Here is a 57,671-nt window from a genome sequence, read left to right as displayed (position 1 = left end):
GCTTTCTAGCACCAAAACCCAAAGTTCTGCCTGTAGAATCGCGAATAGGCCACGTTAATCTGCCGCGAAAATAATCGTAAATTCCGCGCTGACCTTGGCGAGCTAAGCCTGCATCCAATAATTCTTGACGAGTAAAGCCTTTATTAGACAAATATCTAACTAGAGTATCCCAACTATTCGGCGCATATCCGCAACCAAAACGTTCACATTGCGCTTGAGTAAAATTACGGCCAGCAAGCAAACTACGAGCTGGAGCTGCTTCTTTAGAGTTGATTTGGGACACGAAAAAACGCTGAGCTTCCTCATTTGCTTCTATAAGACGAGCACGCTTTGAACCTGCGTGAGCACTATCTTTAGTATCTTGCGATTTGTCATAATGGACTTCAATGTGGTAGCGGTCTGCTAACAGCTCTACTGCCTCGCGAAAATCAATGTTTTCTTTTTGCTCAACATACTTAAAAACATCTCCGCCAGCACCGCAACCAAAGCAATGCCAGACACCTAAGCTTGGACGAACGCTAAAACTAGGCGTTTTTTCATCGTGAAACGGGCAAAGCCCTACAAAAGTACCCGTTCCAGAAGGCTTAAGCGTAACAGTTGCAGACACAATATCGTACAAATCTGCAGCAGCGCGCACACGCTCAACGTCTTCTTTTACAATCATTCCAGCCATAGTCTCTAGCTTATCGCAAGCCGAAGGCTACAGACACTCTATGAAAAACTCGTAGTTTAGCACAAAGCAGCATGAAGAGCTGTAGCAGATCCATCTGTAAGACTTGCAACTTGATCAATCGCAACTCTTAAACGCTCGTCTTCGCTAGAGCAAGCATTCCAATCGCTTATAAACACAGATTCCATAGCATCGTGCGCTCGCGGAGATTTGCTCATAAACACCTCCACCAAATCCGTTAGAATCTTTTGCTCACGCCTATAAAACTCGCGCTCTCTAGGTTGGATTATAAAATGCACAGCCAAGCTTTTAAGAACGATTATCTCGTAAGATGTTTCTGGCGGAATCACAACGTTTGCGCGGTAGCGAATTAAAGCGCCGTTGCCGTATTTTTCTCGAGTTGCTCGCTCAACAGAGCTTGCAAACCTGCCGATTAAAGCACTAGTAATATTCTTTAGATGAGCTAGCGACCTTCTAGAGCCGTCATAAGAATCAGGGAACATGTTAAGAGAACGCAAACGCTTAAAAGCCGCCAAAAGACTATCCGCATCCCACTGGTTGCCGTACCAATTATGAGCTTCTTGAATAACTTGATCCGCAACACTTGAATCCCAAACAAGCTCCGTATTAAAAGCGCCAGTTACAATCGCGTCTTCAATATCGTGAACACTGTATGCAATATCGTCGGAAAGATCCATAATTTGACACTCCATAGGCTTCGATTCGCGCGGAGAGCCACTTTTTAGCCAATCAAAAACTTCCCTATCGTCTGGGTAAACGCAGAATTTTAGATCGCGCTCGCCTTTATCGTGCGCTTTTGCTTCATCAAAACCCCAAGGATATTTAACAGCAGCATCCAAGCTTGCTCGCGTAAGATTTACGCCTGCGCTAGCGCCATTTTCTCTAAAAACTTTAGGCTCTAAGCGCGTTAAAAGTCTAAGAGTTTGAGCATTTCCTTCAAAACCGCCAATATTGCTTGCGATTTGAGCAAGCGCGCGCTCGCCATTGTGACCAAAAGGAGGATGACCTAAGTCGTGAGCTAAGCAAGCGCAATCTACAACATCTGGATCTGCTCCAAGCATTGCAGCAATCTGGCGACCAATTTGTGCAACTTCCAACGTGTGCGTTAAACGCGTGCGAGCAAAATCGTCGGAGCCTGCTACAAGCACTTGACTTTTAGCGCCAAGTCTTCTAAGCGCTGAAGAGTGGATTATTCTGGCTCTGTCTCGCTCAAACGGAGTGCGAGCGCGCGTGTGGTGAGGCTCGCTAGCCCATCGCTCAGTATCGTGCAAGCTGTATTCTCCAACAACTTCGTTATCGGAAGCAATCACATCATTACACATTAAAAAACCTCCTCCACTAATCGCAAGTAGCAAATCGCAAGTAGCAAATCATAAATTAGCCAATAGCAATTCAGCTAATCGCAAAATCGCAAGATTGCTATATTAAGCTTTTTTCATCCAACATTTTTATGTCTTTTTCAGGCAAAACTTCGTAAGCATTCTTATACAATCGCGGAACTCTAGGACCAATCCCAGTCATAATCTCGTAGCTTATTGTTCCTGCAGCTGCTGCCCAATCGTCTGCCGTTGGCTCCGCATATTCAAGGCCTCTGCCTGGCCCAAAAAGCCTGACCGTATCTCCTTCTTTAATTCCAAGCTCTTTAGCGCTGCCTTTTAAGTCAACAATAAATTGATCCATGCAAACGCGCCCCGAAACATGCAAAATCCTAGCGCCGTTCTTAGTTTCCACTCGCACAGGTCCTCCAGGCTTATTAACATGACGAGATCCTTGCATATCGAATCCGCTAGATGCGCGCAAAATGCCATCCGCGTATCCAAGTGGAACTATTGCTGTGCTTGTATTGTCTGGCGTTAAATACGTGCGGCCGTACGAAATACCATGACCCGCTTCTACAGATTTAACCGTTCCTAATTGCGCTTGTAAAGTCATAGCTGGACGCAAGTCGTAAGTTTGAGGCGCTCCCATAACAGGGTCTGGCTCGTATCCATATAATCCAATTCCTGGTCGAACAAGCTCAAATCGTATCTCTGCCCTGTTAAGAGTTGCAGCTGTATTAGCTAAATGTCGGATTTTAGGTTCCAACCCAGCTTCGCGCATTCTTCGAGTAAAATCGTGGAATTGCTCAATTTGCCTATCTGTAGATGCAACAAACTCCGGAACGTCTGGGCAATCAGCAACAGCCAAGTGACTCCATTGCCCAATAACTTCGATTAATCCCTGGCTAGAATATTCGCTAAGCTTTTCTAAAGCGTCATTAAAACCTGCAGGCGTAAAACCGTTTCTGCCAAATCCCGTATCTACCTTAACGTGCACGCGTGCAGCAGCGCCAAGCGATTTAGCAGCTAGCGCAACAGCGTCAATAGAATCAAGCGAGCCAACAGAAATATCAATATCTGCGTTTATTAAATCCGCAAAAAGAGACGTTGGAGCACTAGTAAGCCACGTAAGAATACGGCATCTGCTTGAGTCAATTCCACATTTACGAAGCCGCAAAGCCTCATAGGGCTGAGCTGTGCCAAGCCAAGTTGCTCCCCCTGCTAAAGCTGCGAGCGCACTAGGAATAAGCCCGTGACCATAAGCGTCTGCTTTAACAACTCCCATAACTGCTGGCGACTTTTGACCAGGCTGCAAATCTTTAGAAACGCGCTCAACAAGAGTTCGCATATTATCTCTTAGCGCTTTTAGATCAACGATTACCTGCCCAGGGTATGTACTCAAGGCGCGAGCGTAGTTTTCTTGCAAAATCGCTTGTATACTCGAATTTTTACACATATATCACGCCTTTACTCTTGTTTTTAGCTTTTACTTTTAGCTTTATATTTAGTTTTTACTTTTATAATTATTTTTTTATCTACTATATATGCAACTATTTTTGAGCTACGTTTTAATACAGCTAATACAGCAAATACCGCTAATACCGTATTACATGATTATGCGAGCGCAACCATTGATACGCGATTCTAGTTGCGCTATGCGCGCGATCTGGAATTACAACAAGACCACACTTGCTAAAGCCTTCTCGCAAAATAACTTTTTGCATAATCAAGTTGTCGGGATGAGTATCGATTCTAACATTAGAGTAATTGCGTTTAGCCCATCTTAAACATTCGCTTGCCATTTTTGGCTTAACTCCCGAAGATGCAAGCCTATGGATTGTAACGTATGGCAAAACGTCATCTAGCCACGCTCCATCAATCTTTGCGTAGACTTCATCAAGCCCCTCGCACAGTGCAAATTGCGCCAAAATGCGCTCTTCGCCAAAATCTGGATCCGTGTCTACAAGAAGATTAAAACGATTCAAACGAATATCTTCTATAACACTAGATGTTAGAGGAAAGCGATCTCCCCATTGATGAGGATTGCCATTATTTGCCATAAATACTCTTGCTCTCTCATAAATATTTTCAATATCTTTTAGATCGCTAAGAGTTGCTTTTCTCAATCTTATTTCACACATACACCCCCCTATGCTTAAAATATGGCGATTTTACAGTCTTACACAAGCGAAGCCTTACACAATCAAACGAAACGAATCACACAATCTTGCGCTCAAAAGGATCGGAGCTAATGCCTTTATCTAAAATATCTTTGCACCATTGACGCGCCCCAAACAAGCTATGATCGCGGTAGTTTCCGCAAGACTCAATAGTTGTAGCTGGAACATCATCCCAAGTAGCTTTATACGCAATAAATTCAAGCGATTCCTTCAACGCGCGCGCAACATCTTCTGTGCTATGAGTGCCCCAAGTTAAAAGGTGGAATCCTGTACGGCAACCAAATGGAGAGCAATCAATGTAGCCTTCAATGCGCTGGCGCAAAAGAACAGCAATCGTGTGCTCAATAGTATGCAAAGCGCCCGTAGGAATAGCCTCTTGGTTAGGCTGAGTTAAGCGAATATCGTAGTTAGAAATAACATCTCCATTCGGGCCTTTTTGAGTGTCAATGTAGCGAACATATGGAGCTTTAACTTTAGTGTGGTCAAGTTCAAAGCTTTCTGGACGAGGAGTCGGCTGATTGTTTTGATTTTCGCTCATCTTATTCCATCCTAACTTATATTCCATGCGCAAAATGTATGCGCAAAATCCATGCGTAAATAACGATTACTAAATAATATTAGACGCTATTCTTGCCAAACACACATGAACACGAATCTAAAAATATTTTTTATTGACTTATTAACTTATAAGACTTACAGATACAGACTTGCAAACTTGCAATACTTACAGATACAGACTTACAAAGTAGCAGCATCAATAAGTTCGCGCGTATAACTATGTTTTGGATTAGTCAAAATTTGACTTACACGCCCAGATTCAACAACAACGCCATCTTTTAGAACAACAACACTAGACGCTAAATGCTGAATCATACCAAGATCGTGGCTAACAAATACGCACGCCATATTAGGGCGATTTGCGCGAATCACATTAAAAGCATCTAAGATTCTTGTGCGCTCGGCAACATCGATTGCGCTCATTGGCTCATCTGCAACCAAAACTCTAGGATTATTGATTAGCGCTCTAGCAATCGCAACGCATTGAGCTTGTCCGCCAGAAAGCTCGCACGGATATCTTCCAGCAAAAACTTTAGGATCTAACCCGACTAAATTCAAAACATCATCCACTTTAGAGTCAATAGCGCGTGAATCAATATAACGTGAATCAACATCATGTGAATCCACAGTATGTGAATCAAAACTCATGTTTTTACGCCATATTTCAAGCGGCTCAGCAACGCTTTTTCTAACTTGCCAACGAGGGTCTAAAGCTGCAAAAGGATGCTGAAATACAAGCGAACATTGTCTTCTCATATTTACGTAAGCAGAATCTTTCAAATTTAACTTTTTAGCGTTTTCAACGGTTTCAACAACTTTGCCGCAATACTCTATTCTTCCTTCGCTTATTTCTTGCAATCCAAGTAAAGAGCGAATCAAAGTTGTTTTACCACTTCCAGATCCGCCAATTAGTGCTAAAGATTCGCCAACTTTAAGATTAAAGTCAACGCCTTTTAATGCTTCAACGCGGTTTTTTGAGCTTCCTAGAACAACGTGAATGTTTTTAGCGTTAAAAATGCAATCATCTTTAGAAGAATCATTCTTATTTGAATCGCTTTTATTATCAAAACTTAAATCATTGTTATAAAAATTCGAAGAATTTTTACTAAGACTTAAAGCGCGCGCTGCAAAAACAAGTTGTTTAGTAAAGTGAACCTTAGGATTTTCTAGCAATTCACCAACGCGCGCACTATCGACTAATCGTCCAGAATCCAAAACATAGCAACGAGTAGCAGCGCTAGAAAGAACCGAAAAATCATGAGTAACAAAAAGCATTGAAGCGCCCATATTATCAACTAAAGAAGTGAGCATATTTACAACATCTTTTTGTGTAACAGAATCAAGAGCAGTAGTCGGCTCGTCTGCAAGAATCAACTTAGGGCAAGTTATAAGCGCTGTAGCAATCCCAACTCGTTGCATTTGCCCACCCGAAAGCTCAAAAGTGCGCTTATTCAAAATATTCGCACCTAAACCAACTTTTTCAAGCATAACTTTAACGCGATTTTGAATATCGTCTTCGTCTAAATTGTAGTGGAGCCTAAGAGGTAAGGCGATCTGCTCGCTAACACTCATAATAGGGTTAAGAGCACGATCTGCTTGCTGAAAAACAACGCCAACATACTTGCCACGAATGTTTGCAAGCGCAGAATCGTTAGCGCCAACAGTTTGTGCATTGCCAACGTGGCAAGAGCCAGTGATTTTGCAATTAGACGGAACTAGACCAATCGCAGCTCTTAAAAGCATTGATTTACCAGAGCCAGAAGATCCAACTAGCCCGACGCGCTCGCCATCTTTAACGTTAAGCGAAACATCACTTAAAATGCGCGAAGATCCAATGCTAAGCGATAATCCTTTTATATCAAGACTCATTCTTAGACTCCCTATTCGCTGGATTTGTAGCACTTCTTAAAATATCGCCAAAAAGATTAAGAGACAAAACTGTTAATGTAACAACAAGACCAGGCCATAGAGCCGCAAGCGGATAAACGTGAATCAAAGTAACCGAAGTAGAAAGAACGCGACCCCAGCTCGGCACTCCCGAAGGAACACCAACACCTAAGTAAGTCAATCCGCTTTCCGCTAAAATAACAGTTCCTGCAGAAAGCGAAAGCTGAACGGAAGCGATAGGCAAAATATTAGGAAAAACATGCTTTAGCAAAACGTAACTTCTGCTAGCACCATTAGAAACAGCGCAATCAACATAGTTGGACTTAAGAACAAGAACAGCACTTGGTCGCAAAATACGAGCAAGATTTAAGCCATAGCCGAATCCGCATGCAAGCATGATTACAAGAACGGATGCTCCAAGAGGCACAGCAAGCATAATCGCAATCAAAACTGTTGGAATGGAAATTAAAGCGTCTACTGCCATAATGCTTACGGAACGAATTTTTTGAACGCGGCAAATCGTAAAGCTTAGAATCACAAATCCAACAACGCTTGCAATCGCAACTGTTGAAATAACAAGCAAAATCTCTACTCTAGAACCAGCCATAAGCCAGCTAAGCATATCTGCACCCGTTCCATCTGTGCCAAGCCAATGCTTTAGAGAAGGCTTTTGCCATACCTCGTACCCGTTTGTTTCTAGGAGAGAGTAGGGCGTCCACACAAAAGAAAGCGCAGCTACAAAAATCCACAAGCACAAAATAATGCAAACGAATTTTCCAATAACTCCGCGCCAAATGCGTCTTAAAAACTTAATCATTGCTTGAATTGCCCCCACTTAAATCACTGCCCGAATTATTCACTGCTCGAATCTTGGCTAAGTCTTGAATCCAACAAACGATGCAACACGTCAATCGCAAACCCAACAAGCAAGAACAATGCAGAGAGCATAAAAAGATTGCCTTGAACAGATATAAGATCTCGCAAGCCAACATCGCGCACAAGACCCATGCCCATTCCAGGAAGCGAAAACAGATTTTCAATAACCATTACGCCCATAATCATATGCGCAAAAGTCAAGCCGATTACAGACACAAGCTGCGGCAACGCTAATCGCAAGCCAACTCGCCAAATCATTTGCTTTTTAGTCATCCCACAAGCCATAGCTTGCAAAGCAATGTCGCTATTAGAAATCTGCTCTAATGATGCTGCAGTGTAACGCATAAAACCAGATCCAACAATAACGCCAACTGTTAGCGCTGGAAGAATCAACGACAAAAATGCGCTACCAAAATCGCGCCAACCGTCTGTTGGAAAACCTTGAGTAGGAAAAATCCCAACCAAACCAATGCCATTGCCAAAAATCATGATTAAAATCATTCCGCCCCAAAGAGCAGGAACAGATCCGCCTGCAATCGCACAAAATCTTAAAAAGCCTTGCAAAGCCTTACCAGAATGCAAAACTTGCAAGCATCCAAGAGGAATACCGATTGCGAGCGCAATTAAAAGTCCAAGAAAAATTAGCGGAAAAGTTATGCTAGCACGCATAGCAATAGTGGATGCAACGGAGCGACCCGTGAGCATTGAAACACCAAAATCGCCTCTAAAAACGCCAAAAATCCACTCAAAATATTGAACAAAAAGGGGCTTGTTTAATCCTAAATCGCGTCTTAATTGCTCAACTTTTCCATCTGGCGCGTTTAAGCCAGCCATAACTTGAGCAACGTCTCCAGGCAAAACTCTAAGAGCAAGAAATACGATTGCAGAAATAAATAGCAGCGCTACAAAAAACAACGCGATGCGTCGAAGAATCATGCGCTTCATACAAACCCCTTACTTAATATAGCGTTCCGACCTGCCTTTTCGCTTAGAGCGTAGCGCGAAAAGGTAATTCGGAGCGCTGAGCCACTCAAGGCAGAAGCACTGCTTCTGCGTGGCGAAGACGTCCGCGCGCTTAGACCGCGCGGACGATGACCTGCCTTGTAGTGCGATTATATAGCGACACGCCGTAAATCAGGTACAATCACACTACAAGTATGCCGAAAATATACTAAAATCACTACATTTTGGCACAAACGCGGGCAATTTTTCAGAACAAATCACTTAAGTCGCAAGTTGTATAGCGGCAAAAGAACCTGATTAATGTCGAAAGGCATGCCATCAAGATTCTTTACCTTAGCTGTAACAACCTTATAGTTAAGCAACCAATCTGCAGGAGCATCTTGGCTAACGATTCGCGCAGCTTTAGCAAGAAGCTTATTAGACTCCTTAGTATTCGCGCAAAGCATTGCCTTATCATACAAATCCTGAACTTGCTTATTGTTGTAACCGTAGTAATACTTAGGATCTGCCCACTGGCCAAAATCATGGCTTTCATTGTGATCTACCATAGACAAATCGTAGTTTTTATTGTTATAAACGTCGTGAAGCCAAGTAGTAAATTCAACAACGTTTACCTTAAGATCAATGCCAATTTGCTGTAATTGAGATCTTAGCTGCTCACCAAGTTGCGTTCCATAAATATTCGGGTAAGTAAGCGAAAGATGCAAAGGATTCGACTCACTAAAACCAGCTTCTTTCATCAACGACTTAGCGCGCTTAACATTATGCGCGTAAATCTTAGTTAAATCCTCATATCCTGGGTCAAGAGAAGGAATCGGCCCGCCAAGCAAAGCATCCGTACCTCCGCGCGAAGCAATAATTTGCTTATGGTCAATCGCATAGCGAATCGCTTGACGCACACGCTTATCTTTAGTGCGCTCACCATTCATATTCATAGCAAGCACAAATTTATCGGTAGTGTTTCCAGCTTTAACAACATAGTGCTTTGAATCCGCCTTAAAAGTCTTAGCAAGCTGGCCAGAAATAGGCGCCAAAGCTTGAACAGATCCCGAAGAAAGCGCATTTACAGCAGCAACATCGTCTACAAAATAGCGAACAACAACTTTTTGAGTTTTTGCCTTATTAACGCCCTTATAGCGCGGATTTGCTTTTAACACAACTCGGTCGTTTGGCACAAACTTTTCTACCAAATACGGACCAGATCCAACAGCTTGAGTTTTAGCGTCATAATTCGCAAGCTTATCGAAAACTAAGCCAGCTCTAGAGCACAATGCCCACAAAAGCTTTGCATTTGGCTCTTTAAGCTTAATTTCAAACGTGTAATCATCTTTAGCTTTAGCGGATTCAACTTTTCCAACCATGTTTGATCCGCGATACTTCTTTGCAACAAGCTCGTTAAAAGACCACTCAGCGTCTTTTGCAGTAAGCTTATTCCCATTAGAAAAAACAACGCCTTTACGCATGTGGAAAGTGTATTTTAAGCCATCTTTGCTTATTTTCCAACTTTCTGCAAGGGATGGAACAACCTGATTTTTAGTATTTCTAGCTACAAGACCTTCATACACGTTTCCAATTAACAATTGCTCCAATGAAGAGCCAGATTGATTGCGAATATCAAGATTTGTAGGAGCAAGTTTTAATCCTATTGACACAGTTTTATTTGAAACTTGCGCAGAAGATGTTTGACTTGCAGAATTTTTTTGTGGACCTGTAAGCGTTGCAACAATCGCGCTAAATATTGCGATTACTACGATTGCTACAGAAACAAGCCAGAATTTTCCCAAACCACGCTTATTGGTTTTATACGCACTTTTAGACGCAGCGTTAAGCGAAGCATCTGTACTAAAGCCAGCTTGCGATTCTTGGCGCTCTTGCGCGTTTTCTTGCCCATAGAATTTATCGGTCGCATCTTTAGAGTATGCGCCATCTTTGGGTTCTTTGTTATCCATTCAACAAACCTTTCTGGATTGAATTAGATACATTTATTTAATTGTTGTTTATGTTGTTATTTAATTGTTTAAGCTCGTTGCTTTGTCTAATTGCAACACTTGCAACACAAAGTCAACGGCGTATACAATCGTAGCTTGCTAGCAAGTCAATCAAAACTAGGGCGAGTCTAAAAACTTGGTTATAAATCATTAATAAGTAATTGATATTTATACGTTTTTACAAAAATTTGACATCATTGTGTAAAAAATTTAACACGATTCTATAAAAATTTGACATTATTCTAATCACATATCCTATGAATGTGGTTAAATGCCATCAGACGTAAACTTGCAAACGTGCGCAAAAAACAATACGATAGCTTGCATATTTGCAAAAATGTATAACAGACGCATAAAGATGTTACACACAGCATGCATGCAAAATGCGCCAATAAAACGCCAATAAAAAGCGAGGAATAATGGCAGAAAACTTGAATACTACAGTAACAGTAAACGAATCCTCAGATCCGCAAAATAACGGCAACCAAGACCGCACTGCTCTAAATCGCCAGCTTGCACAAATGCTTAAGGGCGGCGTGATTATGGACGTTACTACTCCAGAGCAGGCACGAATTGCTGAAGATTCTGGAGCTTGCGCTGTAATGGCTTTGGAACGCATTCCTGCCGATATTCGCGCGGCTGGTGGCGTTTCTAGAATGAGCGACCCCGCTATGATTCACGGAATCCAAGAGGCTGTGTCTATTCCTGTTATGGCAAAATGCCGTATTGGTCACTTTGTAGAAGCGCAAGTACTTGAGGCTATTGAGATCGATTACATTGACGAAAGCGAAGTGCTTAGCCCAGCAGACGACGTGTACCACATTAACAAGCGCGATTTTGCAGTTCCATTTGTTTGCGGAGCTAAGGATTTGGGCGAAGCTTTGCGAAGGATTAACGAAGGTGCTTCCATGATTCGCACTAAGGGCGAGCCTGGAACTGGAGACGTGATTCAGGCAGTGCGCCACATGCGCATGATGAATTCCGCAATCCGTAAGCTTACAAGCATGCGCGAGGACGAGCTTTTTGAGGAAGCCAAGACATTGCGCGTGCCTTTCGATCTTGTAAAGTACGTTGCACAAAACGGCAAGCTTCCTGTTGTAAACTTTGCAGCTGGCGGTGTTGCTACCCCTGCAGACGCTGCTTTAATGATGCAACTTGGCGCAGAAGGCGTGTTTGTTGGCTCTGGCATCTTTAAGTCTGGAGACCCAGCAAAGCGCGCTGCTGCAATCGTTAAGGCTGTTACTAATTACAAAGACGCTAAGATGATTGCTAAGCTTTCCGAGAATTTGGGCGAAGCTATGGTTGGCATTAACGAGCAAGAAATCAAGCTTTTAATGGCTAACCGCGGCGAGTAATTGAGACGAGTGATTGAGGCGAATTATTTTGGCAAACTCACCTATCAATACAAATAATTGCGCGCACACTGTAGCAGTTTTAGCTGTTCAAGGAGCTTTTCTTGAGCATCGTTTAATGCTAGAAAAGCTTGGCGCGCGCGTTATTGAGCTTCGTCAAGCGCGAGATTTGGAGCAATCTTTTGACCGCCTTGTTTTGCCTGGAGGCGAAAGCACTGTGCAAACTAAGCTTCTTAAAGAGCAAAATATGCTTGAGCCTTTGCGCGAGAAAATTGCAAACGGAATGCCAGTTCTTGGCACTTGTGCAGGATTGATTTTGCTTGCAAAAAACGTGGAAGGTAACGAAGTTAGTGGATTTGGCACTCTAGACGTTACTGTTAAGCGCAACGCTTACGGCCGCCAGCTTGGAAGCTTCCATTGCGAATCTGAGTTTGGAAATCTTGGAGCTGTTCCAATGACGTTTATTCGCGCGCCTTATATTGCGCAAGTCGGCCCAAATGCCGAGACTCTTGCAACAGTAGATGGCAACGTTGTAGCTGCTCGCCAGGGAAATCAAATCGGAACAGCTTTCCACCCAGAGCTTGACGAAGATACTAGAATACACCAGCTTTTCTTAGATTTGTAGTTTTATTTGCAAATATCTTAAGCTTGTAAATAAAAATGGCACTTAAATCACTTGATTAAGTGCCACTTTTATTATTAATCGCCAGCAAAAAACGCCAATAAATCGCTAGCAAAAATCGCTATTTTGCTTCAAAAATCGCGTATCCAAAAGCTCCAAGAGAGTGATTTTGAGCATCATAATTGTAGCTAATAATCGGCTTACAATCTGGCAAGCCACTAAACGAATCGTTAGACTCATTAAACGCATTTAAAGCCACAACAACGCGCTTAGAGTCAGCTTCTCGCGCAAAAACAAATTTTCCACGCTCATCATAGTCAAGAACCATAAAATTGCCATGAATAAAGCAATCGTTGCTTCTACGCAAGTTTATAAGTTCGCGGAATAAGTCACGATTATCCTTTACAGGATTTGCCCAAGGCATAGCGGCGCGGTAATCACACTCTTCAAAACCAACTATTCCAAGCTCGTCCCCATAGAACACGCTTGGAGTTCCAACAGATGTAAGCAAACAAAGCTCAGCCAAACGGAATCGCTTATCTTGCTCGCAAGAATCGCCAGAATCCGCGGAATTTTGCGCACACAAGCTCCTAAAGCGACTAACGTCATGGCTATCAAGCAAATTCAATTGACCCTGAACAATCGGGAATGGGTATCTTAAAAGCATATCCACAAATCGACTATTAAACTCGCGCGCATTAATCTTACCAAAAGCAAAGAAATCGCGGCAAACTTTGCGGAATTCGTAGTTCATAGTGGAGTCAAACATGTCTCCTTGCAGCCAACGCTCAGAATTCTCCCAAATCTCCGCAATTAGCACACTATCTTTTTTAGTCTTTTTAGCAACAGAGCGGAAGGCACGCCAAAAGTCTTTATCAACCTCATTAGCAACATCCAAACGCCAACCGTCAACATCAAAATCTTCAAGCCAATAGCGACAAACGTCCATAAAATAGTCGCGAACTTTTGGATTAGAAGTATTAAGCTTTGGCATTTTACGCTCATACGCAAAACACGTGTAGTTTGGGCGCTCGCCATCTTCGGGGCGCTTAACAGGGAACTTTAATCCATAGAACCAATCCTTGTATTGCGAATTTTCGCCATTTTTAACAACATCGTCAAACGCAAAGAAATACCAACTAGAATGATTAAAAACGCCATCAATAATTATGTGCATGCCGCGATTATGAACCTCGCTAACAAGCTCCCTAAAATCGTCGTCCGTTCCTAAATTAGGGCAAACATGGTAGTAGTCAAGAAGATCGTAACGATGGTACTCTGCAGCTGTAAAAATAGGATTTAAATACAAGCAATTAAAGCCCAAATCCTCAATATAATCAAGATTTTCGATTATGCCTCTAATTGTTCCGCCCAAACGAGTGTGTAAAGTTTGGCCAGTTTTCTCATCAAAATAATCTTTTGCAATGCAACTTATGCCGCGTTTAGAATCTGCAAAACTATCTGGGAAAATGTTGTAAACAACAGCCTCTTTAAGCCAACGCGGAACGTCGCTAATCTCTTCGCGGCGAATAAATGGGAACTGGTAGACTTCTGTACGATCTTCTGGGAAATCAGACGCAATAGTATCGGCGTACAAATACAAGTGCTCATACGCATCTTGCATCTCAAAGTAATAACAAACTCTATCTAAATCGCTGCTTATATTCGCTTCATAGTAGTCAAAGTAATCGTCGCTTGCAATCTTTTCCATTTTCAGCGTGCAAAACTTGTCTAACGGAGTTAAATCAACGCGATTCCCGTAATGCAAAACGCATGAACAAAGATTATTCTTTGCTGCACGCAAGCGAATTGTTAAGCAATATTCTGCCGTAGAATACGCGTATTGTGAAAGTGGCCTATGCAATATTGCTTGACGATTTATCATTTACAATTCCTTTCTAGCCTCGCTGCCATTGTTTTCGACTTTATCACCTACTGTGCCACACCGCCACACTTTTATGTGATTTCCTAAAACAGCAAGCACAAACAATCAAATTGCACGCAACGACTTAGCATTAATGTAGTATTGCTCTAAAGATGCGCATACTTAAGTTTGGCAACACGCAACAAACACACTGGAGGCGAATATGCTTTTAGCAGTAGACATCGGCAACACGAATATTGTGCTTGGATTCTTAGATAACGGCAAGATTGTTGGCACATATAGAATGACTACAAATGCAAATCACACTTCCGACGAATACGGCATTATGATTACGCAATTCCTTAATTTAAGCGGTTTTAGCGTAAACGATGTTGAAGATGTTATTGTTGCTTCGGTTGTTCCAAAAGTTATGCACTCGTTCCGTGCAAGCATTGTTAAGTTTTTGCAAATCGACCCTATGATTGTAGGCCCTGGAGTAAAAACTGGCGTAAATATTAGGATTGACGAGCCTCGCTCTTTGGGCGCAGACTGCTTAGCAGATTGTGTTGGCGCGTTTTACGAATACGGCGGCCCAGCATTGGTAATTGATTTTGGCACAGCTACAACTTATAACTACGTTGATAAAAGCGGAGCAATTACTTGCGGACTTATTTGCACGGGAATCAGCTCGGCTGCGGCAGCTCTATGGGATAATACTGCTCAGCTTCCAGAAGTTGAGATTTCTCGCCCTAAATCCGTTCTTGCAAAATCAACTCGTCCTGCTATGCAAGCTGGCCTCTACTACAGCTTCCTCGGAGGCATTGAGCGCACAATTGAGCAATTCAAAATAGAGATAAATGAGCCTTTTAAGGTTGTTGCTACAGGAGGCTTGGGGCGACTTTTTGAAAAAGACGTTGATTCGATTGATTACTACGATCCAAATTTGATTTTTAAGGGAATGTACGAGATTTATAGAAGAACAATCGGTTGCTAGCGACTTTTCCTTTGGATTACAAACCTAAAGCGCATAAGTCTCAGCGAACACTCTTATCGAACAACAAAACCTTGATTATACCCGTATTCTTTTAAGTCTTTTTTCCAAAGCGCGATTCCGTCTTTAAGTCGAATCTTAGGGCCAGGGTCGTCTGGAAGAACAAAATCTTTTCCGTCATCTTGCTTAATTCCAGCGTCAATCATAGCTTTAATATTTAATCGCGCTTTTGACTTTCGATTCCAATCATAAGCCAAGCCAACTGTGGAGCGAAAATCACTACGCGAATATACTTCAAATGGCAAATACTTGTACCCCGTATACACATGTTGTGCTGCATCCGCAAAAACTCTATTAAAGTGTTGCCCGCCAAAGTATGGCACTTTAATTCCTCTAGAATCCAAAACAGTAGTCTTATTCAAAAATGCGCTATCTCTAAGAGTTACAACGTCTGCTGGGAATGCTCCCGAACTAACGCGTTCTTTAATGCCTTGTTGATTGTGGCAAACAAAATCAACAAAACGCATTGCAGCTTCTGGCTTCCTGCTAGATTGCAATACACTTAGCGCAGATCCGCCCATTTGCGCATTATTATTTTTGCCATCCATTGTTGGAACTCTTGCAACACGCCACAACCCTGCTCCGCCTGGAATGTCATGCATTAAAAGAGAAGTCATCCACGCTCCAGCAAAAACGGAAGCAACATTTCCAGAACCAACAGCGCTCTTCCAAGCTGGAGTCCACGTTGTAAGCCTTGTGTCCACTAAGTCTTCGTCAATCATTAATTGCCAAAATTTTGTAAAGTCTTTTGTTCCTTTATCTTTGCTTAAGCGAACAGTAACAGTTTTTCCGTCGTGCGAGGTTATAAACGGATGCCCGCCAGAAAGCCAAATCATAGCGTTGTAAAAGCTAGCATCTCCAGAATCCGCAGCAATATAAACACCAATATTTTTTAGCTTTCTTGCTGCGTGAATGTAGTCTTTCCAAGTGTGAATTTGCGTAGCATCCACGCCTGCTTGGCTAAACACATCTTGATTATAAAACCACGCTAAAGGCCCTGAATCCATTGGCAAACCGTATATTCGGCCTCCTAATTGCACAGAAGACCATGATCCTTGCGTGTAAAATGTTTGAGTTCCCTGTACCCTATCTGTAATGTCTAGAAGCTGACCGCTAACAGCGTATTGTGGCAAAGCATAGTACTCAAGCTGAGCAACATCTGGCATGCCATAGCCATCTTGAATAGCGCTATTAAGATTGCTATACCCACTTGTGTCTTTAACACTAACGCGAATATCTGGATTTTGCTTCTCAAAATCTGCAGCAATCCGCTTCATGCTTGGCTCCCAAGACCACACCGTGATTTTTGTTCTAGAATCAACAGATCCGCATGACGCACAAAAAACAACAACAAAAACGCATATAATCGCAGAAATTACACGCTTTATACAACGAGTCAAATCGCAGTTTATATTACGGTTTATATTACGTTTTACATTACGCATAACAAAACAACCAAAATCCTGCTTGCGATTTTTGTGCGGTCTTCTTGCACTCATAACACTCATTGTATTGCTATTCCACAGTTACGGATTTTGCAAGATTCCTAGGCTTATCAACGTCGTAGCCTTTAAGCTTTGCCATATTCATAGCAAAAAGTTGCAATGCTACAACATCTACAAGAGGGCTTAGCAATGTTAGGCACTTAGGGCGCCAAAACACAATATCTGCGTAACGCTCAGCGTCTGGATCGCCGTCTTCTGCAACCGCAATCGTAAACGCTCCGCGAGCCTTAACTTCTTCGATTCCCGATATCACTTTAGCGTGTAAAACGTCTCTACCTCTAGAAGATGGCACTATAACAACAACTGGCTCTCCCTTATCTACAAGAGCAATCGGGCCGTGCTTTAGCTCCCCTGCAGCAAAGCCTTCTGTAAACGTGTACGCAATCTCTTTTAGCTTTAATGCGCCTTCTAGCGCTACTGGGTAGCCAACGTGCCTGCCAAGGAACAAGAACGATTTTGCGTCCATCGTTCGCTTTGCAGCTTGCATTATCGAGTCCGTTTGAGTGTCTAAAACGTTTTGAATTTTATCTGGCATTTCTTTAAGCTGAGACACGATTTGCTGAATCTCATCTCTATACATTGTTCCTTTGACTTGAGCCAAATAAAGACCAAGCATGTATGCTGCTACGATTTGCGCAACAAATGCTTTTGTAGAAGCAACTGCGATTTCTGGGCCTGCATGCGTGTAAAGTACAGCATCCGATTCTCGAGGAATACTCGAGCCTTGAGTGTTGCATATTGCAAGCACGCGGCTACCCTGCTCACGCGCATGCCTTAACGCCATTAGCGTGTCCATTGTTTCGCCAGATTGAGATATTGCAACAACAAGCGTTCTATGCGTTAAAATCGGGTCTCTGTACCTAAATTCGTGAGCCAACTCCACTTCTACTGGCACGCGTACCCAATGTTCAATCGCATATTTTGCAACTAATCCAGCGTAGCTTGCTGTTCCACAAGCCACAACTATTATCTTGTCGATTGATCGCAAAATATCTTGACTAATCCTAACTTCGTCAAGAATAATGTTCCCTTTTGCGTCGAATCGCCCGCGCAAAGTATCGGCTACAGCATGCGGATCTTCGTGGATTTCCTTATCCATAAAGGAATCCCATCCGCCTTTTTCTACTGCCGAAGCATCCCAGTCTACTGTAAAGTAACTAGGGTTTTCAATCTCGTTTCCGTCAAAATCTGTAAGACGAAGCTGTGCTTTTTTGTTTCCTTCTATATCTCCGATTAAAACAGCTTGATCTTGACCAACTTCAAGAACTTTATCTGTGTATTCTACAAAAGCCGCAACGTCGGAGCCTAGAAAATACTCGTTATTTGAAACACCTACTACAAGTGGCGAATCGTGGCGAACAGCAGCAACAATATTAGGCTGTCTAACGTCTACAGCAAGTAAAGTAAAAGCTCCTTTAAGAATTTTTGCAACTCGTCTTATTGCTTCAAAAAGATCTGGCTTACCAGTTTCTTCAATTATTTGATTCGCGATTTTTCCAAGCGCTTTTGCTGCAACTTCCGTATCTGTTTGAGACGAAAACTCTATGCCTTCTTTTTGCATTTGTTCTTTAAGGCTAATAGCGTTTTCAATAATACCGTTGTGAATAAGGGCGATTTTTCCGTCTGCACTAACGTGAGGATGCGCGTTTAAGTCGCATGGAGCACCATTTGTAGCCCAACGCGTGTGGCCTATTGCAACGCTCGCTTCTGGCATTGGATTTTCGTCTATATCTTTTCTTAAAACAGCTAAGCGACCAGCTTTTTTGCGCACGCATATAGAATCCATTCCTGGAGCAGCAAGAGCTACACCAGAAGAATCATAGCCTCTGTACTCTAAGCGTTCTAATCCGTTTAAGCAAACTTCTAAAGGCTTTGCGCAAACTGTGCCAAAACCTGCGTATCCAACAATTCCACACATAATTTTCTATTGTACGTTATAAAACGTGTGTGTTTCTACTCGTTTTGCAATTATGTTTTGCAATTATGTTTTTCAATTATGTTTTGCAATTACTGCTATCTACTGCTATGAATGCTATCTGCTTTTGCTTCAAATCCTTTGCCAAAATGCTTTTCTAACATAACCTGCAAAACCATCAAAACAGACGTAATCACCAAATACCAAACACTAGCAACAATAAGAAGCGGAATCGGCTTATAAATACGATTAGCAACAGCATTAGTAGCAAACTGAAGCTCCAAAGTAAAAGGAACAGCCAAAACCAAAGACGTAGTCTTAAGCATACCAATAGTCTCATTACCCAAAGGCGGAACAATAATACGCATAGCCTGAGGCAAAACAACCCTACGCATAGTCAAAGACCTACCCATACCCAAAGCCTTAGCAGCCTCAACCTGACCAGCATCCACAGCCTCCAAGCCAGCACGAACAATCTCCGACAAATACGCAGCCTCATTAAGAGACAAACCAATAACAGCAGCATTCAAAGAAGTCATAACAACATTAGAATCAATCGAGAAAAACTCAACAGACGTAAACGGAACACCCAAACTCAACTTAGGAACAAGAACCGCAAACATACCCCAAAAAACAAGCTGCGTATAAACAGGCGTACCACGGAAAAACCAAATAAAGAACCAACTCACACCACGCAAAACAGGATTAACACTCTTACGCATCATAGCCAAACAAACAGCCAAAACAATCGCAATAACCATAGAAAGCAAAGTCAACAACAAAGTCCAACCAATACCAGCAAGAACATTCTCGTTAAAAATGTATTTCCAAACGATTGCCCACTCAAATCGAGGATTTGTAGCAATTGAATACACAAGAGCACACGCTAGAATCGCAACAATAATGCCAGATATAATATGTCCAGGTTTTTTGACTGGCAAAATACGCTCGTTGTTGTTATTTTTAGCACTCATGTTTTTAATCCTACTCTAAGCATACAAAGTTTCTACTAGCAAATATTAAACAGCTAAATCAATCATATAAAGCATTCATATAAAGCATTTAGCAAGGCAAATCACACAGGAATCACACTTTTGGATTTACTTCTGGGTGCTTAATCATAACGTCTTCAACACCCCAAGCCTTCATTATTTCTTGATACGCGCCCGTTTGTATTAGCTTTTCAATACCAGCTTTTATTGCTTCTACAAGCTGAGTATCTCCTTTTTGAGCAATAATACCCATAAGAGCTTTATCGCGGCTTTTACCCAATGGCTCTAGCTGTCCGTCCGTTTGCTCAATCGCAAAACTAGAAACAGGAGTATCGGCATACATAACGTCTGCGCGGCCTGCAACCACTGCAGTCGTAGCATCCGTTTGCTCTCTAAACGCAAGAACGTCTAATGGTGCTTTTTTACTTAACTTGCAAACATCTCTTGCGTCATACATTTGAGTTTCGCTTGTTGTTCCAACTTGAACAGACACTTTTTTACCGCATAAGTCGTTAAGATTCACATTTGTTGGATTGCCTTTTCTAACAACAAAAAGCAAACCAGCATCCGCGTACGTTACAAAGTCAACCGACTTTTCTCGCTCTTTGCTAACTGTAAATCCCGAAACACCAATATCGAATTTACTTCCAACAGATGGCAAAATCGCGTCAAATGGCGCGTGAACAATGCGAAGCTTTAATCCCATTAGTTTTGCTAGCGCTTTGTTTAAGTCTATTTCGTAGCCTACAACCGTTTTTCCATCTATAGCATAAAATCCTGCTGGCGCATATCCAACGTTAGTACCCATTACAAGCTCGCCACTTTCAACAAGCTTTTTTGGCAACATTGCAGCAATACTTTTATCTTTTTTAATACGATTAACGTCGTAACTGCGCGCTAAAAGAGGATCCGGCCCAACAGCATCGCTTGTTCCGCAGGCACTGGAAAATCCTAGTAAAGATAGCGACGTAAACGCAGCAACAAATCTTAGCCAACGAGATATACGAACGCCGTTCTTACTATGCGAGTTTGATTCGCATGAAGAACATGCATCACTCATACTAATCTCCGAATAAATTGGATGGAATATTCAAACAATGAACAACTTTACACTATGTTTGTTATTACACAAACACGCTAAACATTGCGCAAGATATTCTTTGCGTAAAATTGTTTGAATAATAGTGCTAATCGAAATAAAAAGGCTGCAGCAAACACCACAGCCATAAATTATTCATGATTTTACGCAAAATGCCTTAACTTTTACGTATTTACATTTATATGTTAAGCTTACAAAACGTTGTGCAGAAAATCCTTGAATCTTTCAGTTTGAGGATTATCAATAATCCCAGACGTTCCACATTCAACAACTTTTCCGCCATCCATAAACACAACCTGATCTGCAACTTCTCTAGCAAAACCAATCTCGTGAGTTACAACAATCATTGTCATTCCATCGTTTGCCAAGTCGCGCATAACATTAAGCACTTCTCCAACAAGCTCTGGGTCTAGCGCAGACGTAGGCTCGTCAAAAAGCATGATTTCTGGCTTCATAGCAAGCGCGCGAGCAATCGCAACGCGCTGCTGCTGTCCGCCAGAAAGTTGCGAAGGATAATGATCTACGCGATCCGCCATTCCAACGCGCTCAAGCTCTTTAACCGCTAAATCGTGAGCTGCAATTTTATCCATATGTAAAACGTGAACTGGAGCTTCCATAACGTTTTCAATAGCAGTCATATGCGGGAACAAGTTAAAACGCTGGAACACCATTCCAAGCTTTGCGCGCTGCGCTGCGATTTCTTTATCGTTTAACGCTTGCAAAGCTTCTTTTCCATTACGAACAACAGTTTTTACACCAATGCGCTCGCCGTAAATGGTGATTTTTCCAGATGTGATTGTTTCAAGCTGGTTCACTAATCGCAGCAAAGTTGACTTTCCACTTCCCGAAGGACCGAGTATAACTGTTACACTTCCTGGCTTTACAGTCATATCAATACCCTTAAGAACTTGCAAATTGCCAAAGCTCTTATGCAAATCGCTTATAACTACAGCTGGAACATCATCATTATGATTCTGATCTTGTACGCTTTGTACGTCTTGCTCTGTAACTGTTAGATTATTTGTCATTTTTCCTCAAATCTAATAAAAACTAATGGAATTTTACCATTTATAATGCACTTATTTATGCTTGCATTATGCAATCAATACGACTATGCGTTAAATCCAAGCATTGTTGCATTATTGCGACCATTTACAGCATCGCTAGCAGCTTTAATGGCTTTATCTCCACGCTTTGCAGCATTCGAGTTGATTTGCGTATTTTTTACAATGTCTTTTGCTTCGAATCCTTTGCCAAAATGCTTTTCCAACATAACCTGCAAAACCATCAAAACAGACGTAATCACCAAATACCAAACACTAGCAACAATAAGAAGCGGAATCGGCTTATAAATACGATTAGCAACAGCATTAGTAGCAAACTGAAGCTCCAAAGTAAAAGGAACAGCCAAAACCAAAGACGTAGTCTTAAGCATACCAATAGTCTCATTACCCAAAGGCGGAACAATAATACGCATAGCCTGAGGCAAAACAACCCTACGCATAGTCAAAGACCTACCCATACCCAAAGCCTGAGCAGCCTCAACCTGACCAGCATCCACAGCCTCCAAGCCAGCACGAACAATCTCCGACAAATACGCAGCCTCATTAAGAGACAAACCAACAACAGCAGCATTCAAAGAAGTCATAACAACATTAGAATCAATCGAGAAAAACTCAACAGACGTAAACGGAATACCCAAACTCAACTTAGGAACAAGAACCGCAAACATACCCCAAAAAACAAGCTGCGTATAAACAGGCGTACCACGGAAAAACCAAATAAAGAACCAGCTAACACCACGCAAAACAGGATTAACACTCTTACGCATCATAGCCAAACAAACAGCCAAAACAATCGCAATAACCATAGAAAGCAAAGTCAACAACAAAGTCCAACCAATACCAGCAAGAACATTATTGCTTATAAGATAAACTCCAACAACATCCCACTCAAATCGCGGATTTGTGACTATAGAATAAAGCAGCGAGCATGCGAGTATAGCTACGATTACGCCAGCTACGATTGGTCCAGGATTTTTGACTGGCAAAATACGCTCGTTCCCTTGCGAATTTTGTAAAGGCTTTTTAGTTAAACTGTTAAACATACTTTCTCCATAAAGGCTTTTGTTTGCAACATATGCAAATCACTAACTAGCAATCACTATAGATTAAATACAAAAATTGGCGTGCGATTTTACTTATGCAGTAACTGTAAACGCACGCCAACTTTAAGATCATACTTCTGGGTTTACTTGCGCTTCCTTAATGGCAACGTTTTCAACACCCCACTTCTTTAGAATGTCTTTGTAAACGCCATTCTTCATAAGCTTATCGATTGCGGCCTTAATAAGCTTTAGCATCTTAGCATCGCCCTTCTTAACGGCTGCACCCATTGGCTCCGCATCGTTGCTGCTTTCTAGAATCTCTAGCTTTCCATCGTTCTTTATTGCAGCATATCCAGCAACAGGAGTATCGGCATACATAACGTCTGCGCGGCCAGAGAGCAAAGCTGTAGTGGCATCTGTTTGATCCTTAAAGCTTAGGATTTCTAGCGGCTTATTGTTATTCGCCTTGCATTGCTTTTTGGCTTCTTCCATAATCGGCTCGCCAACAGTGCCAGTTTCTAATGTAACTTTTTTGCCGCAAAGATTCTTTGTATCTACTTTAGTTGGGTTTCCTTTACGAACTTCAAAAGATAAGCCAGCGTTTGCGTACGTTACAAAATCAACAGTTTTCATACGCTCAGCGTTTACTGTAAAGCCCGAGATTCCAACGTTATATTTGCTTCCGATTGCTGGAATAATGGAATCGAATTGAGCGTGCATAATCTTTGCTTTTAAGCCCATCAACTTTGCTAGCGCTTTAGAAAAGTCAATTTCGTAGCCGACTGGAGTTTTGCCATCTGCAGCGAAGAATTCTGCTGGAGCATAGCTCACATTTACGCCAACAGTTAGCTCGCCAGTTTTTGCAACGCTTTCTGGAACAAGCTTTGCAATCTCTTCGTCTTTTTGAACTTTGCTTACATCGTAGCTGCGTGCCACATCTGGGTCTGCTGCTTTAGAATCAGCAGGGCCGCAAGCGCATGTGCATCCAATCAATGCAAGAGTTGCAATTGCAGCAATTGGCTTAGCGAGCATAAAAATCTTATTTGACTTAAGCATTTTCTTCTCCTGTTCAATCCTTCAGTCTTAAAGAATAAATAACTTATAATTTACAGTGATATGCATGACTATACACGATATCGCTACTAAATTGCGATTATTAAAATACAAAAACTGAATATTCATAAATTGCCATACATGAATATGCTAAAAATCAGCAAAAAATAACGAATTACAAAATCAAAAAGCCGTATATTATTCGTAAAAATGAATAATATACGGCGTGTCGCTTATAGAACCACTACAAAGTTGTACGATTACACTAAGCGATGTAGAGATTCGAGATTTTTCGCACTGAATGAGATGAACCTCAGCATCTTTGATGGTGATTCATCGAATGAAGAAGAAAAATCGAGAATCTCGGTGATAAAAACCACGCAAAAGTCCTAGATATTCAGAAGGTTTGATGTATTTCTATACGAGCAATAAATAGCGCCATACTGAGGCCTTGGAATATTAACGTTCATAAGACCCCCGTAAAGGAGCGCGTCACTTGCGAGGAGAGAAATACTCAAACCTCGCGCAACTCCAAGCAAGGGAACCGCGCTACGCTCTAAGCGCTACGGCAGGTCATGTCGTTCGCGCGGTCTAAGCGCGCGAACGTCTTCGCCGCGCAGAAGCAGTGCTTCTGCTTTGAGCGGCTCAGCGCTCCGAATTACCTTTTCGCGCTACGCTCTAAGCGAAAAGGTAGGTCGGAGCGCAAATCACCTAGATTGCATATTCTTGTATCGCATAGCGCGCAATGCCTCGCGCTTATCTTGTTCTTCGCGCAGAGCTTGACGCTTATCGTACTCTTTTTTGCCTCGCGCCAAAGCAATCTCAACTTTAGCGTAGCTGCCCTTAAAATAAATTCTCAAAGGCACAATCGTATAACCTTTAGCTTCAATTTGCCTAGAAAGCTTAGCAATTTGAACAGCATGAAGAAGCAGCTTACGCTTGCGTTTTGGCGCATGATTATTCCACGTTCCATTTAAGTATTCAGGAATATTCGCGCCTTCTAGCCAAATCTCACCACGCCTATCAATATTTACAAACGCTTCAGCTAAAGAAGCTCGGCCTTCTCGCAAAGACTTAACTTCGGTTCCAGTAAGCGCAATACCTGCTTCGTAGCAATCTTCAATCGCATAGTCGTGATTAGCTTTTTTATTTCTTGCAACAGTTAAAGTACCATCTGAACCAGGTTTTTTATCCAAATCACACCAACCTAAATCGAATCATACCTAAATCAAATCATAAAAATTAAAAATTAATAGTGAACATACTCATAGCTGCCAGCATTGCTGATAGTCCTATAAGACGGGAAAGTTGCAAACCCAACGCCACCTTCGGATATAAGCACGGAGCCATCGGAATTTACGCGCTCAACAACAGCAACGTGACCATACGTAGGGTCGGATCCAGCAGCACCTCTAGAAAACACCATAACGGCACCAACGTGTGGAGTGCGATTTACAAGATAACCGAGTCGACGCCCAGAATTTGCCCAATCTGCGCCGTTTCCCATAAACGACCCAACAGGCAATCCAAGCTGCGACCTACGCAAATACGCCCAAAGCGTGCATTGGCGAGCAGGGTATGCAGAACCTCCAGCAGTATTACCAGTATTATGACCGTAGCAATTACCAGAACCAGCAGGGCAATTGCCAGGAACTGAGTAATTCATGCCACTTGCAGCACCATTAGAAAGAGGCAACGCAGGCAAATAAGGCGCACTCCAACCGCCACCGCGCATTTGTTGGCGATTAGCGTTTGGATTCATGCGAGCTGCAGCAGACGCAGCCAAAGCCCTAGCTTGAGCGTCGATTTGAGACTTTAACGCAACGATTTCTGTAGCCTCACGAGCTGCGCGAGATGTAAGACTGCTTTTTTGGCTTTCCAGCTGCTTTCTAAGAGCACTTCCCTGGTCTCTCAGATTTTGCAAAGAACGCTGCTTATCTATAGCAGCTTTTGCTGCAGCTTGCGCGCTTTGTGCCTGGTCTTGAGCTTTTTGCTTTAGTTTTTGAATCTCATCTTCTATAGCAGCCAAACGCTGACGCCTATTCATCGAGTTGCTCAAATTAACAGCAGCATCGTTAGCAGCATTCGCTTCACTACGAACAACAGCAGCTTCCGACTGAAGCTTTCCAACAAATTGCTCTGTAGTTGTTGAATTGGTTACCATAGCCATTACGTTAGAAGCGTTTGAACCGTGGAAACTTTTCCGCGCAAGCGCAGCCACAGCAGCCTTTGCGTCGTCAAAATCTTCGCCAGTTTTTTTAATCTTTTCTTCCAAATCGCGCTTATCTTTTTGAGCAGATTGCAAACGTTGATTTGTTGATTCAACAAGACTCATTGCTTGTTGCGCTTGATCTTGAGCCTGTTGAGCTGCTCGAATCTGGTTTGGAATTTGATGCTCGTTAAGATCATTAAGCTCTAAAATCTTATCTGCAAGCTGCTTACTAACTCCAGCCAATTGCTTTTTAAGAGCCGCATTACTTTGCACTTTTCTGTTGTAATCTTGCATTGTTACAGCATTCGCACGCAAAGGAGTATACGCAAGTAGAATAGTAAATGCAGAAAGCATAAGAACACCTAGCGCAATCACGCTAGTAACAACGCGTTTAGAATAGTAAAAATAGCATCCTTTGCTTTCAAACTTTCTACCCAACTTGCTTTCCTTTCAACCTTTACAAGCACTAATGCGAATTATACATTGAAAATCTTATTAATCGTAAGCGTTTCAAACCAATCTTAAGTTTTATATCACTTATATTTAGACGATTTATTTAAGACGATTTGCTTATAACAATTTATTTAAGACAATTTACGCTTGCAAATATCGTCTCAAAGCAAACGCAGAGGCGATTATTGAAAGCAAAACAGCTCCAATAACCAACACTGGAACAGTCATCCAAACAGTTGCTTGATTAACAAACGGCATCCAACGGACGTTTTGTGCGAGCCAATCCGTAATAAACACTTTAACAACAACACTTAGCGCGCAACCCGATAGCAAAGAGCCTATAAGAGAAGCAAACGCTCCCTCTAGAATAAACGGCATGCGAATTGTCCAATTAGAAGCGCCAACAAGTCGCATAATCTCCGTCTCTTGCTTTCTAGAAGCCGCAGACATGCGAATCGTAGTGCCTGTAAGCATAATCGCTACAACAACCATAACTGCAGCAAGCACAATAGTCACAGCTGTTGCGTGATTCAAAACACTAAACACGGGGTCAAAAATCTGCCTTTGGTCCACAACTTCTTCTACGCCTTCACGACCAGAAAGAACCTCGGAAACAACTTGATATTTTGTTGGATTTGTAAGCTTTAGTCGCAATGAATCTTGCATATCTGCAGCTGTTAAAGTGCGGCCTTGATATAAGCCATTAGGATATTGCTTAAGAAAAGTGTTCTTGTAAAACTCACTTCTGCTAACGTAAGTTATGTTTGAAACGTCTGAGCCAAGTTCTTGGTTAATAATGTTTTCTAACTTTACGATTTCGCTCTTTGTTGGAGCTTTTCCAGAAGCGCAAGATGCTGCCTGACTCGTGCCATCTGGGCAAAGCCACGCAACCACTTCTACTTTGTCGTACCAATCGCCCTTAGCTTTTGTGATTTGCGCTTGCATAAGAACAGATGCGCCTATAAACAAGAACGATATAAACGTAACGAGCATTACCGAAATAATCATAGAAACGTTTCTGCGTAAACTAATCCACGTTTCGGAGAATATGAATCGCAATCGCATTACTCGTCTCCTTCGTTCTTAAGATTTTCGCTATTATTGACTTCTGTTTTATTGACTTCTGTTTTATTGACTTCTGTTTTATTCGCTTCTGTTTTATTCGCTTCACTATCGCTAGCTTTATTATTAGAGCTTGTTTCATTCGACTCGTCAACGCTACTGACATCACCATTATCTTCTGACTTTTTTGCAGGAGGAGCAGGCGGAATCGAAAGCCCACGCCCCCAAGTCATAGTTGTTTCTAAAGGCTGAAAAACCTCGCCATATCTACCCGTTCTGCCAGAATGAACAGATTGCGCAAGACGAGCAATGCCATCGTTATTTTCGGACCCATTTTGCAAAGTTTGAGCAACAGCATCCATTGCCTTTTTTGCTTGAACTGCACGCTTTGCACGTTTAGACATAAAACGATAATTTTCTTGCGACTCGTCAAAACCATTTGCATTTATAGACGATTGACTATTAGCATTTGAGCTAGATTCTGCATTTGATTCGGCATTTGAACCGCCCTTAGAATCAGCAACAGCAGCACTAATGGAGTCTCCTTCTACAGCTTGCTGAGCTTTCGACTTTTGCTCAACATCTGCGTCTGGGAAGTAAAGCGCAGAATCGTAAGAACCTTCGCGCTCATCTCGCACAATATGACCAGAATGAAGCTCCACAACGCGCTTTCGCATAGAGTTAACAATTTCCTCATTGTGCGTAGCCATAACAATCGTAGTACCAGTGCGATTAATGGCGTCCAAAACTTCCATAATTCCAAGCGAAGTTGTAGGATCCAAGTTTCCAGTAGGCTCGTCTGCAAGAAGAATTTGCGGATGATTAACGTACGCGCGCGCAATGGCAACTCGCTGAGCCTCTCCACCCGAAAGCTCGTGCGGATAATTATTCTCCTTGCCAGTTAAACCAACTGTTTCCAAAACTCGCGGAACAAGCGACTTAATCGTAGAGCGGCTCGTGCCAATAACCTCTAGTGCAAAAGCCACATTTTGATACACAGTTTTATTATTAAGCAGCTTATAATCCTGAAAAATAAAGCCAAGTGACCTTCTATACTGCGGAACCTGGCGATTTACCAGTCGCCTCAAGTCGTTGCCAGCAACGTGAATCTCGCCTTTTGTGGCTTCTTCTTCTCGCAAAAGCAAACTCAAAAGCGTTGTCTTACCAGACCCAGAAGCGCCCACAAGAAACACAAAGTCGCCGCGATTAACGTCTAAAGAAATATCGTCCAAAGCGGGGCGTGTGCCCTTAGGATAAATCTTCGACACATGTTCTAGCGAAATCAGAGACATATCTGCATTTTCCTTTACGAACTATTGAACGATATTCTTTACTTTTTACTATCTTATAGATTGTTTTTGATTTTAGGCGCTTTACGCTAAGTCAAAACAACCTAGACGCAATTATCCGCGCTTTGCAGCAACTCGCTGCTCGTGCCTCCATCGAATGCCAGCTTCAATGAAACCGTCAATATCTCCGTCAAAAACAGCTTGAGTTTGCGAAGTTTCGTAGCCTGTGCGCAAATCCTTTACCATCTGGTATGGGTGAAGAACGTAGGAGCGCATCTGATCTCCCCAACTTGCCTTAATATCTCCAGCAAGCTCCTTCTTTTTAGCAGCTTCTTCTGCATGCTTTAACACAAGCAAGCGCGATTGCAAAACTGCCATTGCAGCGGCACGGTTCTGAATCTGGCTGCGCTCATCTTGCATAGAAACAACCAAACCAGTAGGCAAATGCGTAATGCGAACAGCAGAATACGTAGTATTTACGCCTTGTCCGCCAGGGCCAGACGCTTGGAAAGTATCTACACGAATGTCGGAATCTGGAATGTCAATATGATCCGTAGCTTCAACAAGTGGGATTACTTCCACTGCGCTAAAGCCAGTTTGACGCCTGCCTTGATTATCGAATGGAGATATACGAACCATTCTGTGAGTTCCGCCTTCTACAGAAAGACGACCATACGCGTATGGAGCATCCACCTGGAAAGTCGCAGATTTAATACCAGCTTCTTCCGCATAAGACGTGTCCATCATCTTAGTTTTGTAGCCATTTCGCTCTGCCCAGCGCAAGTACATTCTAAGAAGCATTTGCGCAAAATCAGCCGCATCTACGCCACCAGCGCCAGATCGAATAGTAACTACAGCTGCACGCGCGTCGTATTCTCCGTCAAGAAGAGTTTGCACTTCCATATCGTCAAGCTCGTGAGCAATAGCGCCAAGCTCCTCTTGAGCCTCGCTCATAGAATCGGCATCGCCTTCTTCTTGCCCAAGCTCAATCAAAGTTTTAGCATCTTCAATGCGCTGATCTACAGCTTGCAAACGCTTTAATTGAGACTGAGCTGCCGAAAGCTTACTAGTAACTTGCTGAGCGTGCTCAGAATCGTCCCAAAGTCCAGGCTGTGCAGCTTGCTTTTCTAAATCTGCAATCGTAGACTTAAGCGAATCAATATCTATTGCTTTAGAAATCGAAGAATACTTTGCTTCAACATCATTTAACGCTTGAGCAAAATCAAATTCCGCCATTTACTTAAAGTACCTCTTTATGTTTTATTATGTTCGTTTTACGCAATTACTATTTAACGCTATTTAACGCTTTACACAATTACTATTAAAAGTTTAGCGAACAGTCAAAATCTCTGGACCATTCTCTGTAATTGCAATCGTATGCTCACTATGAGCACCGCGCGAACCGTCAGCAGATCGAAGAGTCCAACCGTCTTTTGGATCTTGATAAATCTCGTCAGTAGTCTTTAAGAACCACGGCTCAATCGCAATAACCAAGCCTGGGCGAAGCTTGTAGCCGTGGTGAGCTGTGCCATCGTTAGGAACGTGCGGATCGCCATGCATAATATGGCCAACTCCGTGGCCGCCAAACTCAAGATTTACGCTGTAACCATACTCGTGAGCAACGCATCCAACAGCTGCAGAAATATCGCCAAGACGGTTGCCAGGCTGAGCCATGTTAATGCCAGCCTCGAGTGCTTCCTCCGTGCACTTAATCAAGCGCAAATCTTCTGGATCTGCATGCTTTCCAACAACAAAGCTAACAGCAGAATCTCCAACCCATCCGTCAACGTTAATCGCTAAGTCAAGCGTTAGCAAATCGCCGTCTTTAAGGTTGTAATCAAAAGGAACGCCATGAAGAACAGCATCGTTTACAGAAGTGCAAATGTAGTGCGCAAAAGGACCAGTTCCAAAATCAGGAGCGTAATCAACATAGCAAGAAGATGCACCTTTACGGCTCATAATGCGTTGGCGAACAAAGTCATCAATCTCAAGAAGATTTGTTCCAACTTTTGTCATTGCTTGTAAATCTTTAAGAATACTACCAACGAAGCGACCCGCAGGCTTCATAGCTTCAATCTCGGATGGAGTTTTAAGTTCAATCATGATTTAAGACTAACGCGCAGGCACGAAAATAGCACAAAATATGGCGAAAATACTAGCCAATGATGTCGCTTAATACTTGTAATCTAGGCACATGCCTAATAACAATGAAAATAATAATAACAATAATAAAGAATCGCAGAAGGAAATTTCTGCTGTAAATTTTGACCCAGCTTCCTTCTCTTCGGTTATTCGACCACAAGACGATTTATTCCGTTACGTAAACGGTCCTTGGATTGACACTTACACTCTTCCAGAAGACAAACCAATGTTTGGTGCTTTCTACAAGCTTGCAGAAGATGCAGAAACGCAAATTCGAGATATTTTAGAAAGCGAAGATTGCCCAGCCAAAAAGTCGCGAATCTTATACCACAACTATTTAGATACTGCATCTATTGAAAAAGCTGGAATTACGCCAATTAAGAGCGATTTAGACGCTGTTGATGCAGTCAGCAGCAAAGAAGACTTAGTTCGCACTATTGCTTCTCTTACTCCATACGGCGGTCCAAATGCAATGTTTGCTTTTGGCGTATGCGGAGACCCTAAAGACCCTAAGACGAATATTATGCACATTGAGCAGGCTGGATTGGGCTTGCCAGACGAAGCATACTATCGCGAAGATAATTACGCTCCGATTCGCGCTGAATACGTAAAAATGGTAGCAAAGTTGCTGCGATTAGCTGGTTACGGAGATGCCACTACTACAAGCGAGCAATCGGAACGTTTCTTGAAGGTTGAGACGCAAATCGCAAACAACCATTGGGATAATGTAGCAACACGCGATTCTCAAAAAACTTATAATCCTTACGATTATGAAGATTTGGCAAAAACGCTTGAAGCGTTAAATCTTGACGCCTTCTTAGATGCTGCTCAAAAAGCTTACGATAACTCGGAAGAAGCAAAGAATCAGCCAATAGATTTTCGCAAAGCTTTTAACAAAGTAGTAGTTCACGAGCCAAGCTTTATAGAAGGATTGAATAAGATTTGGCAAGAAGCGAACTTAGAAGATCTAAAGCTTTGGGCACGCGTGCACGTGATTTTGTGCTGGGCAAGCATGTTAAGCGAGGACTTTGCACAAGCGCGATTCGACTTCTACGGCAAGGTGCTTTCTGGCGCAACCAAGCCGCGCGACCGCTGGAAGCGCGCAATCGGAGTTGTTGACGATGCTTGCGGCGAAGAAGTTGGCCGCGAATACGTGCGCCTGCACTTCCCTGAGTCTTCTAAAAAGTACATGGAAGGCTTAGTTAGCAATCTTATTAACGCATACCGCGTATCTATTTCTAACAGCAGCTGGCTTGGCGAGGAGACTAAGGCAAAGGCTTTGGAAAAGCTTAGCAAGTTTGAGCCAAATATTGGTTACACAAATCATTGGATTGACTACTCTGCGCTAAATATTAAGGAAGACGCTGGCTTAATTGAGAATATGCGCGAAGTTTCTCGATTTGTGTTTGGTAGGTATACTGCAAAAGCTGGAGAACCTGTGGATCGCGAAGAGTGGCAGATGACTCCGCAAACCGTAAACGCTTACTACGATCCACTGCTTAACGTAATCGTGTTCCCAGCTGCGATTTTGCAACCTCCATTCTTTAGCCCAAGTGCTCCAGACGCAGCAAATTACGGTGCTATTGGTGCAGTAATTGGCCACGAAATCGGCCACGGTTTTGACGATCAAGGTTGCGAATACGATGGGGACGGCGTGCTTAACAATTGGTGGACTGAAGAAGACAAAACCAACTTCACTGAGCGCACTAAAGCGCTTATTGAGCAATACAATGCTTTTACTCCAACGCAGCTTATTGTTAAGTATTCTCACTTAAAGAGCAAAGAAGAGCGCAATGCAATGCCTCACGTAAATGGCGCTTTAACAATCGGCGAAAATATTGGCGATCTAAGCGGCGTAACTATTGCACTTAAAGCGTACGCTTTTGCTTTGCAAAAGAGCAATGGGCAAGAGATTGACGGAAGTGACGATGCGATTCGCGAAACTTTGCTTAACGCTCCTAAGGTAGATGGCTTCACTGCTTTGCAACGATTCTTCTTAAGCTACGCGCTTGTGTGGCGTTCAAAGTCTCGTAACGAGATTGCGGAGCAATACCTTCAAATCGACCCACACTCCCCTGCAGAGTGCCGCACTAACGGCATTGCGCGCAACGTTGACTTGTTCTACAATGCATTCGACGTTAAAGAAGGCGACGAGATGTGGCTCGACCCAAGCGAGCGCGTACACATTTGGTAAATCGCAACATTTTGTAAGTCGCAAATAATATAAACAAATAATATAAACAAAAAAGCCTGCAAACGTTTAATACGTAAGCAGGCTTTTTATATGATTCTTTTTATGTTTATGTGACTTGCTAATCAGACCAAATAATCAGACCAAATAATCAGACAAGCTAATCAAACTCACACGCCAAAGGCGTATGTCTTAACATCCGACAAGTTGCCGTTCTGATCATATGCCTCAAAATGAGTCCAATAGATACCTGGACGTGGGCTCCACAAAGCCCAAGGACCATCAAATCCTTCAACCCACTGCTTAGCGTTGTAATCGTAGATCTTAATCTTGGTAGAACCATTAGGATTATTAGTAGTTGCGCCAAGAAGAACACTATTACCCTGCCATGCAGCGTACGTTCCAGCAATAACAGTCTGACTTGGAACCGTGTAGTGGAAAGCAATTGTCTTCTCTAAAATAACTTTCTTGGTAGAAGGATCGCGTACTTCGCAATGCAACCAATAGTCGCCTGGCCTTGTAACCCAAGAAGCCCAGTTTCCAGTACTCCAATCAGCAATAGTTGCCCACTGCTGAGTACTCAAATTGTAAGAAAGCCAACGATACTCAAGAGTCTTATTGCTATATGCGTTTGCACCAACAGCAATGTCGTTGTCTCGAATAATCCAAGCAAAATCAAGATGAGGAGTGCTATCTAGCTTGCCGTCTTCATAGTCGGTATCTCCAACTTGAGTTGAAAATGTTAAAGCAGATACTCTGTGGTGAGGGCCGCCGGGAGCTTCGCCATAGCCGAAGGAAATGTTTTCTGGGTTCAAAATTTGATATAAGTGAGCGTTATAACCGTTTATCATGCCATTAGCTTGACGTAATTGGGATTCCTCTTCGTGTGCCCAATCATACATAGATTCTTTCGCATTTTCGCCCCAAGCAAGGTTCTCGCCCCAAGCCTTACGACCAGTGTAGTCTGGAGGATTTACGCCGTCTGCCGCCAAATGATCAATCTGTCCATGCTTAGCAGTTTCTGCTGCGCGACGATACGCATCTTCTTCGTTTGCGCGATCGTAGCGAATACCATCAATATATTGCTCTTTTGTAAGACCCTTAGAAGCAACATAATCTGCAAGAGGCATACCGTTCATGAGGGTAACGCCATCTTGATAATACTTTAAGCGCAAATTACGTATTTCGCCTAAAATGTAGCTTGCGAGTTTATCGTCCTTAATCTGCCAATTTGTATTAACATTAGCAACACTGTTGTTTGGTAAATCAACCAATGCGCTAGCAGATACTGCAGTAGATCCAATCATTGCCACGCAAGCAACAGCCGATGTTGCAACAGCTAGGCATTTCTTTACAGAAAACACATGCAACTTATTCCACATAAGTGTAGTCCTCTCTCGTATACGAACATAACTATCTCTTAGCAATTTTATGTTCAGCATTACAGTAAGTAGAAGTAAATAAAATCTAAGCTCACTCTATGCTAAACAAAACAAAAACCGCTCCTTTAAGTATACCAATCTACATATATTTTTTAGACTTTTAATCCGATACTCGCTTTTGCATATTTTGTCAAGACTTTTTAATCAATGTGAATAAAACATAGGCTTTAACCACATTTATAAAAATATATTGCGCAACTATTTTCCATAATTCATAGTTGATTCTACTGCGGCGAATTTGCCAAAAGCCACGATAATCAACACGGTTTTGCGCGATGAACTTCGAGACTTAAATTAGTCGCAGTCCAAACTCTTGAAAGGTTGAAAAATATGGCACAGCAACAAGCAACATTAACAATCAGCGGATACGTTGGAAGCGACCCTGTAAACTTTAGTCGAAATGAAAACGCGCCCGCATGCTCGCTAAGAATTGGAAGCACATCTTCTTACTATCATAACGAAGAAAAAGCGTGGAAGGAGCGCCCAACAACATGGATGACTGTAAAAGCGTACAAGTCTCTAGCGTCAAACGTGTTAAAAAGCGTGCATAAGGGAGATGCAATCGTAGTTTGCGGAAATTTAAATACGGAATCTTGGCACAAAGATGGAGAAGACCGATCGCGGGTGGTTCTAGAAGCAACGTCAATCGGACACGACCTAAATCGCGGAATCAGTGAATTTACTAAGACTTCGTACGCTAGAAACAGAAACGCTGCAAACACAGATTCTAAAAACAAAGACTATAGCGAAAATGGAGATAGTCAAAATCAAAACTTTGCAATGAAGAATCCAATGTCTTCTAAATCAAATTCTTCTAAATCACAGTCTTCTATTCAAGATAATTCTCAAGAAAATTCTCAAGAAGATGCAGAAATAAGTGATTTTGGAGGCCAATTAGATGAAGAACAATACAACGATATTGAAGGAGGCGCCAATGATTTTTAGAAAAGTCTAATAATATTAAACATTAGACTCAAACATAGTGTTGTTTAAAATTTTACTACTGTTATTCATAGCAATATTGCCGCTGAAAATAATGCGCACACATACAAAATGTGCAAAGCATTATATCAACGGCAATATTGTGTTAATCGTTCAATTGTTTAATCGCTGATTAGTTGTAATCGCTGATTAATTGTTACAAATTATTGCGATTACAATTGCTCGCGAACGCGCTCTACAATGCGGCTAGCAGCCTCATCCACTGGAACTGCTTCAACGTTTGAACCGTTACGATCACGGATTTCAATCGTGCCATTGTTCACAGTATCTCGGCCAGCAACAGCAATCAGCGGCACGCCAACAAGCTCCGCGTCCTTAAACTTTACGCCTGGAGAAACCTTTGGGCGGTCGTCAAAGATAACTTCGATTCCTTGCTTGCTAAGCTCTTCAACAACTTTCTCGGCAGCTTCGAAAGCAACTTGATCTTTGCCTGTTGCAACAACATGAACTTGAGCTGGAGCAATCGCCATAGGCCATGCAAGGCCAGCTTCATCGTGATGCGTTTCTGCAAGGCATGCAATCACGCGGCTAACGCCAATACCGTAGCAGCCCATCCAAACTGGCACAGCTTTGCCGTTTTCGTTAAGAACGCTTAAGCCCAAAGCCTTAGAATACTTTAAGCCAAGCTGGAACACCTGGCCAATTTCCACGCCGCGCTCAAAGCTCAATGGGCCAGAACCATCTGGGCTCATATCGCCATCGCGAACCTGGGCCGCCTCAACAACGCCGTCCGCTTCAAAATCGCGGCCGTAAACAGCATTGTAAATGTGCTTGCCTTCTTCATCAGCTCCTGTAATCCACGCACTGCCCTTTGCAACGTGAGCATCCATCAAGTATCGAACAGGGCAAGCAATCTTGCTACCATCTTTACGAGCTTGTGGGCCTAATACGCTAAAGCCAATATAGCCCTTAACAAACTCAGGATGAGACTTTAAGTCATCCTCAGTTGCTTCTTCGATTTCTGCAGGAGCAAATTGAGCTTCAAGACGCTTCATATCTACCTGGCGATCTCCTGGAACACCAATAGCTACGATTTCACGCCATGGCTCATCATGCTCGCCGCCAGCCGCATCTGCAGGATGCTTAACAGCAATAATCAAGTTCTTCAAAGTGTCGCTTGCTTGCCATTCGCGTCCATCTTTGCGCGGATGCAAATCGTTAGAAACTTTAACCAAAGCTTCAATCGTCTTAGCATCTGGAGTATCAAGAGCTTCTGCTGCAGGAGTTGCCGAACAGTCAACATCTTGCATTTCTGGAGTTGTCAAAGCCTCAACATTCCAAGCTTTTCCAGAAGGAGCAAGAGCAAAAGTATCTTCGCCAATTGCCATTGGAGCCAAGAATTCCTCGGAATCCGATCCGCCCATAGGGCCAGAAACAGCGTGAACAATCACGTATTTAATGCCCAAACGGTCGAAGATTCGAGCGTAAGCAGCACGCTCTTCAACATAAGCAGACTTCAAACCATCTTCGTCAATCGAGAACGAGTAAGCGTCTTGCATAATAAACTCGCGTCCGCGAATAAGGCCAGCGCGCGGACGGAATTCGTCACGATACTTAGTTTGAATCTGATACAAAGTAACTGGCAAATCCTTGTAAGAAGAATACATATCCTTAACAAGAAGCGTAAAGACTTCTTCGTGCGTTGGAGCAAGAAGGTAGTCAGCCTCATGGCGATCTTTAAGACGGAAGATGTTGTCTCCGTACTCTTCCCAACGGTTTGTAGCCTCGTATGGCTCGCGCGGAAGAAGCGCTGGGAAGTGAACTTCTTGCGCACCAATACCGTTGATTTCTTCGCGAATAATCGCTTGAACTTTGTTAAGTACTTTTAGACCAAGCGGCAACCACGTCCACACGCCTGGAGCAGATTTACGAATGTAGCCTGCACGCTGCATAAGTTTTGCGGAAGTCACGTCCGCATCTGCTGGATCTTCGCGCAGCGTACGAAGAAACAGTTTAGACATACGAAGTACATTAGAACCCATGCGTTCCAATCTATTTGCGCATGAGGACATAAACACTTGTTTACGCTGCTAAACAAACTCGCAATACGTAATTTTAAACTAAAACTCGTTATCGAAGGAAAATTCGTCATTATCTGCGTAATCGCTAGAGGCGAAAATATCAAACTCTTGCTGATCGGCAGAATCGCCATTTGCGCTATTCGCATTATTTGTAAACGCGCAAGCGCCATCGTTTGCAAGAATCTCACTAGCTCGTTTAGAAGCCTCACGCAAAGATCCATCTAGTAGCACAGCATCCGCACAAACACTAAACGCGCGGTCATTAATACCCTCTAAATAAAGCCCACTCAAATTTTCCACTCTAGAAAGCGCAACGTAGCCCATTCCAGGCGCAAAAGTACGGCGCAAATCCATAACAGCACTATCAAGCGTCATACCTTGCGACTTATGAATCGTAATCCCCCACGCACATCTAAGTGGCACTTGATTTACGCTAGCAAGAACTGTTTCACCATCCGTCATCTCCCACGCAGCAGGCTTAAGAGTAACAATATTGCCGTTTTCAAACTCAACAATCGGCCAGCCACCTTTGGATTCAGGCACAAATCGCAATACGCGCCCAACAGAGCCGTTCACATATTGCTTATCTTGGTCGTTTCGCAAAGCCATTACAGCCGCGCCAGCCTTTAGTACAAGACGCTCAGGCGCAAGCATGTTCTTTTTTAAGCGATCCACAAGATTTTTAGGCCCAGCTTCCGTTGCTACAAATTCGTGAGGCTCAGCATCAATCGCAGCAAGTTGCACATTATTTAAGCCATCTGCTTGCGAGTTTGTTGGAAAAAGATGAACCGAAACTTCACTATCTTGAGGGTATTCGCCAAGGCGACTAGCAAGAACTTGCTTATCTTCATCACTCACGCGCCCACAGCGAATATCCGTTAAAACACTAAGAAGCTTGCCATCATCTTGCCTGTGTTGCTCCGTTAAATAGCACACAACAGGCTTTAGAGAATCCCACGCAAAAGATTGCGTAATATAGCCTTCGGGATTTTTGCCAGCAGCAGCATACTTTTCTCGCGACGCAATAAACTCGGGGCTTGGCTCAAATACATCGCGATTTCGCATAGACGTGCTAACAGGCGGCAGCTGGAAGAAGTCGCCAGAAACCACCACTTGAAGTCCGCCAAATGGAGCAGGATTTTTGCGCACTTTACGGCATACTTCGTCAACCATGTCGAAAAGCCAAGCGTGAATCATGGAAACTTCGTCCAACACAAGCACGTCTGTGGCTTTTATGCGCTTTCCTCGCCGAGCTCTAATGGTTTTAAGAAGCGAATCGGTAAGCGCGTTTGCAACGCCTGTTCCACTCCACGAGTGAATGGTTTGGCCGTTCAAATGCGTTGCTGCAATGCCCGTTGAAGCCGTTACCGCAACGCTTAAACCGTTTTCGCGCATTGAGCGCACAGCACGATTTAAAACATACGTTTTTCCAGACCCAGGAGCGCCTGTTAAGAACACGCTTGCGCCTGCGTTTATTATTTCTAACGCTTCCGATTGCTTCATTGGCAGCACCTTTTATTTGCGCTATTTGCGCTATTGAGTTTAATGCGCTTAATGCGCTTAATAATCGCGCTTTTCTGCGGAATTTACGTCTTCTAGAGCTTCGCCTCGGCGCTCGTAATCGCGAAGCAAACTCGTGCTTTCAACGTGTTGTGCGCCCGCTTTTGCTTGGGCTTCGCTTGGACCTGGAGCTGGAACGAACATCATATCGCGGTAGTAGCGCAACTCGTCAATCGACTCAATAATATCCGCGAGCGCACGATGGCCTCCGTGTTTTGCTGGCTTATTGCGGTAAACATCTGGGTAAAGTCTGCGAGAAATCTCCTTCAACGTGCTTACGTCGATTACGCGGTAATGCAAATTTGCCATTAAATCTGGCATGTAGCGGTCGAGGAACTTTTTATCGGATCCAACAGAATTTCCAGCAAGATGTGCTTTTCCGCGCTCTGGCAAAAAGCGCTTTACGTACTCAACAACCTGCTTTTGTGCTTCTTCTAGAGGCAAACCGTTTTTATTCCACTCGTCAACAAGACCGGAAGACGTGTGCATATTGCGCACAAAATCGTTCATATTAGCCACAGCAGCATCGCTTGGCTTAATCACTAAATCAATGCCATCGTCTAGAACTTTCAAATTAAAGTCAGTTGGAACTACAGACACTTCGCATAATTCGTCGTGGAAAATATCGAGACCCGTCATCTCGCAATCAATCCAAATTAAACGCGATTCTTCCGGCGTAAACGTAAGATCTTCCTTAGCTTCTGCCATTTTCGTTCCTTTCCTAATATTTTTTTGAACCCACAAGCCTACATCTTCCCAGCGACGACTATGAGCTGAGACGAGCGAAATATTGATTTAAGCATCTAATAAATCCTGCATAAGTTTATCTGTGTTATTAAATGATTTTCCCTCATGATCTTCAGCTTGACTACGAGCTTCATCAGAAAAATCAACAGGTTCAGAGACTTTGCCAATCTTAAAATTGCGGATTGCTTCATCCATACTTTTAATAGTTTTAGAAGAGATACTCTTAGGAATAGTAAGCTCACGAGGTTCTAATAAAATACAACCGTTATCACATTCTTTAACATTGTAATAAGGGTATTTAGCTCCGCGCAGAGTTACACGCTTTTTACTATCAAGACGAACGTCATAATCTTTCACTACTTCCACAAAACACCTCATTTTTAGTGGGATATCCCACTAACTATACAATAATTTTATACGAATTGTCAAAACAAAAAACGACGAAAAGTTAGAAAGTAGCAAATAAGACTTAGCTAACTCTTCGCCGTTTAATGCAAAATTACTTGCGATTTATACGCAATTTATACGCGCAACTTACACAACTTACGCAACTTGCGATTTAGTTGTGGAAACCGCTGTAGTTTGGCGCTTCTGCAGTCATCACAATATCGTGAGGATGCGATTCTCTAAGGCCTGCATCCGTAATGCGAATAAAGCGACCGCGCTCCTGAAGCTCCTTAATATTGTGAGCACCAACGTAGAACATAGACTGATGCAAACCGCCAAGCAACTGGTAAAGCACAGCGTTAAGTGGTCCGCGGTATGGAACTTCGCCTTCCACGCCTTCTGGAACCACCTTATCGGAGCTAGTAACGTCTGCCTGGAAGTAGCGATCCTTGGAATAAGACTTCTTACCGCGAGGAGCCATTGCGCCAAGCGATCCCATTCCGCGGTAAAGCTTGTATTGCTTTCCGTGAAGCAAAACCTTCTCTCCAGGAGCTTCCTCGCAACCAGCCAAAGTGCCGCCGAGCATAACGGTATTTGCGCCTGCAACCAAAGCCTTAGCAATATCTCCAGAATAGTGAATACCACCATCCGCAATGCATGGAATTCCAGCAGCCTTGCAAGCTTGAGCCGCGTCATAAACAGCAGTAAGCTGAGGCACACCAACGCCAGCAACAACGCGCGTAGTGCAAATAGAGCCTGGACCAACGCCAACCTTTACAGCGTCAACACCAGCGTCAATCATAGCCTGAGCGCCTTGGCGAGTAGCAATATTTCCGCCAATAATTTGCACGCCGTTAAAAGCCTTGTCTGCCTTAATTCGGCGAATCATATCTAGCGCCAAACGAGCCTCGCCGTTTGCGGTATCAACCACAAGTACGTCAACTCCGGCTTCCATAAGCGCGCACGCACGCTGCCAAGCATCTCCAAGGAAACCAATGCCAGCAGCAACGCGCAAACGACCCTGATCGTCTTTAGTGGCGTCTGGGTACTGCTCAGTCTTAACAAAGTCCTTAACAGTAATCAAACCTGTAAGTTTGCCTTCATCATCAACCAGCGGCAACTTTTCAACTTTGTTTTCCGCAAGCAAGCGATGCGCATCTTCTTTAGAAATATTAGATGGACCAGTTACAAGGTTTTCGCGAGTCATAACGTCTTTAACTTTCAAGCGATCGTAATCCTCGGAAGCAATAAAACGCATATCGCGATTGGTAATAATACCAACCAAACGATTTTCGCCATCTACTACTGGCAAGCCCGAAATATGGAAGCGCCCGCACAATTTATCTAAATCGGCGAGCGTTGCATCTGGGTGAACAGTGAGAGGGTCAGTAATCATACCAGACTCACTGCGCTTAACAATATCTACTTGCGCAGCTTGATCATCAATAGAAAGATTGCGGTGAAGTACGCCAATTCCGCCATTTCTAGCCATTGCAATAGCCATATCCGACTCGGTTACTGTGTCCATTGCTGCAGAAATTGCAGGCACTTTCATAGTGATTTCGCGAGTGAGATGAGTAGTTGTATCCACTTCGGATGGAATTACATCAGTTTCGTTTGGAAGCAGAAGCACATCGTCATATGCGAGGCCGAGCTTTTCAAAAATTGGTGGAAGAGGAGTATATGCAGATTGCATGTTCATATCAGTTGTAACCATAGGGTCACTATACGTTTTTGCTATGACGTTTGCAAAAGCCGCGTTTCATACACAATATTTAGTGGCCATTTTGCGCCGAAGTCACTACAATGCGATTAAACACAATAGAACAAAATTAGACGCGATCAACAGAGATTAACCGCACGTGACTAATCGCAACTAACTTCGATTAGTCACCTCTCTCTTTTCACGAATTTCGCAACTCTGGCAACCGTCTGCGCAAATATGGCATCATTGTAAGAATTGTAAGCAACGCCGCCGCAATAATCATGCCAACAAGCACGTAAACTGCTTTAAAGAACAGAATCATTATTGAGCCGAAAGATATAAGCGCCGCCCATCCCCACAGAATAAGCACCGCTCCTTGCACAGAGTGCCCAATGCGCAACATGCGATGATGCAAATGCATGCGGTCTGGATGCATTGGCGACTGCCCTTTTGCAAGCCTTCTGCATATTGCTAAACACATGTCTAAAACTGGCAAAAACAACACTAAAATCGGAAGCAAAATCGGCATAAATACTGGCAAATAGATACTTGTGTGTACTGCAGATGGGTCTAAGTGACCTGTCATGATAATAGACGCGCAAGTTATTAAATATCCGATTAGCATGGATCCAGAATCGCCCATAAAAAGCTTTGCTGGATGCCAATTGTGCAAAATAAAGCCTAAGCACATTCCAACCATTGCAACGTCTATAAGAGTTGCCATTGAAGCGTAGCTTGGAGACGTGCGCGCAAGAATATAAGAGTATGTTGCAAATGCGATTCCGCCAATTGCCACAATTCCAGAAGCAAGCCCATCAAGTCCGTCTACAAAGTTGACTGCATTAATTGAAGCCACGATTAATATTGCGGTTATTGCGATTGAAAGACTTGGAGAGGCTGTAACTAGAGAGCCGAGCGGCAACGCTACGATTTGCAATCCGCCCCACGCTACAAAAACAGCTATTAGCAATTGGCCTGCAAGTTTTAGCATCCAATCTAAATCCCAAATATCATCGCAAACACCCAAAAGGCATATTAGTACAGCTCCAGCCAAAACCACCCACGGCTGGTGCGTTCCTGCAAAAAGACCCGAAATAAAAGGCATGGAGCTTGCAAATGCCATCGACACAGCAAAGCCGAATAGCATTCCAACTCCCCCCATACGAGGCGTAGGTATTGTGTGCACATCGCGAGCGCGCACTTTTCCAACAGCTCCTATGCGAATCGCAAGATGACGTATAAGCGGCATTATTAGCCACGTTGCGCCTCCTGCGATTGCTGCTATAAACAGGTATACCCTCATTTCTTGCGACTTTCTGCTCTTATCTGTTCTTCACTTATTACACCTTCGCGCAAAATCACAATTCCGTCTTTTTCTCTTGAATCAGCGCCAACTACCGTGCTTGCTACGTGCGAGCGCGTTGGGCCAGCGTTTAAGTACAGTGGGATTTCGTTTCCAAAAGCCGCAAACGCTTCTTCTACGCTGTCTGCACTCTCGTTTCCGCTGCGATTCGCGCTAGATGCCGCCAATGGACCCGTAACGCGCAAAATTTTCATTAGTTCTGGGCAATCTGGAACGCGCACACCTTGCGTTGCTTGACCTTGCTCACTGCTCTCATCTGCTTTACAAAGCGTAGCAAGCCTTGTAGCTACCGAATCCTTTTTTGCGCGCGCGATTGGCGAATATCCACCTGGCAGGAATTTTTCCGCAAGCACGTCTAGCGGGCTTGGCAAGTAAAGACCGAGTTTTTCTAAGTCACTTACACTACTCATAAGTATTTGCAAGGCTTTTGTGCGAGGCCTGCGTTTTAGCTGGTAGATTTTCGCTACTGCCGCCTCGTTAAATGGGTCGCACGCCACTCCGTAAACTGTGTCTGTTGGCACTACGATTACGCCGCCTGCGTTAATTATTTGCGCTGCAAGTTGCAATGATTCTTCGTTAATTGTGCAAATTTTACTCATTTTTAGCCCCTTTTTTGCATACTACAAATCTTGCTCTGTTTGTTAAGTCGTTTTTGACTTTTGCACTGCTAAATCCTATGTTTTTTGCATAATCTGCAAGCGCTTTTCCTTGCGTAATATCGTGTTCCATAATCATTATTCCACCCATACGCAAATATGCAAAACTCGCTTTTACAATTTTTTGCGGTATTAGCAGTCCGTCTTTAGATCCCCCGTATAGCGCCATTTTTGGGTCGTAGTCGCGAGCTTCAATCTGCTCGACTGGTTTATTTTCTGGCACGTATGGTGGGTTTGTGATTACTATGTCTACTTTCTCTTTAATCGCAGCTGCTTCTGTAAGATTAGCGTTTGTAGCATCGCCTAATATTGCGTGATATCTGTTTGAAATATCATATTTTTCCGCGATTTTGCGATAGTTTTTTTGCAAATATTCAAAAGCTTCAGGCGACTTTTCCACAGCCCACACTTGCGCGTTTGCAACTTCGCTTGCTACCGATAATCCAATCGCTCCCGACCCTGCGCACAAGTCTAAAACAATAGGATTTTTTAGATTATTTGCGCGAATCCAATCTATTCCCTCTTGAACTACCACTTCTGTCTCGGGCCGCGGCACAAAAACGCCTTGCCCAACTATTAGGTCTATGTAGCGAAAAGTGGCAAATCCAATAATGTGTTGCAATGGCTCGCGCGAAGCACGTCTAGATATAAAATCGCTATATTTGCTAGCATAATCAGGCAAAAAATCCCTAAAATCACCAAGTATTAGCGCTTTGTTTAAGTCTGCTAAGCTTACGCCACAAGCGTGAGCCAGCAGTAAACGTGCGTCGTATTCCGCCGACTCTACACCTGCATCTTCAAGTTTTTCGGCAGATGCGCGCAAAATGTGCAAAATTTCTTGCATTTTACAAGCCACGTGGTGATTTTACTTAGAGTACTTAGCTTACTTGGCTAACTTAACTTACTTGGCTTAATTGGCTTTAGCTAAACGATCGGCTTCATCTGCCTGAATATCGCTGTCTATAACCGCTTGCAAATCGCCATTAAGCACCTGGTCAAGATTGTATGCCTTGTAGTTTGTGCGATGATCCACAATACGATTTTCTGGGAAGTTGTATGTGCGGATTCGCTCGGAGCGATCCAACGAGCGCACCTGCGAGTGGCGCATATCCGCCGCCTCCGCAGCCTCCTGCTCGTGCTTCATAGCAAGCAAACGCGACTTTAGCACGCGCAAAGCTGCAGCACGGTTTTGAATCTGCGACTTTTCGTCTTGCATGCTAACCACAATTCCAGTTGGAATATGCGTCATTCGAACCGCGGAATACGTAGTGTTCACGGACTGTCCGCCAGGGCCAGAGCTCATGAAAATATCGATTTTCAGATCTTTTGGATCGATTTCGATTTCGTCATCGTCTTCGTCTGCTTCTGGGAACACGATTACGCCAGCCGCGGAAGTTTGAATACGCCCTTGCGATTCAGTTACTGGGATTCGCTGCACGCGATGCACGCCGCCCTCGTACTTCATACTTGCCCACACGCCGTCTTCTGGAGCAGGCGTGCCTTTTGCGCGAATCGCAAGCTGCACGTCTTTTACGCCGCCAAGCTCCGTCGCATTTTCGCTTTGGATTACAGTAGTCCAACCGCGCTTTTCCGCGTAACGCATATACATACGCAATAAATCGCCAGCAAACAGAGCCGCTTCTTCGCCGCCCGTACCAGCTTTGATTTCCATAATCATGTCTCGCGCATCGTCTGGATCCCTAGGAATCAGCGCTGTGCGAAGCTTTTCTTTTGCTGCTGGAATCTGCTCTTCTAAATGTTTTGCTTCTTTTGCTAAGTCTTCGTCTTCGCTTGCCATCTCGCTAGCTACTTCGTAGTCTTCGCAAAGCTGCTTGTAATTTAAGTACGCGCTTACAATCGACCCGAGTTCTGCGTGTCTACGACCGAGCTTGCGGATTGCGTCTGGATTAGACGCTACTTCTGGCTGCCCCATACGATTTTCAATATCGCGGTATTCATTTAGAGCTGTAACCGCTGCTGGGAATTGCTCATCTACTGACTCGGCCATTTTGTTCCTTTGTAGTCGCGCATAACGCGGATTTTAGATCGAAAAATTAAATATTAAGTTAGGTATTAAGTTAAGTATTAAGTATTAAATAAGACACATGAACACATGCACGTCTAGCACATAAAACGCCAGCCCCGATTCCGCTGATTACACGAAAGCAGGGCTGGCGATTAAAAAGCTATTTAGTCTTCTTACCGTAGCGCTTCTCGAAGCGAGCCACGCGGCCGCCGGTATCGAGAATCTTCTGCTTGCCGGTATAGAATGGGTGGCACTTTGAGCACACGTCAACCGTCATATGATCACCATTAGCGGTGGAACGAGTTACGAAAGTGTCTCCGCAGGAGCAGGTAACCTGCACTGCGTGATAGTCGGGATGAATACCCTGCTTCATAATGTCTCCTATGGAATTCGGGCGACCCGGGTCGCAAAGCCCCAATAGCTAAGCGTGAACCGGAACCTTCGCTATTCTAGTCACTACCCTCGACTCGCTTAGTCATTCTTACCATCTTCGCGCTTTCGCCTATGCTTAGCAGCGAATCCGGCAAAACCAACAGATGCTAACAAGCTTGCGATTAACGCAGATTGCGAAGCATCAACACCCGTTTGAGGAAGCAAATCGCCCTTAACTCCCGTCTTTTGCTTATCTTGCAAAGGCACAACAGGAACAGGCTCGGGCTCATACGCTGGAACAACATAATCCGAAGGAACCGTTGAATAATCAGGCTCAGACGTTGGCACTGGTGTCGTGTCAGGCGTTGGATCAGGCTTTTCCGAATCCACTACATCAATATACACAACAATCTCCGCACTACGCCCATACTGGTCAACAGTTGTAAACGTTAGCTCAACCTTTGGCTTGCCATCCACAATCTTAGGTGTGCCAGAAATCTTGCAAGTAGTACCATTGCAAGAAGGAAGAAGACCATTAGAGCCAAGACTATTAGTAGTCAACGCATTAATAGGACTATTAACACCACCTACACTAACAGTCTTATTCCCACTAGAATTCTCCGTTAAGTTTACAAGCGTAAACGTTGCAGGAATACCCAAAACCGCAGAACTTCTAAACTCAAACCTCATAGGCTTCATAAGCTCAAAGTTTGCAGTAATAGTGATTTCTTTCTTTGGCTCAACGGCAGGAATAGCATACAAATCCACACCAGCATCAGCAAAGAGCTTCTTCAAATCTTGCAAAGTTGAATTACGATCTTTAAGAATTTTCATTGCAAGTTCTGGCTTATCTGCTTCATAAGCAATCTTAGCAAGCAATTCTCGCTGTTCATCACTGACATTACTCTTATTCGTTTCCTCATAATCAGCAAATGTCAAGTCTATTCCAGCTTCTCGCATCAAATTCTTCAAAGCTTCTATTGAAGAACGCTTTGAATTAGAAATTTGCTCAGCAATCAATGTCTTTCCAGCTTCTTTAGCAAGTTTTACAAGCAAAGCTTTTTCACGAGCATTCTCAACGATTTCATCAACATCAATGCCTTTTTCTGTAAACATATTCTTAATATTTTGCAATGAATCGTTAGACTTACGAATATCAGAAGCTAGACCAGTGTTATCATTACTTTCTGCAATCTTAGCTAATTCTTCGCGCTTAGCATTGTAGACTTGCTCCGCGCGACTCTTTCGCGCTTCGTTAAGCAGATTTTGCAAAGCAGCAAGCGTAGACTTACGCGAACCACTAATCTGCTTTGCAACATAGTGCATTCCGTCAATCTTAGCCAAACGAGCCAAAGCTTCGCGCTCTTCTTCTGTAGCATAATGATTGTCTGTAACATCAATCTTATTAACAGTCCAATCCTTAAACACGTAGCCATTATCTGCAAGCACGTCTGGAACTGGCATTTGGAAACCATTAGCGCCATTTCGAACCCAATATACTGAAACTATATCGTTTCCAGCATTATCAAGAGGCGATTTTTGCAAACTTCCGCCCTTACCAGCTACATACGTCACCTTTGTGTAGTTCTTTTCTATGAACTTAGCTGCAGCAGTGCCTTCAGCTGGCAAATCGTTATCTGCAATCACATTCGGCAAAACATGCACACGAACTTGAACCTTAGTAGTAATAGTCTTCTGCTCACCAGTCGAATCAATTTCGTCTGTAGGTCGCGTAACGTCTACAGTTACTGTGGCAGTTCCAGGATTATATACGTAAGTATTATAGTCTTTAACAGCTCGCGTATTATCAGTATCTTCTGGCTTTTCACCTTGACCATCAACGTGATTAATAGAAACGTTAACATTAGGGTCAGTGTTATGTACAAGCTTATTAAGGTTTGGAATCGCATCTCCAACGCCAATAACCGTTTCTGGAATCTTTATATCCGAAATACCAGTTTGCTCAGCAACAAGAATTCGTGGAGTTTCAATATCCCACGCGTGCTTCCGATAAATATTGGACTCATTACCTTTAGCATCATGCATACGCCACTTTACGAAGCCAGAAAGTAGCTTACCAGTGTCGCTTGCAACTTTTTGAGAGAACTTAATGTTGTCTTTAATATCTTTGCCGTGACGAATATATAGAAGTTTTGGCTTATAGTCGCCATTGCTCCATCGGTGACCAATTTTTGGAAGGAATATGGTAGCAACATATCCATCTGGAATCTTGTCGTCTTTAGAAGCGTCGATGACGTTTGGAACGAGCTTGTAACGCGCTACAAAAGTAGTGTTTTCGTTAAACTTCATACCAGCAATTTCAGAGCTAGAATATAGCTTACTTTCTAGTGGAGTCTGTACGGTAGTAGGTGTTGGAACTGTAGCAGCAAACAGCGTCATAACAGGGACTACTGATGCAGCAGTATTTGTACCATCCGCTGTATTTGGCGTGTTAGCCAAATTTGCTACAGGTAAATCACTTTGCTGCTTCTCCCAGCCTTTGAACTCGTAATGGTATCCTTGCGCATCGTAATCCTTGCCAATAACCTGCGGTGCACGAACGCCACTAGCAGATTGCTTATACGCGTAGTACAAATCGCGCGAACCTGCAGCAAATTTACCCTTGCCATCTGGTGACTTATTATCATTCTGAGCGTTTATAAAGTTGACTGAAACATACTTAGTCTTATCAAAAACTAGTTTGTGTTCAGCATTAGCACCAGCTTGCGTATCAGTCTGTTTGCTATCCTTCTTCGATATGCTTTCTGGGTACATCAACTGATAAATCACCTTTAAGCGAGCAACGCGCTTATACTTTTTAGGTTCCTCACCATCCTTATAATTTACTGTAATCTTTAGCGGCACAGTGTACAAAGAAGGCTTAGAAAGCATCTTATTCTCAAAGACTTCTGGCTTCTTACCTTTCGGCAAATCGTATTCGATTGTTACATCCTTTATATCGCCCTTAGTTTCTGCCTCTTTCTTCAAATCATCAAGATTTGTCAAATACTCGTCTAACTTTGGAAGCGTGTCACGCTTATCTTGCACAGCTACCAAGTAATCAGTACGCACATCTGGCTCTGTCCAAGGAGTTTGATCTGCCACAAACTCTTGGAATGGCTCGTTGACTTTCCACTTGCCATCAGATTTAGCAACATTTGGAATGGTGTCAACCCTAATACCATCGTTAAGCATGCTGCTTCGAGACCAAGTTCCCTTAGCACCAGTTAGCTGCTTATTAAGCCAAGCTAATGCGCCACTTCCTTTTTTTGTAATCTTTTCAAGATCAGTACCCTTCTTTACGTAGAACACTTTAGGACCGCTTGTGCCATCCTTCCACAATCGCCCTGCAGCAGGCTTGAAGATTGCAACTACAGCATCCTTAGGAACTTCACCGCCATCAGACGAACTGGAGAAGTAGTCGATTTGCTTATAAACAGCGTGGTAAGTTACACTGTTTTGCGTATTCACATCCGCGTAGCGGTCGCTTGATTTTATGACAATCTTCTGTTCTGGCTTTGGCTGTTTAGCAGTCGGCTTTACAAGCTTAGTCGCCCAACCCTTGAACACAAAGTGGTAATTATCTTTACTGTGATCCTTACCAAAAGCTTGCGGAACGCGAACAGAAATATCCTTCTTACCCTTATACACGTATGCAACAAGCGAAGGATTACTCGCGCTAGTCTCACCGTCATGGCCAAGAATTCTACCCTGCGTTGAATCACCAGTAAAAGTGACTTTAACATATTCGTTATTATCTACATGACTCTTGCCGTAATCACTTTGACTAAACTTATCCCAATCGCTTGCGTACACCAAATCTGGTAGCACACGGTACAGCACTTCAGTTTCAGCAGTGTTGCCGTTAAGCGCTACTTGCACTTTAATCTTATGCAAGCCTGGAGTGTTATCGAACTTTTCGCTACCAACAAATGAGAATTTTACATCACTTGGATAATCACCAGAATTCTTTATAAGATCCTTAGCTGAATTCTCATCCAGGGTCAAAGTATCTGTTGGCTTCAAAACCTTAGTATCGATTGCAACAGGCGCTTTAAGCTTAAAGTTAGCAGTGTAAACAACCTTCGGATTAGGTTGAGATTCAGAAAGAATTGGCAGACGGTTAAAACCATCGATTTTCGTTTGCCCACCCTGTCCATTATCTATATAAATCTTCGACGTCCAGCCTACAAACTCATAGCCATTCGAAGGTATTGGGTCTTGAGGCAAAGGCATTTGGTAGGCCTTCGTACCGCCAATAACGTCGTAGACTAAACCACCATTTCCAGCAGTGTGGCCATTGCAGTCAACAACGCTACCCATAGTCGACTGACCATCAGCCACTTTGAATACGTAGCGCGTATAGCGATCTGGGCGAGCTTGAGTATCGTCCTTGCGCTTAAGCACGCGAACGTCGTCATATTTGAAGGTGATTTCAGGAAGCGTAGTAGCATCCTGCTTGCCATCTTTGTCAGTTGTATACGCAAAACTCTGCTGCGTATTCTCTGGCATAAAGCCTTCAATCGGCTTGTAGAACGCTACATCGTACTTTCGATTTACAGAGCTAACTTCGCTTTCTGGAAGAAGTTCCTTGCCGTTTTGATCAACATACTTTACCTTATATTTGCGCGTATTGTACGTTTGGTAAATAAACTCGCCAGTATTCTCATTCTCATTACTCGATGCTTCAAAGCTCGTGAAATGCTTATCTGGGAAGTGCGTTTCGTCGCTGTAGACTGCTTCCGCATTGTAGCGCAAATGCTCGCGCAAGCCGGAAACCGTTTGAGTAGAAATGTGATCTACCATCGCAGCTTTGGCTGATTCGGAAAGACCATCTTTCTTATAATCAGCAATCGTGTACCCTGGCTTTAAGAATATGTGCTTAAAAGTGCCATTGTAGCGAGTATCTTTAACCCACACAGCTCTAAGCGTTATATCTTCTACTACTTTGTTGCCAAAAGCGTACGGAGTATTAGCAGGTAATACCTCATTGCCTTTTTTAGCAAGCTCCCAGCCGTAGAAGTCGTAGCCCTTGCGCGTTGGTACCTTAAGTTGCTGCCCAACAACTTTAGTGCGGTGCTCAACTGTAAACTGTTCTGTTACATCACTATCTGTAATTACGTTTCCTTTATCGTCAAATCTCGGCATATCGTAATCAATCGTTACAGTGTGCTTAACACCTTTTGGCGCACCCCACGCAGCGTAAAGCTTAATGCCGTTAACTGGCATTGTAATATCTTTAACTTCGCCTTTATCTTTGCTCTCAGCTTCGCTGGCGCCTTCAGTATCTTCACTATTGTCATTTATCTCACCATTTATAAGATGAATACCAGCTTGATCAACAGCCCAACCCTTAAACACATAGTCTTTTGGCAAATCATCAGGGCGAACGATGGAGTAAGTCTTGTTATTAAGCGTGAAAGTGTACTTGCCGTCGAACTGCTTAGATGTAACACCAAGATTGTCTTTAACTACAGAAGCATCGTAAGACGTATCGTTTCCGTATAGCTCTTTGTCTTCGCCCGTCAAATCTTTTTTGCCGCGCTTAGTCAAGCTATACTCAAACGGCAGACTATCTTTAGCAGAGCCATTGCCGTCCTTTATAGCATTGCCGTCCGCATTATAAAACTGCACATCGTACGACTTGCGGTTGTACCTAAATTCAAGTGGTTTGTTAGTATCAAATTCAGTTGCATCACCAGAATAATCTTCTTGTTCATCTACTGGAACGCCCCTATACTTTCGAAATGCTAAATGATACTTTTTAGCAAAAGCATTCTTCTCATCATCACTTAAATCATCCCAATTCCCATGACCATGAGATTCGTTATACCACTCTTCCAGCTTATCTTCAAAGTCAAATGAATCTAACGAATCACCAACTTTTGTCTTATCATAACCATCAGCAGGATTAAAACCTGCAATAGATGGAGCTGTATATGAATAACCCGAATTGTCAGTATCATCTTTGCTATATGAATCAGTTGAAAGCTCATAATCATTGTCATCTATATTATCGCCACCGTTTTTAGCAGATGCAATACTTTGCTTCCTAATAATCACCTGTATAGGCGCACTTCTATTACTGCTATCAGCAGTAAGCAGACGCTGATTATCTTTCAACTCGTATTTCTGTGCACTAGGATTCGAAGGGTCATCGCTAATTTTAGGCGCTTGCTTATCACCCACTACACGCAAACTAGGATCAGCAAATTCTTTTATAGTAAAACGATACGGAGGAGTGTCACGATAATTCACTTCACCTGCATATCCAAGCCGCCATCCTAAAGAGCCTATATCTTCTTCATTAAAATCTAATTCATTTACATCAGGCCAAATATCAGTAAGCTTTTGACCGTAACGAACTTTTACGCGGTAGCCTTTATGGTTAATCTCAGCGCCATTATCAATATCATACTTCGTTGAGCAATTGCCGCCATCAGCATAGCAGTAAATAGTTGTTTTGCCGTTTTCATCTTTTCTTTTTATAGCAACATTGTTACCACTATCTACGCCGGCAGGCTTAGCAAAAATAAGCTCGTACTCTTTGCGGTTATAAACCAAGTTAAGAGTGTTGTTTAAGTCGTTTGCGCAAAGTTTCGATTTACTACGTTTACCTAAATCTGGGCGACCTGGCACAAAATCATGTTGTTCAGTGTTAAGCTTTTCAGTAAGAACCTTATTCACATAGAAGTAGCGGGTGAATAAATCCTTGCCTTTGTTTTCAGCGGCACCAGGATTCGCGGTATTGTACCCATCTAAGCTTGTTACAGGCGTATCGTTCATCCAATTGAACTTTGAAATTAAGCCGTCGGTGTGATCAGATTTTTTGCCCTGCAGCTCTTCTTTAGTTAAGCCAAGCTCTGGGTTCTTTACATAATCAGTTTCGCTTGTGCCATTAAGCTTACTAGTATCACCAACAACGCCGGCATCATTCATCTTATCAAGCGCAACTTCGCTATCAGTTTGCACATTCTTGCGCTCAACAAGACCAACAAAGTCGTAGTTTGCAAGCGAATTCGGATGCTCTTTGTCAACTAAATCTGCCTTTTGCACCCACACATTCACGCGGTAGCTGGTGGCAGCGTTGGCCAACCAAGCTGCGCGGAATTGCACATTGTGATCCGGCATCTTGTAGTTAAGCGATTCATCCTCAATTACAGACCTATTAGAAGTACTTGAACGATCAGTACTCTCCCCCGGTTTTACTAACTGCCACCCCATGAACGTATGACCACGATACGTAGGCTCTGGAACCTTAGGCACTTCCTGGCCATAATACACTTTTTGAGCAGTAACATCCGTGCCGCCATCAGAATCGTACGTAACTTCATACGCCTTACGGTAGTAGCGAAGGTTCAAAATCAGCTTGTCTTTTTCGTCTTCCGAATCCGAAAGCTGCGAGCTAATAAGATTATGCTCAGGTTCATAGCCTGGAATATAAGTGGAAACAGCACTAACATCTGAACCAACCGTGCCAGTAATCTCCGTAACGTGTATTCTCTCAGTACTGCCATCCTTATGCTTTACAGTAATTACTTTACCTATACCCAAATTCGGAGCATCGTGGAACTCATCCTTATGATTGAGATCCTGCAACAAGTGACGCACATAGTACTTAGCTGTTTTAGGAGCGTAGTTGATGTTCAACTCGCCGTAGTACTGAATGCCGTCGTCCGAACCTGACTGCGTAGACGATGGATTCTGCGAAGATTGAGCACTGTTGTTGCTTTCAACAGCCTGCCTTTTCTTTACAGCGTATTCTTTAATAAGATTTTTGTCTAGACGCAAGCAGCGAACAGCATTCGCATCCGTACCGTCGTCAATAACGTACTTGCTGTTATCTCCTTCACCTTTTTTAACGTAGTACTGGTATGTGCCTGAATGATATACAGACGGGCGGTATCCAGCAGACTTTGGAAGCTCAATGTACTCGTACTTACCATCTTTGCCAAGCTTATCGAAACCATCTTTGTCAATCGTAAGCTCGTACGGCTGCACAAGCTGCTTATTCGCAGCACCACCAATCGTGTAGCGAATTTTCAAATTGTACGTAGCTTTTGGCTTTTTGTCGGTTTGTACCTGACCGTTGGCTTGATCCGTGGTTTCAGCCGTTTGATTCTGCTCATTCGGCTTAATTACCTGACTGTTTGCATCAATTGCTGCGTTATTAGTTGTTGTGCCATTGTTCGGTGTAGAAGCAGGTGAAGGCGTTGGCTCATCGTTCGAAGCAGACCTAGACTCTGAAGCAGATGCTGAGCCAGTAGCTGAAGACGCGCCGTTTTTATTTGCTTCTTGAATGCCTGTATTTGTACCTTCTGCACTGCTTTGCGAACCTTGTGCACTGCTTTGCGAACCTTGTGCAGTACCTTTTACACTTGAGTTTTCTGCACTTAGATTCGTTGTATTCCCTGCATCAGCGCTAGAACCTTCAACTTCAGTAGTTACACTACTCCCCTCGATAGAATCTTGGGCATTTTGATTAGCATCTCTACGAACACGCACTCTTGGCGTATTGAAATCATTCTCGGACTTTGCGGCAGGCTGTGTGCTTGTAGTGCTTGTAGACTGTTCATCTGCAGGTTGTTCAGCTGCAGTCTTAGTATTATCAGAATCAGTGTTTTCGGTAGCTGGCTCTGTTTTTTCTTTCCCATTCTTTGCAACAGGATTTGTGTTTTCTGTGCTTGTAGGCTTCGCTGGCTTATGATTTGGCTCAGTATTTGCATCAGAATACGCCTTCGATGCAGAATCCGTCTTTGTAGCAATCTCAGAATTTGCAGAAGGAGCCTCAGCTGGTTTTGCTTCTGCAGGCTGCTCTTTCTCAACAGCTTTACTCTTTGGATTTGCTAAATCTGAATTATTTTGCTCACTCTTAGTTGCACCCTGATCTTCATTTGTGGGCTTGATTGGCTTGCTGCTGGATTCCACGCTAACACCATTGCCGTTATTGCTTCCAGCAACCGCGCCATTATTATCGGCACTACTATCACCATTACTGTCTGCATTACTAGCCGCAGATCTATCCTCAAAATTATTAGTATCAAAAGAACGATTTGAAGGCGAAGACGAATCGCCATTTGTAACAAAAAATTCGCCAGAATCCTTAACACCTACGGAGGAATCGCCAGAAACCGTTTCCTGATTCTTAACGCCTTCCTCGTTAATGTTAGAATCGTCATTCTTAACCAAAACAGAATCAACCATCTGACGCATAGCGCGATCAGAAGTAGCACCCGTGTTAAGCAAACCATTCTTATATAAGCCGTTTCCCTCGCCATTGCCCTTGCCAGCACCCTTACCAGTGCCATTCCCAGCACCTTTGCTAGAAGCCTTAGCAACACTATTTACATAAGACGAGTCAAAAGAATCAGCATTAAAAGAGGTCTTAGCCAAAGCAGTTGCACCAGGCAGCACCATAGACAGCGTAGATGCTAAAGCTACTGCAGCAACGCCAAGGCGACCAGAAGCATTATTCGCACTCTGCAAAGAAACATTCTTTGCGTTATTGGCAACATTATTCTTAATGCTCTTATGCTTAACTTGCTTGTTGTTCAAATTACCCGTACTGGCAACGTCTTTAATTTTAGACACTGAAACCCCCAACCCGTAACACTTAACCACTATATTTTATCAGAGGGCACAGATACCCCCCTCCCCCCATTCATATTGCGATTTCTTGTATTTTCTTGAGTCTCTGTACTAAGGGAGACACAAAGCTCTGTAAAGATTCTTGATTTTCAAAAAACCGCGCAAGCCAAGAAAATCTTGACTACGCGCGGCTTATAAATCTTAGAAAAACTTAGAAACTTTTACGAAAAATTCCTAAGCAAACCTTACTCGGCTGCAGGAGCGTCCGCAGTAGTAGCGGCAGCAGCTGCATCGGCTGCAGGAGCAGCAGCTGGCTCTTCTGTAGCAGCATCTTCTGGAACGGTAACGCTAACAACAGACTCTTCGCCATCCATGTCGAGCACAACGCCCTCAGGAAGCTTAACGTCTTTAGCAAACACCTTGGTACCATCGGTTAAGCCATCAACATTAACCACCAAGCGTTCTGGCAAGTTGGTAACGTCTGCACGAACCTTAAGTTCCTGAACGTCTACGAATGCAACAGCAGCACCCTTTGGAGTGCCTTCAACAAACACTGGCACCTCAACGTCAATCTTCTCGCCAGCCTTAACTTCGTAGAAATCAATGTGCTCAACAATGCGCTTAACAGGGTTGCGCTGAACATCCTTAACAACCGCGATTCGAGATTCCTTGCCAAACTTAATAGTGAACAAAGCGTTTGCGTGACGAAGCGAAAGAGTGGTCTCCCTCATTGGAAGAGTCACGTGTACAGGCTCAGCACCGCCAGCGTAAATGCTTGCTGGAATCAAATTTGCAACGCGCATGCGGCGGGCAGCACCCTTACCGAACTCATTGCGCACATTACCTTCAAGTGTAATCTTTGTAGCCATATCGGTCTCCTTATTATCTGGATAGATTGATTAACCCAGCTTCAGGCGCACCGACGCGCCGAAAACCATATTGGCATCAGCCCAGTCGATAACGGAACTTACACAACAATCGCAAGCAGCAATCGCAAAGCGCTCGTCGCAAGTATCGCAGTGTTATTCCCTCGCCAAAGCAACCTATCTAGTCTACAAAAACACTTTGACATGCGTTAATTCACAAAAATCCTAATGCAAAATTCGCAAAATTCTAATCCAATCAAAACACAAAAAGTGACTTGAGCTATACAAGCTATTATCATATATAAAAGAAGTAAGCGCGCATGCGATTGTGCGCTTAAAAACAAGCTGATTTTGTGACTCAAGTTGTAACACAAATTACACGTTGCAACACAAATTTATGATTCAAAATTGGCACAATTAAGGAGCAGACGTGTCCGTGCTAAACACACTCCAGCAGCAAGCTTTTAATCTTGCTCGCAAGGCTTTGCAAATTGGCAGCAACTTTGCGCATCCAGTTAGCGACGATCGCTCGGGAAGCCAAGACTACTCGCAAGTCGAAGAAAAA

The 57,671-nt window shown here is 43.2% G+C and carries 41 protein-coding genes and 1 pseudogene (2 of these 42 cut by a window edge); 6 read left to right on the top strand and 36 right to left on the bottom strand.

From position 1 onward, the window contains the following. The 9 genes from dnaG to AC1EKB_RS01600 form a co-directional block, all read right to left on the bottom strand. On the bottom strand, positions 1 to 673 hold the 5' portion of the coding sequence (dnaG, locus tag AC1EKB_RS01640) for a DNA primase (RefSeq protein WP_481248660.1). Its footprint begins 1,430 nt before the window's first position; only the first 673 of its 2,103 coding nucleotides appear in the window; it begins with the start codon at positions 671 to 673; its stop codon lies off the left edge, out of view. A 56-nt stretch (positions 674 to 729) separates the two neighbouring features. Beyond that, positions 730 to 2,013 (bottom strand): deoxyguanosinetriphosphate triphosphohydrolase, encoded by a 1,284-nt coding sequence (locus tag AC1EKB_RS01635; RefSeq protein WP_060786016.1) that lies wholly within the window; start codon positions 2,011 to 2,013, stop codon positions 730 to 732. A gap of 97 nt (positions 2,014 to 2,110) precedes the next feature. Then, positions 2,111 to 3,466, bottom strand: coding sequence for an alanine racemase (alr, locus tag AC1EKB_RS01630; protein ID WP_481248659.1), 1,356 nt, complete (start codon positions 3,464 to 3,466; stop codon positions 2,111 to 2,113). A gap of 139 nt (positions 3,467 to 3,605) precedes the next feature. Next, positions 3,606 to 4,151, bottom strand: coding sequence for a hypothetical protein (locus tag AC1EKB_RS01625; protein WP_016786277.1), 546 nt, complete (start codon positions 4,149 to 4,151; stop codon positions 3,606 to 3,608). Between the two features lie 76 nt (positions 4,152 to 4,227). Further along, the gene (locus tag AC1EKB_RS01620) at positions 4,228 to 4,728 is read right to left on the bottom strand and encodes an S-ribosylhomocysteine lyase (RefSeq protein ID WP_004126097.1); all 501 of its coding nucleotides are present in this window, start codon (positions 4,726 to 4,728) and stop codon (positions 4,228 to 4,230) included. A 200-nt stretch (positions 4,729 to 4,928) separates the two neighbouring features. After that, positions 4,929 to 6,617, bottom strand: coding sequence for an ABC transporter ATP-binding protein (locus AC1EKB_RS01615; protein WP_481248658.1), 1,689 nt, complete (start codon positions 6,615 to 6,617; stop codon positions 4,929 to 4,931). Continuing rightward, the gene (locus AC1EKB_RS01610; RefSeq protein WP_481248731.1) at positions 6,607 to 7,452 is read right to left on the bottom strand and encodes an ABC transporter permease; all 846 of its coding nucleotides are present in this window, start codon (positions 7,450 to 7,452) and stop codon (positions 6,607 to 6,609) included. The genes AC1EKB_RS01615 and AC1EKB_RS01610 overlap by 11 nt, the downstream gene beginning before the upstream one ends. 35 nt (positions 7,453 to 7,487) lie before the next feature. Then, positions 7,488 to 8,456 (bottom strand): ABC transporter permease, encoded by a 969-nt coding sequence (locus AC1EKB_RS01605; RefSeq protein WP_481248657.1) that lies wholly within the window; start codon positions 8,454 to 8,456, stop codon positions 7,488 to 7,490. A gap of 275 nt (positions 8,457 to 8,731) precedes the next feature. Beyond that, entirely contained in the window at positions 8,732 to 10,423 is a 1,692-nt protein-coding gene (locus tag AC1EKB_RS01600; protein WP_481248656.1) for an ABC transporter substrate-binding protein, read from the bottom strand. Between the two features lie 458 nt (positions 10,424 to 10,881). On the opposite strand from AC1EKB_RS01600, the gene pdxS reads away from it, so the two are divergent. Beyond that, positions 10,882 to 11,817, top strand: coding sequence for a pyridoxal 5'-phosphate synthase lyase subunit PdxS (pdxS, locus tag AC1EKB_RS01595; RefSeq protein ID WP_101889253.1), 936 nt, complete (start codon positions 10,882 to 10,884; stop codon positions 11,815 to 11,817). 22 nt (positions 11,818 to 11,839) lie between these two features. Then, positions 11,840 to 12,439 (top strand): pyridoxal 5'-phosphate synthase glutaminase subunit PdxT, encoded by a 600-nt coding sequence (gene pdxT, locus AC1EKB_RS01590; protein ID WP_464402593.1) that lies wholly within the window; start codon positions 11,840 to 11,842, stop codon positions 12,437 to 12,439. Positions 12,440 to 12,557: 118 nt separating this feature from the next. Here the strand turns inward: pdxT and AC1EKB_RS01585 are convergent, their stop codons facing one another. Next, positions 12,558 to 14,321, bottom strand: a complete 1,764-nt coding sequence (locus AC1EKB_RS01585; protein ID WP_481248655.1) for a glycoside hydrolase family 13 protein — start codon at positions 14,319 to 14,321, stop codon at positions 12,558 to 12,560. 202 nt (positions 14,322 to 14,523) lie between these two features. Between AC1EKB_RS01585 and AC1EKB_RS01580 the strand changes: the two genes are divergently transcribed. Further along, positions 14,524 to 15,294 (top strand): type III pantothenate kinase, encoded by a 771-nt coding sequence (locus AC1EKB_RS01580; protein ID WP_481248654.1) that lies wholly within the window; start codon positions 14,524 to 14,526, stop codon positions 15,292 to 15,294. A gap of 53 nt (positions 15,295 to 15,347) precedes the next feature. On the opposite strand, the gene AC1EKB_RS01575 is transcribed toward AC1EKB_RS01580, so the two are convergent. The 13 genes from AC1EKB_RS01575 to map all read right to left on the bottom strand — a co-directional run bounded on the left by AC1EKB_RS01575 (position 15,348) and on the right by map (position 31,141). Next, a complete protein-coding gene (locus tag AC1EKB_RS01575) occupies positions 15,348 to 16,850 on the bottom strand; it encodes an ABC transporter substrate-binding protein (protein WP_481248730.1) in 1,503 nt (500 codons plus the stop codon). A 16-nt stretch (positions 16,851 to 16,866) separates the two neighbouring features. Beyond that, a complete protein-coding gene (gene glmS, locus AC1EKB_RS01570; RefSeq protein WP_481248653.1) occupies positions 16,867 to 18,774 on the bottom strand; it encodes a glutamine--fructose-6-phosphate transaminase (isomerizing) in 1,908 nt (635 codons plus the stop codon). A gap of 95 nt (positions 18,775 to 18,869) precedes the next feature. Then, on the bottom strand, positions 18,870 to 19,745 hold the full coding sequence (locus AC1EKB_RS01565) for an amino acid ABC transporter permease (protein ID WP_481248652.1): 876 nt from the start codon (positions 19,743 to 19,745) through the stop codon (positions 18,870 to 18,872). A gap of 112 nt (positions 19,746 to 19,857) precedes the next feature. Beyond that, entirely contained in the window at positions 19,858 to 20,823 is a 966-nt protein-coding gene (locus AC1EKB_RS01560; protein ID WP_481248651.1) for an ABC transporter substrate-binding protein, read from the bottom strand. 230 nt (positions 20,824 to 21,053) lie between these two features. Beyond that, positions 21,054 to 21,890, bottom strand: a complete 837-nt coding sequence (locus tag AC1EKB_RS01555; protein WP_415694789.1) for an amino acid ABC transporter ATP-binding protein — start codon at positions 21,888 to 21,890, stop codon at positions 21,054 to 21,056. Positions 21,891 to 21,973: 83 nt separating this feature from the next. After that, positions 21,974 to 22,969 (bottom strand): amino acid ABC transporter permease, encoded by a 996-nt coding sequence (locus AC1EKB_RS01550; protein WP_481248650.1) that lies wholly within the window; start codon positions 22,967 to 22,969, stop codon positions 21,974 to 21,976. A gap of 129 nt (positions 22,970 to 23,098) precedes the next feature. Continuing rightward, entirely contained in the window at positions 23,099 to 24,025 is a 927-nt protein-coding gene (locus tag AC1EKB_RS01545) for an ABC transporter substrate-binding protein (RefSeq protein WP_415694411.1), read from the bottom strand. A gap of 704 nt (positions 24,026 to 24,729) precedes the next feature. Continuing rightward, a complete protein-coding gene (gene smpB, locus AC1EKB_RS01540) occupies positions 24,730 to 25,218 on the bottom strand; it encodes an SsrA-binding protein SmpB (protein WP_004130644.1) in 489 nt (162 codons plus the stop codon). A gap of 53 nt (positions 25,219 to 25,271) precedes the next feature. Beyond that, on the bottom strand, positions 25,272 to 26,588 hold the full coding sequence (locus AC1EKB_RS01535; RefSeq protein ID WP_481248729.1) for a CHAP domain-containing protein: 1,317 nt from the start codon (positions 26,586 to 26,588) through the stop codon (positions 25,272 to 25,274). 240 nt (positions 26,589 to 26,828) lie between these two features. Next, complete coding sequence (gene ftsX / locus AC1EKB_RS01530; RefSeq protein WP_415694410.1) at positions 26,829 to 27,752, bottom strand: permease-like cell division protein FtsX; 924 nt, start codon at positions 27,750 to 27,752, stop codon at positions 26,829 to 26,831. Beyond that, positions 27,752 to 29,041: a cell division ATP-binding protein FtsE gene (gene ftsE, locus AC1EKB_RS01525; protein WP_481248649.1), complete on the bottom strand. Its 1,290-nt coding sequence runs from the start codon at positions 29,039 to 29,041 to the stop codon at positions 27,752 to 27,754. Before ftsE ends, ftsX begins: the two co-directional genes overlap by 1 nt. Before the next feature lie 111 nt (positions 29,042 to 29,152). Next, complete coding sequence (prfB, locus tag AC1EKB_RS01520) at positions 29,153 to 30,274, bottom strand: peptide chain release factor 2 (RefSeq protein WP_004130635.1); 1,122 nt, start codon at positions 30,272 to 30,274, stop codon at positions 29,153 to 29,155. Positions 30,275 to 30,367: 93 nt separating this feature from the next. Further along, positions 30,368 to 31,141, bottom strand: a complete 774-nt coding sequence (map, locus tag AC1EKB_RS01515; RefSeq protein WP_016785904.1) for a type I methionyl aminopeptidase — start codon at positions 31,139 to 31,141, stop codon at positions 30,368 to 30,370. Positions 31,142 to 31,232: 91 nt separating this feature from the next. Between map and AC1EKB_RS01510 the strand changes: the two genes are divergently transcribed. Continuing rightward, positions 31,233 to 33,374 carry a M13 family metallopeptidase gene (locus AC1EKB_RS01510; RefSeq protein WP_481248648.1) on the top strand — a complete coding sequence of 714 codons (2,142 nt, stop codon included), beginning with the start codon at positions 31,233 to 31,235 and terminating at the stop codon, positions 33,372 to 33,374. A gap of 167 nt (positions 33,375 to 33,541) precedes the next feature. Here the strand turns inward: AC1EKB_RS01510 and AC1EKB_RS01505 are convergent. Then, positions 33,542 to 34,063: pseudogene (locus tag AC1EKB_RS01505) on the bottom strand (1,4-beta-N-acetylmuramidase); the annotation flags it as partial. A 1,080-nt stretch (positions 34,064 to 35,143) separates the two neighbouring features. Here AC1EKB_RS01505 and AC1EKB_RS01500 point away from each other — a divergent pair. Next, a complete protein-coding gene (locus tag AC1EKB_RS01500) occupies positions 35,144 to 35,758 on the top strand; it encodes a single-stranded DNA-binding protein (RefSeq protein ID WP_481248647.1) in 615 nt (204 codons plus the stop codon). A 209-nt stretch (positions 35,759 to 35,967) separates the two neighbouring features. Here the strand turns inward: AC1EKB_RS01500 and AC1EKB_RS01495 are convergent, their stop codons facing one another. The 12 genes from AC1EKB_RS01495 to AC1EKB_RS01440 all read right to left on the bottom strand — a co-directional run bounded on the left by AC1EKB_RS01495 (position 35,968) and on the right by AC1EKB_RS01440 (position 57,109). Continuing rightward, complete coding sequence (locus tag AC1EKB_RS01495) at positions 35,968 to 37,797, bottom strand: proline--tRNA ligase (RefSeq protein WP_415694406.1); 1,830 nt, start codon at positions 37,795 to 37,797, stop codon at positions 35,968 to 35,970. A 78-nt stretch (positions 37,798 to 37,875) separates the two neighbouring features. Beyond that, positions 37,876 to 39,339, bottom strand: a complete 1,464-nt coding sequence (locus AC1EKB_RS01490) for a PIF1 family DEAD/DEAH box helicase (protein ID WP_415694405.1) — start codon at positions 39,337 to 39,339, stop codon at positions 37,876 to 37,878. A 57-nt stretch (positions 39,340 to 39,396) separates the two neighbouring features. Further along, a complete protein-coding gene (gene orn / locus AC1EKB_RS01485; protein WP_415694404.1) occupies positions 39,397 to 40,104 on the bottom strand; it encodes an oligoribonuclease in 708 nt (235 codons plus the stop codon). An 87-nt stretch (positions 40,105 to 40,191) separates the two neighbouring features. Beyond that, positions 40,192 to 40,509 (bottom strand): hypothetical protein, encoded by a 318-nt coding sequence (locus tag AC1EKB_RS01480; protein ID WP_481248646.1) that lies wholly within the window; start codon positions 40,507 to 40,509, stop codon positions 40,192 to 40,194. Between the two features lie 193 nt (positions 40,510 to 40,702). Then, on the bottom strand, positions 40,703 to 42,247 hold the full coding sequence (gene guaB, locus AC1EKB_RS01475) for an IMP dehydrogenase (RefSeq protein WP_415694402.1): 1,545 nt from the start codon (positions 42,245 to 42,247) through the stop codon (positions 40,703 to 40,705). Positions 42,248 to 42,434: 187 nt separating this feature from the next. Then, a complete protein-coding gene (locus AC1EKB_RS01470; protein ID WP_101889605.1) occupies positions 42,435 to 43,538 on the bottom strand; it encodes an MraY family glycosyltransferase in 1,104 nt (367 codons plus the stop codon). Next, positions 43,535 to 44,197, bottom strand: a complete 663-nt coding sequence (locus AC1EKB_RS01465) for an L-threonylcarbamoyladenylate synthase (protein WP_481248645.1) — start codon at positions 44,195 to 44,197, stop codon at positions 43,535 to 43,537. The genes AC1EKB_RS01470 and AC1EKB_RS01465 overlap by 4 nt, the downstream gene beginning before the upstream one ends. Then, positions 44,190 to 45,098 (bottom strand): peptide chain release factor N(5)-glutamine methyltransferase, encoded by a 909-nt coding sequence (gene prmC, locus AC1EKB_RS01460; RefSeq protein WP_415694399.1) that lies wholly within the window; start codon positions 45,096 to 45,098, stop codon positions 44,190 to 44,192. Before prmC ends, AC1EKB_RS01465 begins: the two co-directional genes overlap by 8 nt. A 66-nt stretch (positions 45,099 to 45,164) precedes the next feature. Next, positions 45,165 to 46,262, bottom strand: coding sequence for a peptide chain release factor 1 (prfA, locus tag AC1EKB_RS01455; RefSeq protein ID WP_060785507.1), 1,098 nt, complete (start codon positions 46,260 to 46,262; stop codon positions 45,165 to 45,167). 178 nt (positions 46,263 to 46,440) lie between these two features. Continuing rightward, complete coding sequence (rpmE, locus tag AC1EKB_RS01450; RefSeq protein ID WP_004114884.1) at positions 46,441 to 46,653, bottom strand: 50S ribosomal protein L31; 213 nt, start codon at positions 46,651 to 46,653, stop codon at positions 46,441 to 46,443. A 98-nt stretch (positions 46,654 to 46,751) separates the two neighbouring features. Beyond that, on the bottom strand, positions 46,752 to 56,243 hold the full coding sequence (locus AC1EKB_RS01445; RefSeq protein WP_481248644.1) for an InlB B-repeat-containing protein: 9,492 nt from the start codon (positions 56,241 to 56,243) through the stop codon (positions 46,752 to 46,754). Positions 56,244 to 56,485: 242 nt separating this feature from the next. Continuing rightward, on the bottom strand, positions 56,486 to 57,109 hold the full coding sequence (locus AC1EKB_RS01440) for a 50S ribosomal protein L25/general stress protein Ctc (RefSeq protein ID WP_415694397.1): 624 nt from the start codon (positions 57,107 to 57,109) through the stop codon (positions 56,486 to 56,488). A gap of 427 nt (positions 57,110 to 57,536) precedes the next feature. On the opposite strand from AC1EKB_RS01440, the gene AC1EKB_RS01435 reads away from it, so the two are divergent. After that, positions 57,537 to 57,671 carry the 5' end (the start) of an AMP-dependent synthetase/ligase gene (locus AC1EKB_RS01435; RefSeq protein ID WP_415694396.1) on the top strand. Its footprint extends 1,935 nt past the window's final position, so the window shows 135 of its 2,070 coding nt (coding positions 1-135); it begins with the start codon at positions 57,537 to 57,539; its stop codon lies off the right edge, out of view.

Source organism: Gardnerella sialicivorans subsp. sialicivorans, assembly GCF_056746795.1.
This window is presented reverse-complemented; position numbering and strand designations above follow the sequence as displayed.

Coding starts and splice junctions, on each gene's coding strand:
- AC1EKB_RS01635 (WP_060786016.1), bottom strand. CDS start 2,013: ATGTGTAATGATGTGATTGCTTCCGATAACGAAGTTGTTGGAGAATAC.
- alr (WP_481248659.1), bottom strand. CDS start 3,466: ATGTGTAAAAATTCGAGTATACAAGCGATTTTGCAAGAAAACTACGCT.
- AC1EKB_RS01625 (WP_016786277.1), bottom strand. CDS start 4,151: ATGTGTGAAATAAGATTGAGAAAAGCAACTCTTAGCGATCTAAAAGAT.
- AC1EKB_RS01620 (WP_004126097.1), bottom strand. CDS start 4,728: ATGAGCGAAAATCAAAACAATCAGCCGACTCCTCGTCCAGAAAGCTTT.
- AC1EKB_RS01615 (WP_481248658.1), bottom strand. CDS start 6,617: ATGAGTCTTGATATAAAAGGATTATCGCTTAGCATTGGATCTTCGCGC.
- AC1EKB_RS01610 (WP_481248731.1), bottom strand. CDS start 7,452: ATGATTAAGTTTTTAAGACGCATTTGGCGCGGAGTTATTGGAAAATTC.
- AC1EKB_RS01605 (WP_481248657.1), bottom strand. CDS start 8,456: ATGAAGCGCATGATTCTTCGACGCATCGCGTTGTTTTTTGTAGCGCTG.
- AC1EKB_RS01600 (WP_481248656.1), bottom strand. CDS start 10,423: ATGGATAACAAAGAACCCAAAGATGGCGCATACTCTAAAGATGCGACC.
- pdxS (WP_101889253.1), top strand. CDS start 10,882: ATGGCAGAAAACTTGAATACTACAGTAACAGTAAACGAATCCTCAGAT.
- AC1EKB_RS01585 (WP_481248655.1), bottom strand. CDS start 14,321: ATGATAAATCGTCAAGCAATATTGCATAGGCCACTTTCACAATACGCG.
- AC1EKB_RS01580 (WP_481248654.1), top strand. CDS start 14,524: ATGCTTTTAGCAGTAGACATCGGCAACACGAATATTGTGCTTGGATTC.
- AC1EKB_RS01575 (WP_481248730.1), bottom strand. CDS start 16,850: ATGAGTGCAAGAAGACCGCACAAAAATCGCAAGCAGGATTTTGGTTGT.
- glmS (WP_481248653.1), bottom strand. CDS start 18,774: ATGTGTGGAATTGTTGGATACGCAGGTTTTGGCACAGTTTGCGCAAAG.
- AC1EKB_RS01565 (WP_481248652.1), bottom strand. CDS start 19,745: ATGAGTGCTAAAAATAACAACAACGAGCGTATTTTGCCAGTCAAAAAA.
- AC1EKB_RS01560 (WP_481248651.1), bottom strand. CDS start 20,823: ATGAGTGATGCATGTTCTTCATGCGAATCAAACTCGCATAGTAAGAAC.
- AC1EKB_RS01555 (WP_415694789.1), bottom strand. CDS start 21,890: ATGACAAATAATCTAACAGTTACAGAGCAAGACGTACAAAGCGTACAA.
- AC1EKB_RS01550 (WP_481248650.1), bottom strand. CDS start 22,969: ATGTTTAACAGTTTAACTAAAAAGCCTTTACAAAATTCGCAAGGGAAC.
- AC1EKB_RS01545 (WP_415694411.1), bottom strand. CDS start 24,025: ATGCTTAAGTCAAATAAGATTTTTATGCTCGCTAAGCCAATTGCTGCA.
- AC1EKB_RS01535 (WP_481248729.1), bottom strand. CDS start 26,588: ATGCTTTCTGCATTTACTATTCTACTTGCGTATACTCCTTTGCGTGCG.
- ftsX (WP_415694410.1), bottom strand. CDS start 27,752: ATGCGATTGCGATTCATATTCTCCGAAACGTGGATTAGTTTACGCAGA.
- ftsE (WP_481248649.1), bottom strand. CDS start 29,041: ATGTCTCTGATTTCGCTAGAACATGTGTCGAAGATTTATCCTAAGGGC.
- prfB (WP_004130635.1), bottom strand. CDS start 30,274: ATGGCGGAATTTGATTTTGCTCAAGCGTTAAATGATGTTGAAGCAAAG.
- map (WP_016785904.1), bottom strand. CDS start 31,141: ATGATTGAACTTAAAACTCCATCCGAGATTGAAGCTATGAAGCCTGCG.
- AC1EKB_RS01510 (WP_481248648.1), top strand. CDS start 31,233: ATGCCTAATAACAATGAAAATAATAATAACAATAATAAAGAATCGCAG.
- AC1EKB_RS01500 (WP_481248647.1), top strand. CDS start 35,144: ATGGCACAGCAACAAGCAACATTAACAATCAGCGGATACGTTGGAAGC.
- AC1EKB_RS01495 (WP_415694406.1), bottom strand. CDS start 37,797: ATGGGTTCTAATGTACTTCGTATGTCTAAACTGTTTCTTCGTACGCTG.
- AC1EKB_RS01490 (WP_415694405.1), bottom strand. CDS start 39,339: ATGAAGCAATCGGAAGCGTTAGAAATAATAAACGCAGGCGCAAGCGTG.
- orn (WP_415694404.1), bottom strand. CDS start 40,104: ATGGCAGAAGCTAAGGAAGATCTTACGTTTACGCCGGAAGAATCGCGT.
- guaB (WP_415694402.1), bottom strand. CDS start 42,247: ATGGTTACAACTGATATGAACATGCAATCTGCATATACTCCTCTTCCA.
- AC1EKB_RS01470 (WP_101889605.1), bottom strand. CDS start 43,538: ATGAGGGTATACCTGTTTATAGCAGCAATCGCAGGAGGCGCAACGTGG.
- AC1EKB_RS01465 (WP_481248645.1), bottom strand. CDS start 44,197: ATGAGTAAAATTTGCACAATTAACGAAGAATCATTGCAACTTGCAGCG.
- prmC (WP_415694399.1), bottom strand. CDS start 45,098: ATGCAAGAAATTTTGCACATTTTGCGCGCATCTGCCGAAAAACTTGAA.
- prfA (WP_060785507.1), bottom strand. CDS start 46,262: ATGGCCGAGTCAGTAGATGAGCAATTCCCAGCAGCGGTTACAGCTCTA.
- rpmE (WP_004114884.1), bottom strand. CDS start 46,653: ATGAAGCAGGGTATTCATCCCGACTATCACGCAGTGCAGGTTACCTGC.
- AC1EKB_RS01440 (WP_415694397.1), bottom strand. CDS start 57,109: ATGGCTACAAAGATTACACTTGAAGGTAATGTGCGCAATGAGTTCGGT.